This is a genomic window from Glycomyces sp. NPDC047010, from assembly GCF_040644205.1.
Lineage (GTDB): Bacteria > Actinomycetota > Actinomycetes > Mycobacteriales > Micromonosporaceae > Glycomyces.
Genome location: NZ_JBEYVY010000019.1, coordinates 1 through 55976, shown reverse-complemented (window position 1 = coordinate 55976; position 55976 = coordinate 1). Strand labels below are relative to the sequence as shown.

At 71.9% G+C, this 55976-nt stretch carries 52 protein-coding genes and 1 tRNA gene (1 of these 53 running past the window's edge); 33 read left to right on the top strand and 20 right to left on the bottom strand.

All coding sequences use genetic code 11. The features are described from left to right. The 4 genes in view from AB0A65_RS26155 to AB0A65_RS26140 are tightly spaced (each overlapping or abutting the next) and all read left to right on the top strand, a layout consistent with a single transcriptional unit that may run on beyond the window. On the top strand, positions 1-590 hold the 3' portion of the coding sequence (locus AB0A65_RS26155; RefSeq protein ID WP_359955640.1) for a carbohydrate ABC transporter permease. It extends 292 nt beyond the left edge of the window; 590 of the gene's 882 nt are visible here — the last part of the coding sequence; its start codon lies off the left edge, out of view; the stop codon is at positions 588-590. Continuing rightward, positions 590-1291, top strand: a complete 702-nt coding sequence (locus AB0A65_RS26150; RefSeq protein WP_359955637.1) for a rhamnogalacturonan acetylesterase — start codon at positions 590-592, stop codon at positions 1289-1291. The genes AB0A65_RS26155 and AB0A65_RS26150 overlap by 1 nt, the downstream gene beginning before the upstream one ends. After that, complete coding sequence (locus AB0A65_RS26145) at positions 1273-1941, top strand: DUF1961 family protein (protein ID WP_359955634.1); 669 nt, start codon at positions 1273-1275, stop codon at positions 1939-1941. Before AB0A65_RS26150 ends, AB0A65_RS26145 begins: the two co-directional genes overlap by 19 nt. Then, a complete protein-coding gene (locus AB0A65_RS26140) occupies positions 1938-4544 on the top strand; it encodes a Tat pathway signal sequence domain protein (protein ID WP_359955631.1) in 2607 nt (868 codons plus the stop codon). Before AB0A65_RS26145 ends, AB0A65_RS26140 begins: the two co-directional genes overlap by 4 nt. A gap of 53 nt (positions 4545-4597) precedes the next feature. Here AB0A65_RS26140 and AB0A65_RS26135 read toward each other — a convergent pair whose 3' ends face one another. Further along, positions 4598-5071 carry an Hsp20/alpha crystallin family protein gene (locus AB0A65_RS26135; protein WP_359955628.1) on the bottom strand — a complete coding sequence of 158 codons (474 nt, stop codon included), beginning with the start codon at positions 5069-5071 and terminating at the stop codon, positions 4598-4600. A 215-nt stretch (positions 5072-5286) separates the two neighbouring features. Between AB0A65_RS26135 and AB0A65_RS26130 the strand changes: the two genes are divergently transcribed. The 4 genes from AB0A65_RS26130 (at position 5287) to AB0A65_RS26115 (ending at position 10127) form a co-directional block, all read left to right on the top strand. Beyond that, positions 5287-7296: a TPM domain-containing protein gene (locus AB0A65_RS26130; RefSeq protein ID WP_359955621.1), complete on the top strand. Its 2010-nt coding sequence runs from the start codon at positions 5287-5289 to the stop codon at positions 7294-7296. A 52-nt stretch (positions 7297-7348) separates the two neighbouring features. Further along, on the top strand, positions 7349-8062 hold the full coding sequence (locus AB0A65_RS26125; RefSeq protein WP_359955618.1) for a PspA/IM30 family protein: 714 nt from the start codon (positions 7349-7351) through the stop codon (positions 8060-8062). 101 nt (positions 8063-8163) lie between these two features. Beyond that, positions 8164-9150, top strand: a complete 987-nt coding sequence (locus tag AB0A65_RS26120) for a phosphotransferase (protein WP_359955615.1) — start codon at positions 8164-8166, stop codon at positions 9148-9150. Continuing rightward, positions 9150-10127, top strand: a complete 978-nt coding sequence (locus AB0A65_RS26115; RefSeq protein WP_359955612.1) for an aminoglycoside phosphotransferase family protein — start codon at positions 9150-9152, stop codon at positions 10125-10127. The genes AB0A65_RS26120 and AB0A65_RS26115 overlap by 1 nt, the downstream gene beginning before the upstream one ends. Here the strand turns inward: AB0A65_RS26115 and AB0A65_RS26110 are convergent. The 3 genes from AB0A65_RS26110 to AB0A65_RS26100 form a co-directional block, all read right to left on the bottom strand. Then, positions 10124-10597: a DUF4188 domain-containing protein gene (locus AB0A65_RS26110; RefSeq protein ID WP_359955609.1), complete on the bottom strand. Its 474-nt coding sequence runs from the start codon at positions 10595-10597 to the stop codon at positions 10124-10126. The two genes, AB0A65_RS26115 and AB0A65_RS26110, sit on opposite strands and share 4 nt — an antisense overlap. A gap of 117 nt (positions 10598-10714) precedes the next feature. Further along, entirely contained in the window at positions 10715-13099 is a 2385-nt protein-coding gene (locus AB0A65_RS26105) for a phosphoketolase family protein (RefSeq protein ID WP_359955606.1), read from the bottom strand. After that, complete coding sequence (locus AB0A65_RS26100; protein WP_359955603.1) at positions 13053-13409, bottom strand: hypothetical protein; 357 nt, start codon at positions 13407-13409, stop codon at positions 13053-13055. The genes AB0A65_RS26105 and AB0A65_RS26100 overlap by 47 nt, the downstream gene beginning before the upstream one ends. 78 nt (positions 13410-13487) lie before the next feature. Between AB0A65_RS26100 and AB0A65_RS26095 the strand changes: the two genes are divergently transcribed. The 3 genes from AB0A65_RS26095 to AB0A65_RS26085 all read left to right on the top strand — a co-directional run bounded on the left by AB0A65_RS26095 (position 13488) and on the right by AB0A65_RS26085 (position 14997). Beyond that, complete coding sequence (locus AB0A65_RS26095) at positions 13488-14135, top strand: GNAT family protein (RefSeq protein ID WP_359955600.1); 648 nt, start codon at positions 13488-13490, stop codon at positions 14133-14135. A 40-nt stretch (positions 14136-14175) separates the two neighbouring features. Further along, complete coding sequence (locus AB0A65_RS26090; protein ID WP_359955598.1) at positions 14176-14835, top strand: GNAT family protein; 660 nt, start codon at positions 14176-14178, stop codon at positions 14833-14835. 89 nt (positions 14836-14924) lie between these two features. Then, a tRNA-Gly gene (locus tag AB0A65_RS26085) sits at positions 14925-14997 on the top strand. A gap of 40 nt (positions 14998-15037) precedes the next feature. Here the strand turns inward: AB0A65_RS26085 and AB0A65_RS26080 are convergent. The 4 genes from AB0A65_RS26080 to AB0A65_RS26065 all read right to left on the bottom strand — a co-directional run bounded on the left by AB0A65_RS26080 (position 15038) and on the right by AB0A65_RS26065 (position 19134). Next, the gene (locus tag AB0A65_RS26080) at positions 15038-15682 is read right to left on the bottom strand and encodes a TetR/AcrR family transcriptional regulator (protein WP_359955595.1); all 645 of its coding nucleotides are present in this window, start codon (positions 15680-15682) and stop codon (positions 15038-15040) included. A 111-nt stretch (positions 15683-15793) separates the two neighbouring features. Then, positions 15794-17254 (bottom strand): MFS transporter, encoded by a 1461-nt coding sequence (locus AB0A65_RS26075; RefSeq protein WP_359955592.1) that lies wholly within the window; start codon positions 17252-17254, stop codon positions 15794-15796. Between the two features lie 145 nt (positions 17255-17399). Next, positions 17400-17582: a hypothetical protein gene (locus tag AB0A65_RS26070; protein WP_146147958.1), complete on the bottom strand. Its 183-nt coding sequence runs from the start codon at positions 17580-17582 to the stop codon at positions 17400-17402. Between the two features lie 100 nt (positions 17583-17682). After that, positions 17683-19134, bottom strand: a complete 1452-nt coding sequence (locus AB0A65_RS26065) for a serine/threonine protein kinase (protein ID WP_359955589.1) — start codon at positions 19132-19134, stop codon at positions 17683-17685. A 111-nt stretch (positions 19135-19245) separates the two neighbouring features. Between AB0A65_RS26065 and AB0A65_RS26060 the strand changes: the two genes are divergently transcribed. The 3 genes from AB0A65_RS26060 (at position 19246) to AB0A65_RS26050 (ending at position 23770) form a co-directional block, all read left to right on the top strand. After that, entirely contained in the window at positions 19246-20391 is a 1146-nt protein-coding gene (locus tag AB0A65_RS26060) for a citrate synthase/methylcitrate synthase (RefSeq protein WP_359955586.1), read from the top strand. A 109-nt stretch (positions 20392-20500) separates the two neighbouring features. Then, entirely contained in the window at positions 20501-22558 is a 2058-nt protein-coding gene (gene pta, locus AB0A65_RS26055) for a phosphate acetyltransferase (protein ID WP_359955583.1), read from the top strand. A gap of 27 nt (positions 22559-22585) precedes the next feature. Continuing rightward, positions 22586-23770: an acetate kinase gene (locus tag AB0A65_RS26050; RefSeq protein ID WP_359955581.1), complete on the top strand. Its 1185-nt coding sequence runs from the start codon at positions 22586-22588 to the stop codon at positions 23768-23770. Between the two features lie 66 nt (positions 23771-23836). Here the strand turns inward: AB0A65_RS26050 and AB0A65_RS26045 are convergent, their stop codons facing one another. Next, on the bottom strand, positions 23837-24271 hold the full coding sequence (locus AB0A65_RS26045) for an SsgA family sporulation/cell division regulator (RefSeq protein WP_091043033.1): 435 nt from the start codon (positions 24269-24271) through the stop codon (positions 23837-23839). A gap of 401 nt (positions 24272-24672) precedes the next feature. Here AB0A65_RS26045 and AB0A65_RS26040 point away from each other — a divergent pair, with 401 nt between their 5' ends. Beyond that, positions 24673-25341, top strand: coding sequence for an O-methyltransferase (locus tag AB0A65_RS26040; RefSeq protein WP_359955579.1), 669 nt, complete (start codon positions 24673-24675; stop codon positions 25339-25341). Positions 25342-25514: 173 nt separating this feature from the next. Beyond that, on the top strand, positions 25515-27509 hold the full coding sequence (locus AB0A65_RS26035; RefSeq protein ID WP_359955577.1) for a glycosyl hydrolase: 1995 nt from the start codon (positions 25515-25517) through the stop codon (positions 27507-27509). A 30-nt stretch (positions 27510-27539) separates the two neighbouring features. Here AB0A65_RS26035 and AB0A65_RS26030 read toward each other — a convergent pair whose 3' ends face one another. Continuing rightward, complete coding sequence (locus tag AB0A65_RS26030) at positions 27540-28331, bottom strand: SDR family oxidoreductase (protein ID WP_359955575.1); 792 nt, start codon at positions 28329-28331, stop codon at positions 27540-27542. An 81-nt stretch (positions 28332-28412) separates the two neighbouring features. On the opposite strand from AB0A65_RS26030, the gene AB0A65_RS26025 reads away from it, so the two are divergent. The 6 genes from AB0A65_RS26025 to AB0A65_RS26000 all read left to right on the top strand — a co-directional run bounded on the left by AB0A65_RS26025 (position 28413) and on the right by AB0A65_RS26000 (position 35165). After that, a complete protein-coding gene (locus tag AB0A65_RS26025) occupies positions 28413-29717 on the top strand; it encodes a sensor domain-containing protein (RefSeq protein WP_359955573.1) in 1305 nt (434 codons plus the stop codon). A 29-nt stretch (positions 29718-29746) separates the two neighbouring features. Then, the gene (locus tag AB0A65_RS26020; protein ID WP_359955571.1) at positions 29747-30388 is read left to right on the top strand and encodes a response regulator transcription factor; all 642 of its coding nucleotides are present in this window, start codon (positions 29747-29749) and stop codon (positions 30386-30388) included. Positions 30389-30392: 4 nt separating this feature from the next. Beyond that, entirely contained in the window at positions 30393-30812 is a 420-nt protein-coding gene (locus tag AB0A65_RS26015) for a helix-turn-helix transcriptional regulator (RefSeq protein ID WP_359955568.1), read from the top strand. 9 nt (positions 30813-30821) lie between these two features. After that, complete coding sequence (locus AB0A65_RS26010) at positions 30822-31235, top strand: VOC family protein (protein ID WP_359955565.1); 414 nt, start codon at positions 30822-30824, stop codon at positions 31233-31235. A gap of 99 nt (positions 31236-31334) precedes the next feature. Beyond that, positions 31335-33704: an excinuclease ABC subunit UvrA gene (locus AB0A65_RS26005; protein ID WP_359955562.1), complete on the top strand. Its 2370-nt coding sequence runs from the start codon at positions 31335-31337 to the stop codon at positions 33702-33704. A 207-nt stretch (positions 33705-33911) separates the two neighbouring features. Continuing rightward, positions 33912-35165: an MFS transporter gene (locus AB0A65_RS26000; protein WP_359955558.1), complete on the top strand. Its 1254-nt coding sequence runs from the start codon at positions 33912-33914 to the stop codon at positions 35163-35165. Positions 35166-35241: 76 nt separating this feature from the next. Here the strand turns inward: AB0A65_RS26000 and AB0A65_RS25995 are convergent, their stop codons facing one another. After that, positions 35242-36207 carry a WYL domain-containing protein gene (locus AB0A65_RS25995; protein WP_359955555.1) on the bottom strand — a complete coding sequence of 322 codons (966 nt, stop codon included), beginning with the start codon at positions 36205-36207 and terminating at the stop codon, positions 35242-35244. Between the two features lie 172 nt (positions 36208-36379). Here AB0A65_RS25995 and AB0A65_RS25990 point away from each other — a divergent pair, with 172 nt between their 5' ends. The 3 genes from AB0A65_RS25990 (at position 36380) to AB0A65_RS25980 (ending at position 38666) form a co-directional block, all read left to right on the top strand. Then, positions 36380-37033 carry a hypothetical protein gene (locus AB0A65_RS25990; protein ID WP_359955552.1) on the top strand — a complete coding sequence of 218 codons (654 nt, stop codon included), beginning with the start codon at positions 36380-36382 and terminating at the stop codon, positions 37031-37033. A gap of 154 nt (positions 37034-37187) precedes the next feature. Next, positions 37188-37772, top strand: coding sequence for a TIGR03086 family metal-binding protein (locus AB0A65_RS25985; protein WP_359955549.1), 585 nt, complete (start codon positions 37188-37190; stop codon positions 37770-37772). Between the two features lie 120 nt (positions 37773-37892). Next, positions 37893-38666: a class I SAM-dependent methyltransferase gene (locus AB0A65_RS25980; RefSeq protein ID WP_359955546.1), complete on the top strand. Its 774-nt coding sequence runs from the start codon at positions 37893-37895 to the stop codon at positions 38664-38666. A 20-nt stretch (positions 38667-38686) separates the two neighbouring features. On the opposite strand, the gene AB0A65_RS25975 is transcribed toward AB0A65_RS25980, so the two are convergent. After that, positions 38687-39391, bottom strand: coding sequence for a helix-turn-helix domain-containing protein (locus AB0A65_RS25975; RefSeq protein WP_359955543.1), 705 nt, complete (start codon positions 39389-39391; stop codon positions 38687-38689). Positions 39392-39455: 64 nt separating this feature from the next. On the opposite strand from AB0A65_RS25975, the gene AB0A65_RS25970 reads away from it, so the two are divergent. Further along, complete coding sequence (locus AB0A65_RS25970; protein WP_359955541.1) at positions 39456-40280, top strand: hypothetical protein; 825 nt, start codon at positions 39456-39458, stop codon at positions 40278-40280. Beyond that, positions 40277-41062: an isocitrate lyase/phosphoenolpyruvate mutase family protein gene (locus AB0A65_RS25965; protein WP_359955538.1), complete on the top strand. Its 786-nt coding sequence runs from the start codon at positions 40277-40279 to the stop codon at positions 41060-41062. Before AB0A65_RS25970 ends, AB0A65_RS25965 begins: the two co-directional genes overlap by 4 nt. On the opposite strand, the gene AB0A65_RS25960 is transcribed toward AB0A65_RS25965, so the two are convergent. The 3 genes from AB0A65_RS25960 to AB0A65_RS25950 are packed head-to-tail and all read right to left on the bottom strand — an operon-like array spanning position 41034 to position 42515. Further along, positions 41034-41423: a VOC family protein gene (locus AB0A65_RS25960; protein ID WP_359955536.1), complete on the bottom strand. Its 390-nt coding sequence runs from the start codon at positions 41421-41423 to the stop codon at positions 41034-41036. The genes AB0A65_RS25965 and AB0A65_RS25960 overlap by 29 nt on opposite strands. Before the next feature lie 36 nt (positions 41424-41459). Further along, a complete protein-coding gene (locus AB0A65_RS25955) occupies positions 41460-42110 on the bottom strand; it encodes a DUF6518 family protein (RefSeq protein WP_359955533.1) in 651 nt (216 codons plus the stop codon). A gap of 54 nt (positions 42111-42164) precedes the next feature. Beyond that, entirely contained in the window at positions 42165-42515 is a 351-nt protein-coding gene (locus AB0A65_RS25950) for a MerR family transcriptional regulator (protein WP_359955531.1), read from the bottom strand. A gap of 78 nt (positions 42516-42593) precedes the next feature. Here AB0A65_RS25950 and AB0A65_RS25945 point away from each other — a divergent pair, with 78 nt between their 5' ends. Both AB0A65_RS25945 and AB0A65_RS25940 read left to right on the top strand, forming a co-directional pair. After that, on the top strand, positions 42594-43313 hold the full coding sequence (locus tag AB0A65_RS25945) for an SDR family oxidoreductase (RefSeq protein ID WP_359955528.1): 720 nt from the start codon (positions 42594-42596) through the stop codon (positions 43311-43313). Positions 43314-43347: 34 nt separating this feature from the next. Next, positions 43348-44085 (top strand): AAA family ATPase, encoded by a 738-nt coding sequence (locus AB0A65_RS25940; RefSeq protein WP_359955525.1) that lies wholly within the window; start codon positions 43348-43350, stop codon positions 44083-44085. On the opposite strand, the gene AB0A65_RS25935 is transcribed toward AB0A65_RS25940, so the two are convergent. From AB0A65_RS25935 to AB0A65_RS25920, 4 genes are all read right to left on the bottom strand, one after another. Continuing rightward, complete coding sequence (locus tag AB0A65_RS25935; protein WP_359955523.1) at positions 44082-44939, bottom strand: NAD(P)H-binding protein; 858 nt, start codon at positions 44937-44939, stop codon at positions 44082-44084. The two genes, AB0A65_RS25940 and AB0A65_RS25935, sit on opposite strands and share 4 nt — an antisense overlap. A 96-nt stretch (positions 44940-45035) precedes the next feature. After that, positions 45036-45875 carry an alpha/beta hydrolase gene (locus AB0A65_RS25930; RefSeq protein ID WP_359955520.1) on the bottom strand — a complete coding sequence of 280 codons (840 nt, stop codon included), beginning with the start codon at positions 45873-45875 and terminating at the stop codon, positions 45036-45038. Between the two features lie 111 nt (positions 45876-45986). Next, a complete protein-coding gene (locus tag AB0A65_RS25925; protein WP_359955517.1) occupies positions 45987-47204 on the bottom strand; it encodes a right-handed parallel beta-helix repeat-containing protein in 1218 nt (405 codons plus the stop codon). A gap of 91 nt (positions 47205-47295) precedes the next feature. Beyond that, entirely contained in the window at positions 47296-48816 is a 1521-nt protein-coding gene (locus AB0A65_RS25920; protein ID WP_359955514.1) for a helix-turn-helix domain-containing protein, read from the bottom strand. Positions 48817-48946: 130 nt separating this feature from the next. Between AB0A65_RS25920 and aceA the strand changes: the two genes are divergently transcribed. From aceA to AB0A65_RS25900, 4 genes are all read left to right on the top strand, one after another. After that, entirely contained in the window at positions 48947-50260 is a 1314-nt protein-coding gene (gene aceA / locus AB0A65_RS25915; RefSeq protein ID WP_359955511.1) for an isocitrate lyase, read from the top strand. Between the two features lie 65 nt (positions 50261-50325). Further along, entirely contained in the window at positions 50326-51942 is a 1617-nt protein-coding gene (gene aceB, locus AB0A65_RS25910) for a malate synthase A (protein WP_359955508.1), read from the top strand. 169 nt (positions 51943-52111) lie between these two features. Next, positions 52112-53623: an FAD-dependent monooxygenase gene (locus AB0A65_RS25905; protein WP_359955505.1), complete on the top strand. Its 1512-nt coding sequence runs from the start codon at positions 52112-52114 to the stop codon at positions 53621-53623. Between the two features lie 45 nt (positions 53624-53668). Beyond that, positions 53669-54259 (top strand): TetR/AcrR family transcriptional regulator, encoded by a 591-nt coding sequence (locus AB0A65_RS25900; protein WP_359955502.1) that lies wholly within the window; start codon positions 53669-53671, stop codon positions 54257-54259. A gap of 42 nt (positions 54260-54301) precedes the next feature. Here AB0A65_RS25900 and AB0A65_RS25895 read toward each other — a convergent pair whose 3' ends face one another. Beyond that, complete coding sequence (locus AB0A65_RS25895; RefSeq protein WP_359955499.1) at positions 54302-55810, bottom strand: LuxR C-terminal-related transcriptional regulator; 1509 nt, start codon at positions 55808-55810, stop codon at positions 54302-54304. Positions 55811-55976 lie beyond the last annotated feature (166 nt).

The window sequence follows — 55976 nt, the reverse complement described above, 5'->3', positions numbered from 1 at the left end:
CGCTCATGGCGTACCCGCTCGCCAAGCCCGACCTCCCCGGGCGCCGCACGATCCTCGCCCTGGTCGTGTTCACGATGGTCTTCAGCGCCGGGATGATCCCGACGTTCCTGGTCGTCAAGGACCTCGGCCTGCTCGACACCTACTGGGCGCTCATCCTGCCGATGGCGATCAACCCGTTCAGCCTCATCATCATCAAGAACTTCTTCCAGCAGCTCCCCAACGAGCTCGAAGAGTCCGCGAAGATCGACGGCGCCAACGAGCTCCAGGTGCTCTGGCACGTCATCCTCCCGCTGTCCAAACCGGTGCTGGCGACGTTCGCGCTGTTCTACGCCGTCGGCATCTGGAACGACTACCTCTCGCCCCTGCTGTACCTGAGCGACACCAGCAAGTGGACGCTCCAGATGATCCTGCGGCAGGTCACCGCCGCGGCCTCCCTCTCGGCCGACGAGATGGCGACCGACGTGCCGCCCCCCGCGCAGGGGATCAAGTTCGCGGTCGTGATCATCGCGACCATCCCGGTGCTCCTGGCGTACCCGTTCCTCCAGAAGCACTTCGCCAAAGGCATGCTGATAGGAAGTGTGAAGGGCTGATGACGATCCACCTCGCCGGCGACTCCACCGTCGCCCCCACCGACGGCGGCGCCACCGCCGGACGCCCCGACCTGCCGCTCCTCGGCTGGGGCGACGAGCTCCAGCAGTTCACCGCCGAGCCGGTGCGCAACCACGCCAAGGGCGGCGCGACCACGCTGTCCTTCCGCGAGGAGGGCCGCTGGGACGCGCTCGCCGCCGAACTCCGACCCGGCGACACCGTCGTGATCCAGTTCGGGCACAACGACCAGAAGGAGCCCGAACTCCTCGCCGCCGACGGCGGATACCGCGAGCGCCTCGCCGCGTTCACCGCCGAGACCCGCGCCGCCGGGGCCCGCCCCGTCCTCGCCACCAGCGTCGAGCGCCGCATGTTCCACGAAGGGGCCCTTCGCCACTCGCACGGCCCGTACCCGGCCGCGGTGCGCGCCCTCGGCAAGGAGCTCGACGTCCCGGTCATCGACCTGACCCCGTTCACGCGCTGGCTGTACACCTGGCTCGGCGAGGGCGAGTCGGCCGCGCTGTTCGTCCACGGCGCCGCCGCCGACCTGCGCATCGAGGTCGACGAGAAGCTCCAGAAGGACAACACCCACTACACGACCGCCGGAGCCGCCGCGGTCGCCCGCTTCGTCGCCGAGCACCTGCACGTCCTCAATGGCGTCGGCGACGACCAGGAGCCCCTGGGTCAGTGGCTGGTCCGGCCGTGACCTACCGCAACCCGCTCGCCGCCCCGGCCGACCTCGACGGCTGGACCGCCGAGGGCCCCGCCGGGACCGCGCACGCCGACGGCGGCCTGGTCCTCTCCAGCACCGCCGACGAGGCGGCCCTGACGGCGGCCGGTCGCGGCGACCACGCCCACTTCACCCTCTGGTGCCCCGAGGTGTTCCCCGCCGACGTCGCCGTCGAATGGGACTTCAGACCCCTTGCTGGCGAAGGACTCGCGATGCTGTTCTTCGCCGCGACGGGCACCGAGGGCCGGGACCTGTTCGACCCCGCGCTCGCGCCGCGCACCGGCTTCTACCCGCAGTACCACTCGGGCGACATCGCCGCCCTGCACGTGTCCTACCTGCGCCGCAAGTGGCCGACCGAGCGCCGCTTCCGCACCTGCAACCTCCGCAAGAGCCCCGGCTTCCACCTCGTCGCCCAAGGCGCCGACCCGCTGCCCGGCCCCGAGGACGCCGACGGCCACTACCGTGTCCGCGTCGCCAAGCGCGGCCCGGAGGTGTCGTTCGCGATCGACGGCCTGACGCTCTTCACGTTCCACGACGACGAGCCGCTCGGCGCGGGCCGCATCGGCTTCCGCCAGATGGCCCCGCTCGTCTCCCACTACCGCGACCTTGAGGTGACCGCCCTGTGACCACTGTCGACGTCCCCCTGCGCTGGCTCGACGACGCCGCGCCCGACCTCGCCCTCGCGGGCGTCACCTGCGGCGTCCCGCTCGCCCCCGGCACCGTCGCCGACCCCGCTGAACTGTCCGTAGTGGACGACTCGGGCGCCCCGGTGCCCGCCCAGACGTGGCGGCTCGCCGCCTGGCCCGACGGCAGCGTCAAATGGGCCGGGATCGCGCTCGGCGCGGGCGAACCCGCGGACGGCTACCGGGTCGTGCGCGGCCCCGGGCCCGCCCCGGCGGCCCCGATCGCCGTCACCCAGACCGCCGATACCGTCGAGGTCGACACCGGCGCCGCCCGCATCACCCTGTCCCGCAACGGCACCGACCTCGTCCGTTCCATCCGGATCGGCGACGCCGAAGTCGCCGCCTCCGGCCGCCTCGTCTCCAGCCGCCAGGACCGCCCCGAACCCGACGTCCCCGGCCGCACGCGCGCCACCGGGCACGTCACCGGCTGCGAGGTCGAGCAGGACGGGCCGCTGCGCGCGGTCGTCCGCGTCACCGGCGTCCACCGCGAGGACTCCGGCCGCGAATGGCTCCCGTTCACCGTGCGGCTCGTGTTCGCCGCCGGGGCCGCGACGTTCCGGATCGTCCACTCCTTCACCTGGGACGGCGACCCCGAGCGGGACTTCCTCTCCTCGCTCGGCCTGCGGTTCACCGTGCCGCTGCGCGCGGACCTCCACGACCGCCACGTGCGCCTCGCGGGCGCCGACGGCGGCTTCCTGCGCGAGGCCGTGCGCGGCCTCACCGGCCTGCGCCGCGACCCCGGGCCTGACGTCCGGGCCGCGCAGCTCGACGGCCGCCCCGTCCCCGACCCGTCCACGTGGGACCGCGACGTGGAGCGCCTGTCGCGCTGGATCCCCGCCTGGGCCGACTACACGCTCCGTCAGCCGGGTGCCAACGGCTACGCGATCCGCAAGCGCACCGCCGCCGACCGGCCCTGGATCGACGTCGCCCAGGGCACCCGCGCCGACGGGCTCGCCTACCTCGGCGACACCTCGGGAGGACTCGCCCTGGGGCTCAACGGGTTCTGGCAGTCCCACCCCACGGGCATCGACGTCGCCGGTGCCGACACGGACGCCGCGACGCTCACCCTCTGGCTGTGGTCGCCCGACGCCGAACCCATGGACCTGCGCTTCTACCACGACGGCCTCGGCCAGGACACCTACGCCGACCAGCTCGACGCCCTGGAGATCACCTACGAGGACTACGAACCCGGCTTCGGCACCGCCCACGGCATCGCCCGCACCCATGAGCTCACCGTGACCCCGTACGCCGCCACGCCCCCGGTCGCCGACCTCGCCCGTCTCGCCCGCGGCACCGCCCTGCGCCCCCAGCTCGCGGCCGCGCCCGAAGCGCTCCAAGGCGTCCTCGGCGACTGGGACCTGCCCGACCGCGCCGACCCGGCGCGCGCCGCCCTCGAAGACCGGCTCGACTTCCTCCTCGACTTCTACGTCGGGCAGGTTTCACAGCGTTCCTGGTACGGGTTCTGGAACTTCGGCGACGTCATGCACGCCTACGACGCCGACCGCCACACCTGGCGCTACGACGTCGGCGGCTACGCCTGGGACAACTCCGAGCTCTCCCCGGACCTGTGGCTGTGGACCTCGTTCCTGCGCACCGGCCGCGCCGACGTCTTCCGCCTCGCCGAGCGCATGACCCGCCACACCGGCGACGTGGACGTCTACCACGCCGGCCCCTGGCAGGGCCTCGGCACGCGCCACAACGTGCAGCACTGGGGGTGCAGCGCCAAGCAGGTCCGCATCTCCACGCCCGCGTACCGCCGCGTCCACTACCTCCTCACCGGCGACGAGCACACCCGCGACCGGATGCTGGAGCTGCGCGACTCCGACGCCACGTTCCTCGCCCTCGACCCGACCCGCAAGGTGCGGGCCGACGCCGCGACCTACCGGCCCGAGCGCGGGGCGCTCGCGGTCGGCCTCGGCACCGACTGGAGCGCGCTCGCGGCGACCTGGCTCGCGGACTGGGAGATCACCGGGAACGAGCGCTCCCGCGACCGCCTCGTCGGCACGATGCGCGACATCGGATCGCTCCCCAAGGGCTTCTTCACCGGCGAGGCCCTCTACGACCTCGACACCGGCCGCTTCGACACCGGCCGCGACCGCGTCGCCGTCTCGCACCTCTCCGCCGTGTTCGGCCTGGTCGAGGTGTGCAGCGAACTGGTGTCCCTCATCGACGCCGGGCTCGTCGACGCCCCCGGGTTCAAGGACGCCTGGCTTCAGTACTGCCGCCTCTACCTCGCCGAGCCCGAGGTCCAGCTCGCCGAACTCGGGGTCGCCCCCGCGGGAATCCACCTGGAGCAGGCCCACTCGCGCCTCACCGCGTACGCGGCGCACCGGCTGGGGGACGACGCGCTCGCCGACCGGGCCTGGCGCGCCTACTTCAAGGGCGGCGAGTTCATGGGGGAGGACGCGTTCCGCACCGTGAAGATCCTCCCGCCGGAGGTCCTCGCCCCCGTGGACGAGGCCCGCACGCTCTCCACCAACGACGCCGCCCAGTGCGGCCTGGCGACCATCCAGAACCTCGCCCTCATCGGGCACCGCCTGCGCTGAGCCGGGCACGCGGAAGGCCCCGGATCACTCCGGGGCCTTCCGCTGTACTCGTACTACTCGGTCTCGGCGTCCTTCGCCTCGGCCTCGATCTCGACGGGCGCGCCCGTGACGGGGATGCGCTGCGCCGTCGGGGCGGGCTTGACCGCTCCGGTGACGCGCACCGTCAGGATGCCGTCGGCGACCTCGGCGCCCAGCTGCTCGGCCGCGATGCCCTCCGGGAGGGTGAACTCGCGGCGGAACGAACCGGCCGACAGGCCGCGCACCAGGTACCGGTCGCCCTCGGCGGACTCGCGGGCCTTGCGCTCGGCGGTGATGGACAGGCGGCGGCCTTCGAGCTCGACCGTGACGTCCTCGGCGCTGACGCCGGGGACCGCGGCGCGGACGACCAGGTCCTCGCCCTCGGTGTAGACGTCGGCGCGCAGGGAGTACTGCACGGCGCCGCGGCCGAAGCCGAGGCGCACGAGGCGCTCGAACTCGCGGTCGAACTGGCGGAACGCCGCATAGGGGTGCTGGTAGCGAACGATCATGGTGGTCTCCTTAGCCCTCTGCGTTAGCACTCTCGGGTGTTGAGTGCTAACGACCTATACGACGCCCGAGCCCCGCCGAATATTTCAGCCGTGACCGGCGTCACCGGGCTCGCGGGGTCCATCCCGGACCCGAGGAGTTCTCCAAAAGCGCCCGACCTGCGACGACGCACTCCTAGACTGACTTCGTTTCCGACCGAACGGGGGTGCGGTCCGCGATGACCCGCATGGGAAGCCGCACGGCTGCGGCCCTGACCGCCGCGGCGCTGGCCGCCGCCGCCCTCCTCGGGCCCGGCACCGCCGCGCGGGCCACGGCGCCGATCACCCTCTCCGGCCCGATCACCGACCAGGTCGGCGCGCTCGGCGACCGCACCGGCGACGTCCAGGACGCCATCGACGACCTCGACTCCTCCACCGGCATCGGCCTCTACGTCGCCTACATCGACAGCTTCGACTCCTACTCCCCGCAGACCTGGGCCGACACCAGCGCCGTCGACTCCGGGCTCGGCTCCGACGACATCCTCCTCGCCGTCGCCACCGGCGACCGCCGCTACACCTGGTCCGTCGACTCCGCGTTCCCGCTCTCGGACTCCCAGCTCAACGAGGTCGCCTCCAGCCTCATCGCACCGCAGCTCCAGGACGAGGACTGGGCGCAGGCCGCGATCGACGCCGCCGCCGGGTACGAGGCTGCCGCCAGCGGCGACAGCGTCTCCGGCGCCGCCTCAGGCACCAACTGGCTCGGCGTCGTCCTGTGCCTCCTCGTCGTCGCCGCGCTCGTCATCGGCGCCGTCGTCTGGATGCGCCGCCGCCGCAGGGCCGCCCCCGCCGCCGCGGGCAAGGGCGGCAAGCCCGTCGACCAGCGCTCCACCGAGGACCTCAACAGCGAGGCCAACCGGCTCCTGGTCGAGACCGACGACGCCATCCGCACCAGCGAGCAGGAGCTCGGCTTCGCCGTCGCCGAGTTCGGCGACGAGGCCACCGGCGGCTTCACCACCACGCTCCAGGGCGCGAAGGAGCAGCTGTCCCAGTCGTTCCGCATCCGCCAGCTCCTCGACGACGACAAGCCCGAGACCGAGGACGAGCGCCGCCGGATGCTCGCCGACATCATCGACCGCCTCACCAAGGCCAACGACGACCTGGACGCCGTCGCCGGGGACTTCGACGACCTGCGCGACCTCGGCCGCCGCGCCCCCGAGGCCATCAGTGCGCTCAAGGACCGCGCCGGGCGCATCGACCTCGACGCGGCCCGGACCGCACTGGCCGCCATGGGCACCGCCTACCCTGCGACCGCCGCCGCGACGGTCCGCGAGTTCCCCGACAACGCCGCCGACCGGCTCCGCTTCGCGCAGGAGCAGCTCGCCGAGGCGGAGGCCGCGGTCGCCGCCGACGACGGCGGGAAGGCCGCCGTCCTCGTCCGCGCCGCCGAGGAGGCCGTGGGCCAGGCCGAGCAGATGAGCCAGGCCGTGGTTCGCCGCGGTACCGAGCTCGACACCGCCGCCGCCCAGCTCCCCGGCGTCCTCGCCGAAGCGGAGCAGGACGCCGCCGAAGCAGAGCGCCTCGCCGGAGCCCAAGGGGGCCAGGCGGTCGCCGCGAAGGCCGCGAACCTGCGGGCCGTGATCGCCGACGTCAAGGCGCAGACCGGACCGGTCGACCCGCTCGCCGCCACCGGCCGCGTCGAGCAGGCTTCGCTCGACCTGGAGAACGAGGTCAGGACCCTCCAGGGGGCCGTGCAGAACGCGCAGAAGGCCCGCGCGCAGCTCCAGCAGATGCTCCTGTCCGCGCAGAGCACCGCCGCGGCCGTCGAGGACTACGTGACGACCAACCGCGGCGCCGTCGGCCCCGAGGCCCGCACCCGCCTCAACGAGGCGAAGCAGCAGCTCGCCCAGGCTCGCGCGCTCGCCGACACCGACCCGGTGCAGGCCCTCGCGCTGGCCCAGCGGGCCGACCAGCTCGCGAACGCCGCCGCGCAGCTCGCGCAGCAGGACGTCCAGGGCTACCTGGCCCCGTCCAACCCCAACAAGGGCTCGAACCCCATGGGCGGCAACGCGGGCGCGATGCTCGGCGGCATCCTCCTGGGCCAGATCCTCGGGGGCGGCGGACGCGGTGGCGGTGGCTTCAGTGGGGGCGGCGGCTTCGGAGGCGGGGGAGGCGGCGGCCACCGCCGCGGGCCCGGGTCGTTCGGCGGATCGGGCACCCGCGGGAGGCGAGGGGGTGGGGGCCGGTTCTGACATCCGGGCCGGAGGCCCGTCTTCCGCAAGCACTGTGAACCAAGGAGTGGACATGTCGAAGAAGCAGTCGATCTTCGGGAGGATCTCGCAGCTCGTCAAGGCGAACATCAACGACGCCATCGACAACGCCGAGGACCCCGCCAAGATGCTCGCCCAGATCGAGCGCGACTACAAGAACAGCATCGTGGACGCCGAGAACGCCATCGCCGAGACCATCGGGAACCTGCGCCTGATGGAGGAGGACTACGCCGCCGACCAGAAGGCCGCCGACGAGTGGGGCGCCAAGGCCAAGAACGCCAGCCAGAAGGCCGACCAGCTGCGCGGGGACGGCAACACCGCGGAGGCCGACAAGTTCGACAACCTGGCGAAGGTCGCCCTCGGCAAGCAGATCGCCGTCGAGAAGGAGATGTCCGACGAGGCGCCGCTCATCAAGAGCCAGCAGGAGGTCGTGGACAAGCTCAAGACCGGCCTGGGCCAGATGAAGGACAAGCTCACCGAGCTCCAGGCCAAGCGCTCCAGCCTCTCGGCCCGCGCGAAGACCGCCGAGGCGCAGAAGAAGGTGAACGAGGCGATCGGCTCCATCGACGTCATGGACCCGCTCAGCGAGGTCAGCCGCTTCGAGGACAAGGTCCGCCGCGAGGAGGCCAAGGTCCGCGGCCACCAGGAGCTCGCCATGTCCTCGCTCGACAGCCAGTTCGAGGCCCTCGACAGCGTCAGCGACGACGCCGACGTCGAGGCCCGCCTCGCGGCCCTCAAAGCGGGCTGAGGCGACAGCGGCCCGACGGCCCCGGAGCGCGGTGCTCCGGGGCCGTTCGGCGCCCTGGGAACGGTGTTGCGCGCGTGGAGTGGGGCCGCGAGAATGGCGTGATGTCTGAAGTCGCCATCCGCCCCCGCCTCGACCGCGCCGACGTCGAGCGGATCGTCCGCGACGCCCTCGGTGCCGACCTGGAGTTCACCGGCCACGAGGAGTTCAAGGACGGGTTCTTCAACGCCGCCCACGCCCTCGACCTCGCCGACGGGCGCCGCCTCGTCGTCAAGGTCGCCCCCGACAAGGGCCTCAAGCTCCTGAGCTACGAGGTGGACCTCATGGCGACCGAGATCGAGTGCTTCGAGCGGGGCCTCGCCGCCGGCGCCCCCATGCCGCGCGTGTGGCACGCCGACCCCGACGCCGGGGTCCTCGTCATCGACCGCCTCGAAGGCGTCCCGCTCTTCAAGGTCCGCAGCGAGATCCCCGCGGACCGGCTCCTGGCCCTCCGCAGGGAGATCGGCGCCCAGGCCGCCAAGTTCGCCACTGCCACCGGCGGGCACTTCGGCTACCCGCGCAAGAGCGGGAACACCATGGCCGACACGTGGTCGGACGCGTTCCTCGCGATGATCGGCGACGTCCTGGACGACATCGAGGAGCAGGGCACCGGCCTCCCGCGCCCCGTCGCCGCGATCCGCGCCTTCCTCGAAGGCGAGCGCGCCCTCCTCGACGAGGTGACCCGCCCCGCGCTCGTCCACTTCGACCTGTGGGACGGCAACATCTTCGTGCGCCGCGAGGGCGACGACTGGGCTTTCGAGGCGTTCATCGACGGCGAGCGCGCCTTCTACGGCGACCCGCTCGCCGAGCTCGTCTCGCTCCAGATGGTCCCCGAGGAGGAGTTCCCGGCCGCCGTCGAGGGCTTCCTGGGCCGCCCCATGACCGCGGGGGAGGAGCGGCGCCTCGCCCTCTACCGGACGTACATCATGCTCATCCTGGTCGCCGAGTGCAAGATCCGCGGCTTCGACGCCGAGGTCGAGGCGAACCAGCTCAAGTGGGCCTCCGAGACGCTCGAACGCGACTTCACCGCGTTCGGCATCGGGGAGTCCTGATGGAGGTCGCCGTCCGGCCCCGCCTCGACCGCGCCCGCGTCGAAGGGCTCGTGCGCGACGCCCTCGGGCCCGTCGAGTTCACCGCCCACGAGGAGTTCACCGACGGCTACTTCAACGCCGCCCACGCCCTCGACACCGCCGACGGGCGCCGCCTCGTCGTCAAGATCGCCCCCGACAAGGACCTCAGGCTCCAGCGGTACGAAGTGGACCTCATGGGCGCCGAGATCGACTGCTTCGAGCGCGGCATCGCCGCGGGCGTCCCCATGCCGCGCCTGTGGCACGGCGACGCCGACCGGGGCCTCATGATCATGGACCGCCTCGAAGGGACCACCCTCCTCAGCGTCCGCGACGGCCTGACCAGGGACGAGCTGCACGGCCTGCGCCGCGAGATCGGCGCCCTCAGCGCCCGCTTCCGCGACGTCACCGGCGAGCACTTCGGCTACCTCCGCCCGAGCGGCCGCACCGCCGCGGGCACCTGGTCCGCGGCCTTCGCGGCGATGACCGCCGACGCGGTGGCCGACGTCGCCGACGGGCCCGAGACCCCCGGGCTCCCGCTGCCGCTCGGCGTGATCGCCGCGAAGCTCAACGGGGAGAAGGAACTCCTCGACGAGGTCGACCGGCCGTCCCTCGTCCACTTCGACCTGTGGGACGGGAACGTGTTCGTGGTCCGCGAGGACGGGCGCTGGCGGGTCGAGGCGTTCATCGACGGCGAGCGCGCGTTCTACGGTGACCCGCTCGCCGAACTCGTGATCCTCAAGTTCAGCCCCGACGACGAACTCGCGCCCACGGTGGACGGCTTCCTGGGCCGACCCCTGACCGCGGGGGAGGAGCGGCGCCTGTCGCTGTACCGCGTGTACCTGTCGCTGCTGATCCTCGGCGAGCTGGGCGTGCGCGGATACCGGCCCGAGGACGCGGCGTTCTTCGCCGAGCGCGAGTACCGGTGCCTGGAAAGGGAGTTCGCCGCCCTCGGCTTCTAGTGGTGGTGGTGCTCGTGGTCGTCGGGGTCGGTGCGCGCGGCGGCCTTCTCCTTGGTGGCGCGCGCGAGTCCGAAGGGCGGCATGTTGAAGTACGAGGTCTCGTACGCGCCCGCGGGCACCTGGTACAGCTCGTGCCACAGGCCCACGTCGCCGTTGTCCTTGACGTTGCGGTTGAACCACTTCCAGAAGCCGCGGTGCAGCCGCTCCTGCGAGTGCGCGTACTCCTCCAGGTGGTCGCCGCTGCGCCAGTACTGGACGACCATGACGACGCGGCCGCTGAGGGCGAACCGGGAGTCGAGGAGCCCCAGCTCCGGGTCGGACGCCAGCTCCCGCAGGATCTTGCGGAGCGCGATGAGGACCGGCAGCCACCGGCCGACCTTCCACAGGCGGTTGATCCGCATGCCGCCGGTGAAGACCACGAGGTCCTCTCCGTAGTCGACCACGACGCGTCCGGGCCTGACCTTCGCCACGTGAGGACCTCCAGGGGGTGAGCGGTAGTTAGCCTCCCCTAACAGGTTAACGAAGCGTGTTCGGGACGCGTCAAGCGGTCGCATCCGCGACATGCGCCACTTGTGTTGCACGGCAACCTAACCCGGCCAGCTCCAGTCGGCGACCTCCGGCACGTCCTCGCCGTGCTCCCGCGTGTACTCCCGGGCCGCATGCCGCGCGTCGACCATCTCCTGCCGCAGCCCCGCCGCGTTCGCGCCCAGGCCCGGCACCCGGTCGATCACGTCCATGACCAGCCGGAACCGGTCGAGGTCGTTGAGCATGACCATGTCGAACGGCGTGGTCGTGGTGCCCTCCTCCTTGTACCCGCGCACGTGGATGTTGTCGTGGTTGGTGCGCCGGTACGTGAGCCGGTGGATGAGCGTCGGGTAGCCGTGGAACGCGAACAGCACCGGCCGGTCGGCGGTGAAGATCGTGTCGAACTGCCGGTCGCCCAGGCCGTGCGGGTGCTCCGACTCGGGCTGGAGCCGCATCAGGTCCACCACGTTCACCACCCGGACCTTCAAGTCCGGCAGGCGCCTCCGCAGCAGGTCCGCGGCCGCCAGGACCTCCAAAGTGGGCACGTCCCCGGCGCACGCGAGCACCACGTCCGGTTCGCGCCCGGCGTCCGTCGAGGCCCACTCCCAGATCCCCAGGCCCCGTTCGCAGTGGCGCACCGCCTCCTCCATGCTCGTGTACTGGAGCGCGGGCTGCTTCCCCGCGACCACCACGTTCACGTACTGCCGCGAGCGCAGGCAGTGGTCCATCGTGGACAGGAGCGTGTTCGCGTCCGGCGGGAGGTACACCCGCACGATGTCGGCCTTCTTGTTCATCACGTGGTCGATGAAGCCCGGGTCCTGGTGCGAGAACCCGTTGTGGTCCTGGCGCCACACGTGGCTCGACAGGAGGTAGTTCAGCGACGCGATCGGCCGCCGCCACGGGATGTCCCCCGAGGAGTCCAGCCACTTCGCGTGCTGGTTGAACATCGCGTCCACGATGTGGATGAACGCCTCGTAGCTGGTGAACAGGCCGTGCCGGCCGGTCAGCAGGTACCCCTCCAGCCAGCCCTCGCACAGGTGCTCGGAGAGGACCTCCATGACCCGCCCGTGCGGCGCCTGGTGCTCGTCGGTCGGCAGGATCTCCGCCTGCCACTGCCGGTCCGTCACCTCGAACACCGAGCCCAGCCGGTTCGACTCCACCTCGTCGGGCCCGAACAGCCGGAACCGGTCCGGGTTCGCGGACATCACGTCCCGCAGCCACGACCCCAGCACCCGCGTCGCCTCGCCCACCGTGCGCCCGTGCCCCTCGATCGCCACCCCGTGGTCCCGGTAGTCCGGCAGCACCAGGTCCCGCAGCACCAGGCCCCCGTTCGCGTGCGGGTTCGCGCTCATCCGCGCCTCGCCCTCCGGCGGCAGCCCCAGCAGCTCCGGCGCCGGCGCGCCCGTCGCGTCGAACAGCTCCTCCGGCCGGTACGAGCGCATCCACTCCTCAAGCATCGCAAGGTGATCCGGATTCGTGCGCACCGCCGACAACGGCACCTGGTGCGCCCGCCACGTCCCCTCCACCGGCACCCCGTCCACCTCGGACGGACCCGTCCAGCCCTTCGGCGTGCGCAGCACGATCATCGGCCACCGCGGCCGCACCGGCGAACCATTGGCCTTCGCGCGCGCGTCCGCCCGGACCTCCGCGATCCGGTCGAAGCACGCGTCCAGCGTCGCCGCCAGCTCCTGGTGCACCGCCGCCGGGTCGTCCCCGTCCACCAGGAACGGCTCGTACCCCGCGCCCCGGAAGAAGCTCGCCCGGTCCTCGTCCGAGATCCGCGCGAACACCGTCTGGTTCGCGATCTTGTACCCGTTCAGATGCAGGATCGGCAGCACCGTCCCGTCCGACACCGGGTTCAGGAACACGTTCGAGAACCACGACCCCGCCAAGGGCCCCGTCTCCGCCTCCCCGTCGCCCACCACGCACGCCACCGTCAGGTCCGGGTTGTCGAACGCCGCCCCGTACGCGTGCGACAGCGCGTACCCCAGCTCCCCGCCCTCGTGGATCGAGCCCGGCACCTCCGCCGCCACGTGCGACGGGATCCCGCCCGGGAACGAGAACTGCCGGAACAGCCGCCGCATCCCCTCCTCGGAGTGGTTCACCGACGGGTACAGCTCCGGATACGTCCCCTCCAGCCACGTGTTCGCGACCATCGCCGGACCCCCGTGCCCCGGCCCGCACACGTAGATCATGTCCAGCCCGCGCGCCTTGATGCACCGGTTCAGGTGCGCGTAGACCAGGCTCAGCCCGGGGCTCGTGCCCCAGTGGCCCAGCAGCCGCGGCTTCACGTGCTCCGGCCGCAGCGGCTCCCGCAGGAGGGGGTTGTCGAGCAGGTAGATCTGCCCCACCGTCAGGTAGTTCGCGGCCCGCCAGTAGGCGTCCACGAGCGCCAGCTCCTCAGCGGAGAGCGGCGCGCTGGAACGATCGGTCTTCGCGGTGTCCATGCGTCAGAGCGTGCCCCATAACGCGCGCACTGACCGCGATTCGCAAGAATAATTCGCGCTCGGCCCGGTCCCGGTCCTTCAGCAGCCGCTCCACCGCCGCCAACCGCCCCTTGACCTCGATCAGCGCCGCCCGGACCTCCGTCGCGTCGACACTCGCCTTCTCCGCCAGCTCCCGGTACCCCTCGGCCCGCTCCTCCGCCGCCCGCGACTTCGCCGCCGCCGCCGCGAACGCGATCCCCGTGATGATGATCGCCGTGACGAGCAGGGACATCCCGAAGACGAACAGCATCCCCGACTGGCCCATGTTCATACCGCGCTCCCCTCGTCCGACGTCCCGGAAAGTCTATGGCCCCGCGCGGCGTCGGACCACCGAGGCACAATCGCAGGCATGCTCGCCGACTACCTGCCCGTGTACCGCATCCGCCTGCGCACCGAACGCCTCGAACTGCGCCTCCCCGACCACGACGACCTCGCCGCCCTCGCCGGCCAGGCCGCCGCAGGCGTCCACGACCCCGACTTCCAGCCCTTCAAGAACGCCTGGACCGAAGCGGAGCCCCTCACCCGCGGCCGCACCGCCGTCCTCTGGAACCTCCGCCTCCTCTCCGGCATCACCCCCGAACGCTGGTGCCTCCCCTTCGTCGCCGTCCGCGACGGGCAGGTCGTCGGCAAGCAGGACCTCGCCGCAAAGCAGTACGCCCTCACCCGCGAGGCCACCACCTCCTCGTGGCTCGGCCGCGAACACCACGGCCAGGGACTCGGCACCGAGATGCGCGCCGCCGTCCTCGCCCTCCTCTTCGACGGCCTCGACGCCGAATGGGCCCTCAGCGACTCCCTCGACGGCAACGGCCCCTCCCAAGGCGTCTCCGCGAAACTCGGCTACCGGGCCGACGGCATCGACCACCAGGTCTACAAGGACCGGCGGGTCACCAGCCGCCGCTGGCGCCTCACCCGCGCCGACTGGGAGGCCCACCGCCGCCACGAAGTCCGCATCGAAGGACTCGACGACGACGCCAAGGCCATGCTCGGCCTCGCGTAACTCGATTGCGGCCCCAGCGCCCGCCCCGGAGAATCGAACCATGCTCGCCGACTACCTGCCGGTCTACCGCATCCGGCTCCGCACCGAACGCCTCGAACTGCGCCTGCCCGACTTCGACGACCTCGCCGCGCTCGCCGACCGCGCCGCCGAAGGCGTCCACGACCCGGACTTCATGCCGTTCCTCATGCCCTGGACCGACGCCGAGCCGGTCCAGCGCGGCCGCGGGACGATTCTGTGGCAGTTGCGGGCGCTCGGGGCGATGACCCCCGAGCAGTGGCTGCTGCCGTTCATCGTGGTCCACGACGGGCAGGTCGTCGGCATGCAGGAGGTCAAGGGCCACCAGATCGCCCTGACCCGCGAGGCGTCCACCGGCTCCTGGCTCGGCCTCCCCCACCACGGCAAGGGCCTCGGCACCGAGATGCGCGCCGCCGTCCTGGAGTTCATCTTCACCGGCCTCGGCGCCGACTACGCCACCAGCGCCTCACTCGACGGCAACGGCCCGTCCTCCGGCGTCTCGCGCAAACTCGGCTACCAGGCCGACGGCATCGAGCACCACGTGGTGCGCGGCGTGCGCCGCCAGGACAACCGCTGGCGCCTCTCGCGGGCCGACTGGGAAGCCCACCGCAAGCACGAGGTCCGCATCGAAGGGCTCGGCGACGAGGCGCTGGCGATGCTCGGCCTGGGCGACGCGCAAGCGTGATCTGAGCCCCAATCGGCGCCAAGGCCCCATGAAGTCCGATTGAACGGTGCGCTACAGTATGGTCGTTCGCAAGTCAAGGCTTGCGGCACGCGGACGTAGCGCAGTTGGTAGCGCGACACCTTGCCAAGGTGTAGGTCGCCGGTTCGATCCCGGTCGTCCGCTCAGATGAAGAAGGGGCCTCCCACTCGGGAGGCCCCTTTTCTCATGCCTTGGCGTCCTTCGGAATCCAGCGGACGCCCATCTCCTCGTCGCTCACGGGCTCGCCGGGCAGCGGTCCCGCCCCGGGGGCGCGGAGGGCCTGGAGGTGCAGTTCCAGGGTCCGCAGGCGGACCTCGCGGGTCCGTTCGGGGTCGCCGACGCTGATCGAGGCGACGGACTCGGTGACCATCTGGATGTCGCCGTTGTCCACGTCGTCGCGGAGCACCCCGTCGCCTTTGAACCGTGCGAGCATCGCCTTGTTCACCGCGTCGCCTTCGACCGCGGCCTGGAACATCTCGGGGCTGGGGGTGAAGGTCCCCGCGAGCCGCACCGTGATCGAGGGCGTGTCGGCGATGACGACCGCCCTCATGAAGGCGCGGAACGCCTCCCAGGGCTCGGCGTCGGACGCGACGGCCTCGCGGGCGAGTTCGATGTACCTGGCGAGGCCGTCGCCCGCGAGTTTGCGGAGCAGGTCCTCCTTGCTCGGGTAGCGCCGGTAGAGCGCGCTGATGCCGACCCCGGCGCGCTTGGCGACCTCCGCGATCGGCGCCTCCGGGTCGGCGACGAACACCTCGTGGGCGGCTTCGAGGATGAGCTTGTCGTTGCGGGCGGCCTGCGCCTTGCGCCCGCTGAGCGGCTTGTCGGTCATGGCACGCATCCTATCTGGAACAGAGCGGTTCATTCTGCTGTGCTTCTCTAAAGACGTACCTCAACCGGCCGTGCCCGAGGGCACGACCGGCGGAGGGGGCTTGCTGGGGGATCAGTGCCCGGCCTTGGCCTGCTTCGGCAGGCCGAACGCGACCAGGAACGCCACCAGCGTGAGCAGGACCGTCAGGCCCGTCACCGTCTGCGCGGCGCCCATCGACTCGGCCGCGCCGGACCCGATGGCGAACTGGCTGAAGAACACCGTCCCGAGCCCGGCGACGCCCAGCGCCGACGCGCCCTGCTGGAAGGACTCCAGGAGGCCCGACGCGGAGCCGACCTCGTGGTCCTCCAGCTCGCCGGTGATGATCCCGAAGAGCGGCACGAAGATCATGCCCATGCCGATCCCGAAGACGCCGAGCGCCGGGGACAGCGCCCAGGTGCCGGGCGCGGCCGAGGTGCCGAACTGGAACCACAGGACGACCAGGCCGATCGTCATGGTCGCGAGGCCCAGGTGGAGGACGCCGCGGCCGAGCTTCGGCGCGAGGGCCGCGGAGGAGCCGGAGCCGACGAACGCGCCGACCGCCCACGCCGCCATCGCGAGGCTCGCCTGGAGCGGGCCGAACCCGAGGCCGAGCTGAAGGAACAGGCCGACCGCGAGGGAGAACCCGGTGACGGCGCCGAAGAAGACCACGACGAAGGCGATGCCGGAGGTGTAGGACCGCTTCTTGAAGACGCTCAGCTCGACCAGCGCGGTGCGGCCGGAGCGGGCGCGGCGGGCCTGGGTCCAGGCGAACAGGCCCAGGACCGGCACGGAGGCGACGAGCGTCGCGATCGACCAGGCCGGCCAGCCGAGCTCGCGTCCCTCGACCAGCGGCACGAGCAGCAGGCACATCCCGGCGCCGGCGATGAGCGCGCCGCCGAGGTCGAGCTTCAGGCCCTTGACCGCCGGGGCGCCCGCGGGGAGGACCTTCGCGCCGAGGGCGATCGAGGCGAGGCCGAGCGGCAGGTTGATGAGGAAGATCGAGCGCCAGCCGGTGCCGAGGAGGTCCGCGTCAACGAGGACCCCGGCGAGGACCGGTCCGGCGATCGTGGCGAGCCCGATGGCGGGGCCGAACAGCGCGTACGCCTTGCCCATGTCGCGGCCGAACATGTCGCGGATGAGCCCGAAGCACTGCGGCACCATGATCGCGGCGAACACGCCCTGGACGACGCGGGCGGCGAGCAGCAGCTCGATCGTCCCGGCGGCGCCGCAGGCGAGGGAGGCGGCGAGGAAGCCGACCAGGCCGACCATGAGGACCCGCTTGCGGCCGAACATGTCTCCGAGGCGCCCGCCGGTGAGCAGGCCGACCGCGAGGGCGAGGGTGTAGCCCGCGGAGAGCCACTGGAGCGTCGCGGCGGTGCCGCCGAGGTCGCCGCGGATCGCGGGGGCCGCGACGTTGACGATCGATGCGTCGAGCAGGTTGAGGAGGGTCGCGGCGAGGATCGCGGTGAGGCCGAGCCAGCGGTGCGGGAAGGTCCGCGCGGGCGCGGCGTCCGCCGCTGCGGCGGGGGTGGGGGTCTCGACGATGACGGTCACGGGATGCCTCCGGCTGATCCGAGTTCAGTGGAACGGAACGTTTGATTCCACTATAGCAGAGCGGAACGATCTGTTCCAATAGCAGGGCCGAAAAAACCCGCAGCGATCTCGCACTGCGGGTTCGAGCTGCTGGAACGTCCCTGAACTAGGTCTCCTGCCCGGCGTTCAGGTAGCCGAAGATGATGATCATCGCGACCGCGACGATCACCAGCCACAGCGTCGCCTTCCGGAACTTGTGGCGCGCGCCGGGGGAGAACCACATGACCGCCGCGATGATGAGCAGGACCCCGACGACCACGCCGGGAGCGGCGCCCAGATTATCTTCCATCTTCAGACCAATCGCATCAGAGGGTGACTGTGCAGGAACTGTTGTACCGGTCGCCCGTTCCATCATCCCGACCGGGGCCCGGGCGGTCAACCCGAACGGCTCACCACTCGCACGAGGTGCCCTCGGCGTTGCGGCTGTGGTAGGACAGCGTGACCTGGTCGGCGTAGTCAACCGTGGACCCCGCCGTCGGGAACTGCTGCACCACCGTGCAGTGCGCGGGCTCGGGGGTGATCGCGTAGTAGCCGACGTCGGCGATGACGTTGCTGAACCCAAGGCCCTCAAGGTAGTCGCGGGCATCGAACGTGGTCCGGCCGGTCACGTCGGGCAGCTCGGTCGTCCCGGTCTTGGGCTCGTCCGGCTCCTCCTCGGTCGCCCCGCCGCCGCTCGTCTCGCCCGAGTTCCCCTCGGAGCCGCCGTCCTCTGTGCCTCCCGCGGCCTCGGACTCCTGCGACTCAGGGGACTCCGATGCGGACCCTGAGGGCGTCGGATCCGACGATGTCGTCGTCTCGACCGCCTCCGTCGTGTTCGCCGCGGCCTCCACCGTGGAGCCGTCCTCGGCTCCCAGCGGCCCCTCGCCGGTCCACGGGCTCCACGCCACGATCCCGAACACGGCCGCCGCCAGCACGACCGCGACTGCCACCAGCGCCATGCGCCGCCGCGGGCGCCGCTCGACGGGTTCGGCCGGTTCCACCGGCGTCATCGGGGCGCCGGGCTCCTCGGGGGGCGGGATCAGGATCTCCCCGGTCACCGCGGCCCGGCACGCCTCCGCGAGCTGCTCGCCCGACTCCCAGCGCTCCTCCGGGGCCTTGCGCAGCGACCGCGCGACCACCGAGGCGACCGGCGCGGGCACCGAGTCCGGGAGCGCCGGGGGCTCCTCGTAGAGGTGGCTGTGGATGACCGCCATGGGGTCGCGCGCCGGGAACGGCGGCGTCCCCGCCAGGCACTCGTACGCGACCGCGCCGAGCGAGTACAGGTCGGAGCTGCCGGTGACGTCCTGGTTCCGCAGCCGCTCGGGCGAGACGTACGGGACGGTCCCGAGCACTTCCTTGGAGTCGGTCAGCCGCGACTGGTCCACGAGGAGCGAGATCCCGAAGTCCACCACCCGGACCCGGTCGTCGGCGTCGATGAGCAGGTTCGCGGGCTTGACGTCCCGGTGGACCACCTTGCGGCGGTGCGCCGCGCCGAGCGCGTCGGCGGCCTCGGCGATGATCCGCATGGTCCGGCCCGGGTCCAGGCGCTCCTCGCGCGCGAGCAGCCGCGCCAGCGAGTCGCCCTCGACCAGCTCCATCGCCAGGAACTTCACGGTGCGGTCCCCGTCGAGCTCCTCGCCGTAGTCGTACACCTCGACGTAGTTGGGGCCCTTGAGGCTCGCGAGGGTCTTCGCCTCCCGCTCGAACCGCTCCCCGGCCCCGTCGAGGCCGGGCAGGAGGATCTTCACGGCGACGTCGCGGTCGAGCCGCTCGTCCCTGGCCCGCCAGACCGCGCCCATGGCGCCGGAGTCGATGGGCCGGTCGAGCCGGTAGCGGCCGGCGAGGAGGGTTCCGGGTTCCACGGTGACCAGTCTGACCGCCGCTTGCCAGCCGGCCGGTCCGGGGTCGCCGTTCGGGCCTTTCCGGCCCGAAATCCACTAGGCTTGCAACGAAACCGAGCGGAGGAGGACCCAATGCCCGAATTCATCGAAGTCCCCAAGGGCCTCGACCGCGTCATAGTCGCGGACACCGAGATAGGCGACGTCCGCGGCGAGGAGGGGTTCTACCACTACCGCCAGTACAACGCCGTCGAGCTCGCGAAGCACTGCTCGTTCGAGCAGGTCTGGTACCTCATGACCCACGCCGAGCTGCCCACCCGTGCGCAGCTCGACGCCTTCAAGGCCCAGGTCGCCCCCTACCGCACCCTCACCCCGCAGCTGCGCGACCTGCTCCCGCACCTCGCCGCCGCGTCCCCGCTCGACGGCCTGCGCACCGCCCTGTCGGCCGCGTGCGCCGCCCGCCCCATGAAGCCCGTCCTCGACATCGACGAGGCCGCCCGCGCCGACGACGCCCTGTTCGCGTGCGCCGTCACCCCCGCGATCCTCACCGCCATGTGGCGCCTCGGCCAGGGCCGGGAGCCGCTCGACCCGCGCGAGGACCTCGGCTACGCCGCGAACTACCTGTACATGATGACCGGCGAGGTCCCCTCGCCCGAGGCCGCGCGGGCGATCGAGCACTACCTGATCCTCACGATCGACCACGGCTTCAACGCCTCCACGTTCACCGCCCGCGTCATCGCCTCCACCGGCGCCGACACCGGCGCGGCCCTCGTCGGCGCGATCGGCGCGCTCTCCGGGCCGCTCCACGGCGGCGCCCCCGCGCGGGCCCTCGACGCGCTCGACGCGATCGGCGGCCCCGACAACATCGACGCGTGGATCCGCGGCGAGCTGGAGTCCGGGCGCCGCATCATGGGCTTCGGGCACGCGGTCTACAAGACCGACGACCCGCGCTCGCTACACCTGCGGGACGTCGCCGACGAGTTCGGCGGGGAGATCGTGGACTTCGCGAAGACCGTGGAGCGCCGCGTGGTCGAGATCCTCGCCGAGGTCAAGCCCGGCCGCAAGCTCTACACGAACGTCGAGTTCTACGCGGGGGTGGTCATGGAGCTCGCGGGCGTCCCGCGCCCCATGTTCACCCCGACGTTCACGACCAGCCGCGTCGTCGGCTGGTCCGCGAACATCCTCGAACAGGCCCGCGACTCGAAGATCATCCGCCCCCGGGCCAAGTACGTCGGCACCCCGCCGCCCGTGCCGGTCCCCGAAGGCGGCTTCGCCGACTAGGGCCCGACCTGGACGCCCGTGCCCCCGCGGGCGGTCACGCCGAAGCTCACAGGTGAGCCGGGGCGCAGATCGCCTGCGGGGCGCGCACGGGGTGGATAGCGTTGGAGCCGTGGCTCAAAGTCTCTACCTCGCCAGCCTGGACCCCGGCAGCGGCAAGTCGACGGTGGCCGTCGGCGTCATGGACCTGCTCACCAGGCGCGCCGGCTCAGTCGCCGTCTACCGCCCCATCGTCCGCGACGACCACACGGTCTCCGGCGACCCCGTCATCACCCTCCTCCGCGACCAGTACCGCCTCCCCGCGTCCTACGCAGCGTCGGTGGGCGTGACCTATTCGGACGTCCGCGCCGACGCCGAGGCCGCGCTCACCCAGATCGTCGAGCGCTACCACGAACTCGCCGACAAGCACGAGGTCGTCCTCGTCGTCGGCTCCGACTTCTCCGACGTGTCCTCACCGGTCGAGTTCGCGTACAACACGCGCGTGGCCGTCAACCTCGCCTCGCCGATGCTCCTCATCGTCACCGGGCACCGCAAGACCCCCGCCGACATCGCCGCCGCGCTCCGCTTCGGCACCGCGCAGGCCGAAGCCGACCACGCCACGGTGCTGGGCACCGTCGTCAACCGCGTCGAACCCGCCGACGTCGACCTCGTCAAGGCGGCCCACCCGGGCACCGGCGTCGTCGCCGAGGACGCCGAGCTCGTCGCGCCCACCGTCGGCGAGCTCATCGAGGCCGCCGACGGCACGCTCATCTCCGGCGACCCCGACGTCTTCACCCGCACCGTCGGCGACGTCGTTGTCGCGGCCATGACCCTCCCCAACCTCCTCACGCGCCTCGCCGACGACAAGGCCGTGATCCTCCCCGGCGACCGCTCCGAGGTCCTCCTCGGCCTCATCGCCGCCCACCTCGCCGAAGGCACCCCGAGCCTCTCCGCGGTGTTCCTCACCGGCGGCATCCGGCCCGAACCGCAGATCCTCGACATCGTCGCGGGCCTCGACTCGCGCCTGCCGATCGCGCTCGTCCCGCACGACACGTTCGACATGGCGAACCTCGTCGGCGACGTCACCGGCTCGCTCGCCGCGGGCGGCCAGCGCAAGATCACCCGCGCCCTGGAGGACTTCGCCGCGGGCGTGGACGGGGACGACCTGCTCGATCGGCTCGCGCTCGCCAAGCCCACGGTGGTCACGCCGATCATGTTCGAGCACTCGATGCTGGGGCGCGCCAAGGCCCTCGACAAGCACATCGTGCTCCCCGAGGGCGCGGAGCCGCGCATCCTCAAGGCCGCCGAGATCCTCATGCGACGCGACGTGGCCCGCCTGACGCTCCTCGGCTCCGAGGCCGAGATCCGGTCGCAGGCCGCGCAGCTGGGCGTGGACATCACCGGGGCCGCGATCCTCAACCCCGGCGACCACGAGATCCGCGAGCGGTTCGCGAAGGAGTACGCGCGGCTGCGGGCCCACAAGGGCGTCACCGCGGAGGCCGCGTACGACCAGGTCGCCGACGTGTCGTACTTCGGGACGATGATGGTCCACACGGGGATGGCCGACGGGATGGTCTCCGGCGCGGTCCACACCACGGCCCACACGATCCGGCCCTCGTTCGAGATCATCAAGACCCGGCCCGAGGTCGCGGTGGTCTCCTCGGTGTTCTTCATGTGCCTCGAAGACCGCGTCCTCGTGTACGGGGACTGCGCGGTCAACCCGAACCCCGATGCCGAGCAGCTCGCCGACATCGCGCTATCCTCGGCAGGCACCGCCGCCGAGTTCGGCGTGGAACCGCGGGTGGCGATGCTCTCCTACTCGACCGGCACCTCCGGCCACGGCGAAGCCGTGGACAAGGTCCGGGCGGCGACCGAGATCGTCCGCGCCCGCAGACCCGACCTTCCGGTGGAGGGACCGATCCAGTACGACGCCGCCGCCGACGCCGGCGTCGCAGGCACGAAGCTCCCGGACTCGCAGGTCGCCGGGAAGGCCACCGTCTTCATCGTCCCGGACCTGAACACCGGCAACAACCTGTACAAGGCGGTGCAGCGCTCGGCGAACGCGGTCGCGGTCGGCCCGGTGCTCCAGGGCCTGCGCAAGCCGGTCAACGACCTGTCGCGCGGCGCCACCGTGCCGGACATCGTCAACACGGTCGCGCTCACCGCGATCCAAGCGAGCCAGACCGCCTGAGCGCGGGCGCTCTAGAGGGGAAGTGCCATGGGCGCACCGGTCCTGGTGATCAACTCCGGTTCCTCGTCGATCAAGTACCAGCTGGTCGACGGCGAGACGATGGAGGCGTCGACCTCGGGCCTGATCGAGCGCATCGGACAGTCCGATTCGGTCCTCACCCACAAGCACGCAGGGGAGAGGGCCGTTCGGGAGGGGCGCCTCGCCGACTACGGCGAGGGCCTGGAGGCGATGGTCGCGGCCTTCGAGGAGGCCGGGACGCCGCTCGCGGACGCCGGGCTGATCGCGGTCGCGCACCGCGTCGTCCACGGCGGCGAGCGGTTCGTGCAGCCCGTCGTCGTCGACGACGAGGTGGAGCGCGCCATCGACGAGCTGTCGGCGCTCGCGCCCCTGCACAACCCCGCGAACCTGGAGGGCATCCGCACCGCGCGGAAGCTCTTCCCGAAGCTCCCGCAGGTCGCCGTGTTCGACACGGCGTTCCACGCGACGGTGCCCGAGCGGGCGCACCTGTACGCGGTGCCGAGCGAGTGGCGCGAGGAGCACGGTGTGCGCCGGTACGGCTTCCACGGGACGTCCCACGCGTACGTCTCGCGCAAGGCCGCGGAGATGCTCGGCAAGAGCCCCAAGGCGGTCAACGTGATCGTCGCGCACCTCGGCAACGGCGCGTCGGTGACCGCGGTCGAGCGGGGCCGCTCGATCGACACGTCGATGGGGCTGACGCCGCTCGAAGGGCTCGTCATGGGGACGCGCTCGGGCGACATCGACCCGGCGATCGTCTTCCACATGCACCGGCGGACCGGGGCGAGCTTCGCCGATCTCGACGCGGACCTGAACCAGCGGTCGGGGATGCTCGCGCTGAGCGGGCACCAGGACAACCGGGTGATCGAGCGGGCCGCGGCGGCGGGGGACCGGGCGGCGCAGGTGGCGCTGGAGATCTACTGCTACCGAATCCGCAAGTACATCGGCTCGTACATCGCGGCGCTCGGCGGGGCCGACGCGATCGCGTTCACCGCGGGGATCGGCGAGAACAGCGCGGAGGTGCGGGCGCAGGCGTTGTCCTCGCTCGTGGCGCTCGGCGTGGACCTCGACGAGGCCGCGAACGCCGCGGGCGGGCCGGTCATCTCGACGCCGCAGTCGCCGATCACGGTGATGGTCATCCCCACCAACGAAGAAGGCGAGATCGCCTCCCAGACGGCCGCGCTCCTGCGTAGTTGACAGGACGCACGGAAAGGGCGGGCCGGGTCTCCCCGGTCCGCCCTTTCCTTTTGTCGCCTGCGGCGGCTACACACCGCCGGCGAGCAGCTTCGTGAGGGTGGTGTCCATGTCCACATAGCCCGATTCGCGGCCGCGCGGGACCAGGCTGTACGCCCGGCGGAGGAAGCGCTGCACCACGCCGCGGTTGATCTCGAAGAGGGCGTTCCCGTCGGGCGAGGAGAGCGCCAGGGCCACCGACTCGCCCCGCGGGGTGGTCCAGGGCCAGACGCGCACGTCGCCGATGCCGGTGGGCTCCTCAAGGCCCTTGGCGAGCAGTTCCCGGGAGAAGGACCAGGCCACCTGGTCGGCGTCCGTCCCGTCCGGATGGAACATGACGCAGACCGCGTAAGGGTCGTCCGGGTCGTATCGCAGACTCGCGCGCACACTCACCGTCGCGAAATCGGGCGCGACGAGCCGCATGGTGGTGCCGATATCGACTGTCGCCGATCGTGCCATGCTCATAGCGTTACCCCCCAGTGTGCGGCCGGCTCCCCCGAAGCCGGCCGTCATTCCAGTCCGCCGCCGCACCGGAGGACCGGTTTCGCGACCGCGAACAAGTAGTGACTCAGGTCTATCATTCAAGCCGTTGCGCCGTACGACGATCGGCAAGACCGAGCCCGGCGCGTTCCGCTGATTCGGGGGCAAAATCCGACAAAAGACCACCGTTAATCTTCCGTCAATGCCGTAATTACAACAACAGGCTTCACCCATTCGCGGTACCATTCCGGGCGCTCCCCAGGCTGGGAGATGATAACGCGTTCGTCCCACTCGCCGGGAAAGTCCGAATTTAACGGAGCGAGTCCCGCGGGGTCGCGGTGATAGCGTTTCATCGACGTTCTCGGACCCGTCGGAAGGGGCGAACAATGGGCCAGGGGCAATGGACCGAAGTCGACGCGTTCCTCGGATCGCTGCTCGTCGGGGAGGACGACGCCCTCGCCGGGGCCACGGCCGCCGCGCAGCGGGCCGGGCTGCCGCCGATCTCCGTCTCCCCCGCGCAGGGCAAGCTCCTCTATCTCCTCGCGAAGACCCTGGGCGCCAAGCGCATCCTTGAGGTCGGGACGCTCGGGGGGTACAGCGCGATCTGGATGGCGCGGGCGCTGTCCGCGGACGGGCACCTCGTGAGCCTGGAGTACAGCCCGCGGCACGCCGAGGTCGCCAGCGGCAACGTCGCGCGCGCCGGGCTCGTGGGGACCGTGGAGATCCGGGTCGGCGCGGCCGCCGAGACCCTCCCGAAGCTCGCGGAGGAGGGCGGCGAGCCGTTCGACATGGTGTTCATCGACGCCGACAAGGGCGGGTACCCGGTCTACCTCGACTGGGCGCTCAAGCTGACCCGGCCGGGCGGCCTCATCATCGCCGACAACGTGGTGCGCGGCGGGGCCGTCGCCGACGGGCTCAGCCGCGACCCGAACGTGCAGGGCGTGCGGTCGTACCTGGAGAAGGTCGCCGCCGACCCGCGGCTGGAGGGCACGGTCGTGCAGACCGTGGGCGTCAAGGGCTACGACGGGTTGTCGATCGCGCGCGTCCTCGCATAGGGACGCTCGGGCAACGGGCGGCGGGTCTCCCGCCGCCCTTTTTGCTGCGCCCGAACCGATTCAGTTCATTGACATCGACATATTCCAATGTCTATGATGGGGTCGCTTAACCGATTCAGTGCCTGTTTCGCCTGCTCGTAACCCTGCCATCCCCTCCGCAGAAGGAGACGCAAGTGTCTGACACCTCTCCCCGCGCGCCCCGGCGCGCGGTCATCGCCATGGGGGCCGCCGCGGCCGCTGTGGCCGGCCTGCCGGCCCCGGCATCCGCCGCAGGCCGGCCGACCCCCGTGGACCTCGTCGACGACCAGGCCACCCGCGAGACCCGCGCCCTGTTCCAGTACCTGCGCCAGACGCAGGGCCAGGGCATCATGTTCGGCCACGAGCACTCCCTCTCCGACGGGTTCACGTTCAGCCAGATGGACGGGTACGCGTCCGACGTGGAGGCCGTCACCGGCGACTACCCGGCCGTGTTCGGCTGGGACACCCTCATCCTCAACGGCTTCCAGAAGCCCGGCGTGTACGGCGGCACCACCGCGGAGAACATCGCCGCGCTCTCCTACGCGCTCAAGGAGAGCGACGACCGGGGCGGCATCAACATCCTGTCCGCGCACCTCTACAACTTCGTGACCGGCGGGAACTTCTGGGACACCGCCGGGCGCGTCGTCAGCCAGATCCTCCCCGGCGGCCCCAAGAACGCCGACTTCAACGAGTTTCTCGACCGGATCGCCGCGGGCGTCAAGGGCGCCAAGCGCGCCGACGGCACGCTCATCCCGGTGGTCTTCCGGCCCTTCCACGAGAACAACGGCGGCTGGTTCTGGTGGGGCGCCGGGCACACCACCTCCGCGGAGTTCATCGAGATCTTCCGGTACACCGTGGAGTACCTGCGCGACCGCAAGTGCGTGCGCAACCTCCTGTACTCGTACTCCCCGAACTCCGCGTTCGGCGGCGACCCGACGAACTACCTGAAGACCTACCCGGGCGACGAGTTCGTCGACATCCTCGGGTACGACGCCTACGACGGGACCGCCGGCTCCGCCGAGTGGCTCGGCGCCACCGTCCAGGACCTCGCGATGGTCGTCGGCCTCGCCGAGGAGCGCGGGAAGATCCCCGCGTTCACCGAGTTCGGCGAGTCCGGAGAGGAGGGACGCGACCTCACCTGGTTCACCGACCTCCTCGCCGCGCTCAAGGCCGACGCCGGGGCGAGCCGCGTCTCCCACATGCTCACGTGGGCGAACTTCGGCGGCACCAACCGCGCGTACGTGCCGTTCCCCGGGCACGCCATGGAACCGGACTTCGTGGCCTACCACGAGGACCCGTACTCGCTGTTCGCGTCCGACCTGGACGGCGTGTACGACGCCCGCACCTCCGCGGTCCCGAACGCGCCGTTCCTCCACCTCGCCACCCCCACCGACCGCCAGCGGATCACCGAGGCGTCCACCAGGATCCGCGTCCGGCTCACCTCCGGGACGTCGCGGAAAGTGACGTACGCGATCAACGGCGGCACGCCCGTGGCGCTGCGCCTCGACGCCGACGGCTACCACTCCGGGACCTGGACCATCGACCCGTCCTGGCTGGACAACCGCAAGGTCGCGATCACCGTATCGGCCAAAGTGGACGGCACCACCTACACCGACGCCGCGGACGTGCTCCTCGGCGAGGTCGTGCCCCTCCCGGCCGGGTGGGTCGACGACTTCGAGTCCTACGCGGGCGACGACCCCTCGCTCTCGGAGGCGTACAGCCACGTCAACGCCAACACCCTCACCCACTCCACCGACCACAAGGCGGGCGGGAACTACGGGCTCGCGTACGCCTACGACTTCACCAGCGCCGGGTACACCGGCATCGGGAAGACCGTGGGCGCCGACTGGTCCGCGTTCACCGCGTTCAAAGCCTGGCTGCAGGGCGACGGGTCCACCAACGGGGCGACGTTCCAGATCGTCGCCAAGGGCGCCTACTTCGAGTACAACACCGGGCTCGGGAACACCGCCGCCCAGGACCTCGTCATGCCGTTCGCGGACTTCCGGCCCGCACCGTGGGACACCGGCCACGCCGGGGAGCTCCTCGACGCCGCGCACCTCGCGGAGGTCTCCGCGTTCTACCTGTACCTCGGGTACGGCGGCGCGCAGGCCACCGGCACCGTCCACTTCGACGACCTCCGCGCGGAGTGAGCCTCCGGGGCCCCGCTCCGGCGGGGCCCCTCACCGGTCCTGGTAGTCCGCGAACCGCTTGAGCACCAGGCCGATCAGGCGCGTCATGAGCTTGCGCGGGCGCCGCGGCAGCAGGTGCGCCTCCGGCCAGTTCTTCCCGTCGGGGACCACGTACCCCTTGTCCCGGTCGAGGGCCTTGAGGGACTGGTGCACGATCTTCTCCGGCTCCGCGAGGAGCCAGCCGAGGCGCCGCCGGTCGTACTTGATGCCGTTCGCGATCGGGAAGCCCGTGTCCACCGGCCCCGGGCACACCGCGAGCACCTTCACGCCGGTGCCGCGGGTCTCGGCCCACAGGCCCAGGCTGTAGTTCACGACGAACGCCTTCGTGGCCGCGTACAGCGCCATGTACGGCTGCGGCTGGAAGCCCGCCATCGACGCGACGTTCACGACCGCGCCCGAGCCGCGCTCGACCATGCCCGGCAGGAACCGCTTGACCAGGCCCGTCACGGCCACGACGTTCACCATCGCAGTGTCGCGGCTGTACTCGGCGCCGATCGACACGTCCCGCCCGAACGTCCCGATCCCCGCGTTGTTGACGAGGAGATCCACCTCGATCCCGGCGACCGCATCTGCGACCCGGTCGGCCGCGTCGGGGACCGCGAGGTCCTCCACGACCACGAGCGTCCCGACGCCGTGGGCCTCCCGCAGCTCCGCGGCGAGCGCCTCCAGCCGGTCCCGCGAGCGGGCCACCACGGCGACGTCCATGCCCCGCGCCGCCAGCTGCCGCGCGAACGCCGCGCCGATCCCCGACGACGCACCCGTGACGAGCGCCCACGACCCCATACGGCCCCCATTCCCTCGCCCACAGCGTAGCCGGGACAGCGCCGCAGGTCGCGGCCCCTGTAAGGGTAGGCTTGCCGCACCATGACGATGCCGGCACATCCGATCACGCGCCGACTGGCCCTCCCCGGCTGGTCGGTCCTGCGGTTCAGCTTCACGCTCATCGCCGCCGTCCTCCTCGCGGCCGCGATCGCCACCGGGGTCCTCGTCGTGTTCTGGATCGGCATCCCCGTGGCCGTCGGCGTGTTCCTCGCCATCCGCGTCTGGGCCAACTCCCAGCGGCGCATGATCGGCGAGCAGCTCGGCGTCCACATCCCCGTGCCCTACCGCGAGCGCCCCAAGGGCGCCCGCCTCGACCAGCGCGCCCTGTTCCTCGTGCGCGAGGCCGCGACCTGGCGCGACTTCGCGTGGCTCGCCATCGACGCGACCCTCGGGTTCCTCGTCAACCTCCTCTACCTCGGCGTGTTCGGCGTCGCCGTCTACTACCTCGTGCAGCCGCTCCTGCTCGTCACGCTGTTCCACACCGCGCCCAACCCGAGCGTCAACGACTTCGGGTTCTACGACTTCGACACCCCCGCGAAGACCCTCATGCTCGTGCCGCTCGCGCTCGGCTGCGGCGTCGCCTGGTGGCGCTGGGGCGAGCTGTTCCTGCGCTGGTACTCCCACCTCGGCGTGCTCCTCCTCGGCCCTACCGCGAAGGCCCTGCTCACCGCCCGCGTCTCCGAGCTGCGGCAGTCCCGCGACCTCACCGTCGACTACGCCGCCGCCGAGCTGCGCCGCATAGAGCGCGACCTCCACGACGGCGCCCAGGGCCGCATCGCCGCCCTCAGCCTCACCCTCGGCATGGCCGAGGAGCTCCTCAACCAGGACCGGCCCGAGCAGGCCGTCGCGCTCGTCGCCGAGGCCCGCCAGACCTGCTCCGACGCGCTGGAGGAGATCCGCGACCTCGTGCGCGGCATCCACCCGCCCGTCCTCGCCGACCGCGGCCTCACCGGCGCCCTCCAGGCCATGGCCCTCGACCACCCGCTCCCCGTGTCCGTGGTCGACCGGCTCGGCGAGAAGCTCCCCGCGCCCCTCGAAGCGGCCGCGTACTTCGCCACCAACGAGATCCTCACGAACATCACCAAGCACGCCGAGGCGAGCCAGGTGCAGGTCGTCGTCACCCACGAGCAGGGGCTCGTCCGCATCGAAGTGCGCGACGACGGGCGCGGCGGCGCCGCCGTCGCCCTCGGCGGCGGCCTCGACGGCGTCTCCCGGAGGCTCGCCGCGTTCGACGGGACTCTGGAGGTCGACAGCCCCGAAGGCGGCCCCACCACGGTCACGCTGACCATCCCCGCGTTCAACGCCGCCTCCGGCGCGGTCGAGAATAAGCGCGCGACCGGCAGCTGAGCCCGGACAACGGAATGCAAGGAGCCACGATGGACGTCGTCCTCGCCGAAGACCACTCGCTCCTGCGCGACGGCCTCACCCGGATGCTCGAAGCGCACGACTTCACCGTCGTCGAGGCCGTCGACAACGGCCCCGCGCTCACCGCCGCGCTCCTCAAGCACCGCCCCGACGTCGCCGTCGTCGACATCCGCCTCCCCCCGACCTTCAAGGACGAGGGCCTGCGCGCCGCCATCGAGGCCCGCCGCCACATCCCCGCGCTCCCGATCCTCGTCCTCTCCCAGTACGTCGAGCAGCTGTACGCCCGCGAACTCCTCGGCGACCGCCGCGGCGGCGTCGGCTACCTGCTCAAGGACCGCATCTCCAACGTCGGCGAGTTCATCGAGGCGCTGCGCCGCGTCGCCGCGGGCGGCACCGCCATGGACCCCGAGGTCGTCGCGCGCCTCCTCGGCAGGCAGCAGAACCGCCTCGACCCGCTCACCGCCCGCGAGCTGGAGGTCCTCGGGCTCATGGCCGAGGGCCGCACCAACGCCGCCATCGCCGCGTCCCTGTTCATCACCGAGAAGGCCGTCGGCAAGCACTCCGCGAACGTCTTCCGCAAGCTCGGCCTGGGCCAGTCGGAGGACGACAACCGCCGCGTCCTCGCCGTCCTCGCCTACCTTGAGGGAAACTGACGGCATGGACCTGGAGGACCTCGCCCGGCTGCGCAAGGCCCGCGACGCCATGGACCGCGACTACGCGAAGCCGCTCGACGTGGCCGCGCTGGCGCGGATCGCGCTCATGTCGCAGGGCCACTTCTCGCGCAGCTTCCGCGCCGCGTACGGCGAGACCCCCTACTCGTACCTCATGACCCGCCGCATCGAGCGCGCGAAGGCCCTGCTCAGGCGCGGGGACATGACCGTCACGGAGGTGTGCTTCGCGGTCGGGGTGAACTCGCTGGGGACGTTCTCGACGCGCTTCACGGAGCTGGTGGGGGAGTCCCCGAGCGCGTACCGGGCCCGCGACCACGACAACGGCGCGAACATCCCCGCGTGCATCGCGAAGGCGTACACGAGACCGGTCAGGAATCGAGAAGCGAAGCCGCCCGCGCCCTCGTAGGTTGGTCACATGAGCATCAACCTTTCCCAGTGCTTCATCGCCGTCGACGACCACGACAAGGCCATCGCCTTCTACCGCGACGTCCTCGGCATGGAGGTCCGCAACGACGTCGGCTTCGAGGGGATGCGGTGGGTCACCGTCGGCTCCCCGGACCAGCCCGACGTGAACATCGTCCTCGAACCGCCGCTCGCCGACCCGAACGCCTCCCAGACCGACCGCGCCACCATGAACGAGCTGCTCGCCAAGGGCCTGCTCCGCGGTGTGATCTTCGAGACCGACGACGTCGACGCGACCTTCGAGCGGATCAGCGCCGCCGGGGCCGACGTCCTCCAAGAGCCCATGGACCAGCCGTACGGGGTGCGCGACTGCGCGTTCCGCGACCCGGCCGGGAACATGCTCCGCTTCAACCAGCCCCGCAAGTAGGCGTTTGCCGCTCGCGACGACCGCGGGACTGTCGCCCGCCGCCGGTACGCTCGGCGGCGGGCCGCCCCGGCCCCGGAGACAGATGGAGACCACGACACCATGGCCACCGGAAACACACCCAACCCGGCCGACGCGCACGACCTGATCCGCGTGCAGGGCGCACGCGAGAACAACCTCAAGGACGTCAGCGTCGACCTGCCCAAGCGCCGCCTCACCGCCTTCACCGGCGTGTCCGGCTCGGGCAAGAGCTCGCTCGTGTTCAGCACGATCGCGGCCGAGTCGCAGCGGCTCATCAACGAGACCTACTCGGCGTTCGTCCAGGGCTTCATGCCCACGCTCGCCCGCCCCGAAGTCGACGTCCTCGACGGCCTCACAACGGCCATCATCGTCGACCAGGAGCGCATGGGCGCGAACATCCGCTCCACCGTCGGCACCGTCACCGACGCGAACGCGCTCCTGCGCATCCTCTTCAGCCGCCTCGGCGACCCCCACATCGGCGGGCCCGGCGCGTTCTCCTTCAACGTGCCCTCGGTGTCCGCCTCCGGCGCGATCACCGTCGAGCGCGGCGGCAAGACCATCGCCGAGAAGGCCAGCTTCAACCGCCTCGGCGGCATGTGCGCCCGCTGCGAGGGCGTCGGCTCGGTCAACGACTTCGACCTCACCGCGCTCTACGACGGCGAGAAGTCCCTCAACGAGTCCGCGATCCTCATCCCCGGCTACTCCATGGACGGCTGGTACGGGCGGATCTACCGCGCCTCGGGCTTCTTCGACCCCGACAAGCCGATCAAGAAGTACAACAAGCGCGAACTGCACGACCTGCTCTACAAGGAGCCCACCAAGATCAAGGCCGAGGGCATCAACGTCACGTTCGAGGGCCTCATCCCCAAGATCCAGAAGTCCATGCTCTCCAAGGACGTCGAGGCGATGCAGCCGCACATCCGCGCGTTCGTGGAGCGGGCCGTCACCTTCCAGACCTGCCCCGAGTGCGAGGGCACCCGCCTCGGCCCCGAGGCCCGGTCCTCCAGGATCGACGGCGTCTCCATCGCCGACGCCTGCAAGATGCAGATCTCCGACCTCGCCGCCTGGGTCTCCGGCCTCAAGGACCCCTCCGTCGAGCCGCTGCTCAAGTCCCTGCGCGACCTCCTCGGGTCGTTCGTGGAGATCGGCCTCGGCTACCTCTCCCTCGACCGGCCCTCCGGCACCCTCTCCGGCGGGGAGGCCCAGCGCACCAAGATGATCCGCCACCTCGGGTCCTCGCTCACCGACGTCACGTACGTCTTCGACGAGCCCACCGTGGGCCTCCACCCGCACGACATCGAGCGCATGAACGACCTGCTGCTCCAGCTGCGCGACAAGGGGAACACCGTCCTCGTCGTGGAGCACAAGCCCGAGGCCATCGCCATCGCCGACCACGTCGTGGACCTCGGCCCCGGCGCGGGCACCGAGGGCGGCACCGTCCAGTTCGAGGGCACCGTCGCCGAGCTCCGCAAGTCCGGCACGCTCACCGGCCGCCACCTGGACGACCGCGCCAAGCTCAAGGAGAAGCTCCGCGAACCGTCCGGGAAGCTCGCGGTGCGCGGCGCCAACGAGAACAACCTCCAGGACGTCGACGTCGACATCCCCCTCGGGGTGCTGTGCGTCGTCACCGGCGTCGCCGGGTCCGGGAAGTCCTCCCTCATCCACGGCTCCGTCGCCGGCCAGGAGGGCGTGGTCGCGATCGACCAGGGCGCCATCAAGGGCTCGCGCCGCTCCAACCCCGCCACGTACACGGGCCTGCTCGACCCGATCCGCAAGGCGTTCGCCAAGGCCAACGGCGTCAAGCCCGCCCTGTTCAGCGCCAACTCCGAGGGCGCCTGCCCCACGTGCAACGGCGCGGGCGTCGTCTACATGGACCTCGGCATCATGGCGTCCGTGTCCACCACCTGCGAGGACTGCGAAGGGAAGCGGTTCCAGTCCGCGGTCCTGGAGTACAAGCTCGGCGGGCAGGACATCAGCGAAGTGCTCGGCATGTCCGTCTCGCAGGCCGCGGCGTTCTTCGCCGACGGCGAGGCGAAGGTCCCCGCGGCGCACAAGATCGTGCAGCGCCTCAACGACGTCGGCCTCGGCTACATCAAGATCGGCCAGCCGCTCACCACGCTCTCCGGCGGCGAGCGCCAGCGCCTCAAGCTCGCGACCCACCTGGGGGAGAAGGGCGGTGTGTACATCCTGGACGAGCCGACCACCGGCCTCCACCTCGCCGACGTCGAGAACCTCCTCGGGCTCCTCGACCGGCTCGTCGAGTCGGGGAAGTCCGTGATCGTCATCGAGCACCACCAGGCGGTCATGGCCCACGCCGACTGGATCATCGACCTCGGCCCCGGCGCGGGCCACGACGGCGGCAAGATCGTCTTCGAGGGCACCCCCGCCGACCTGGTGAAGCAGAAGCAGACGCTCACCGGCAAGCACCTCGCCGAGTACACGGGCGCCTAGGGCCGTCCCGCGGATCGGGCCCGATCCGCGGGACGACACCCGCCGAGCGGAGCCCGCTCGGCGATGCGCCCGCCCGGGATGCCCTGTGTTCGCCTCGCCCGGCGGACCGGAACGCGATGCGTTCCGGCCCGCCGGGCTTCGTTGTGAGCCAGCTAACCGCACTTCACTGACGCGTTTTGTCAGTGAACCGGCCGCATCATCTCCACCATGACGACCACCGCCCAGGCCGCCCGCCCCGCCGTGCTGCCGCCCCGGAACCGGGCCGAGCGCCTGCTCCTGCCCGCCACGTTCATCACCAGCCTCGGCAACGGCGTGCAGCTCGTCGCCGCCGCCGTCCTCGTCTTCACCACGGGGCAGAGCGCGCTGGCCGTCGGCTGGCTGTACATCCTCGTCTCGGTCCCGCCCGCGCTCCTGTCGCTGTGGTTCGGCTCGATCGCGGACCGCTTCGACCGGCGCACGCTCTGCCTGATCGCGGACCTGGCCAGTGCGGTCGCGGCGGCGTTCCTGCCGGTGTGGATCCTCTCCGGGGGCGACCCGGGGCCGGTGGCGTACGGAACGGCGTTCGCGCTGTCGCTCCTGTCCGCGATGTTCACGCCCGCGGGCGGCGCGCTCATCAAGGAGCGCGTGCACCCGGCCCGGACGGGGGTCTTCAGCGCCCACTACGAGATCGCGATGCAGCTGGGGCTGCTGCTGTCGGCGGCCCTCGGCGGCATCCTCATCCACTACGTGGGGACCACGCCGCTGTTCATGTTCAACGGCGTCACGTTCCTCGCCTCGGCGGTCGCCTTGTGGGCCATGCGCAAAGCCCCGGCGCGGACCGGCGCCGCGGAGCGCGCGGCGGCGGACGGCGGGGTGCCGGGCGCGCCGCTACTGCGGCTGGGCCTGCTGTACGCGTGCGGGCAGATGCTCATCATGGTCAGCAACACGACGCTGATCGTGCTCGTCTACGTCGCGTTCGACCGCGGCGCGGGCGTGTACGGGATCGTCGATGCGCTTGCGGGCCTGGGGTTCTGCGTGGCGGCGGCGCTGTTCCCGCGGGTGGCCGCGCGGTTCGGGGAGTTCCGCGCGGCGGTGGTCGGGGGCGTGGGGTGCGCGCTCATGTCGTTCGTGCTGCCGCTGCACCTGGTGGTGCTGCTGCTGGCGGTGCCGCCGGCGGCGTTCATGGTCGGCATGTCGCGGGTCGGCCTGCGCTCGATCCTGCTCCGGTCGGTGCCCGAACGCCGCGCGGGGCGCCTCTTCGGCGCGGTGAACGCTGCGGGCCTGGGCCTGAGCGCGGCGATGACGGTCCTGGTCGCGGCGGTCGCCGACGCGACCCACATTCGCTACGGCTTCTACCTCCTCGGCGCGGTCTGCGCGGTGGCGATGACGGCCACGGCGCTCTCCTTGCGCGGCAAGGTGAAGGACGCTCTGCGCCCCGCGGTCGGGAGTGTCGCGGCCGAGGTCCCCCCGTTGCAACAGTGACACCGGGGTCCGACAGCGCATCAGGGTATGACAGTGCATCTGGGTCCGACAACGCATCAGGATCCGACAGTGCCGGTCACTTGTGGAGGTCGAGGACCGCTCGGGCTCGTTCGCGCATCATCGCGCGGAGGGTCGGGGGTTCGAGGACTTCCACTCCGGCGAGCTTCATGAGTTCGCCGGAGGCGACCCATTCGGTCTCGATGGGGATGGTGGCGACGGCCCAGTCGTGGGCGTCGCGGTCGGCCTTCGCGATGGCGGCGACGGTGTCGGCGTCGAGGTGGTCGGGGGCGCGTTCGATCGCCTCGGGGGAGAAGCGGACGACGGCCTCGCCGCGGTAGCGGCGGGCGTCGAACGCGGCGAGGTTCTCGGCCCACCAGGCGGCCAGGTCGAAGCCGTCGGGCCGCTCGAACAGGATGTCGGTCTTGGTGCCCGCCAGCAGGTTCGCGACCTTGTACGGCAGGACCGGCCCCGTCCCCTGCGAGGCCGCGAGGTACCAGCGGCCGCCCTTGAGGACCAGGCCAAGCGGCCGCAGGACGCGCTCGACCTCGCGCGGCTCCTTCCACCGCCGGTACCGGACCTTCAGTTCGCGCTGCTCCCACGCGGCGTTCGCGACCATCGCGAGCATCGGCACGGTCTCCGACCGCTGGAACCAGGCGACCACGTCGAGGTGGAACAGCCGCCGCGCCCGCTCGGCCCGGTCGCGCTGCTGCGGTGAGAGCGCCGCGGAGAGCTTGAGCTCCAGGGCCGCGAGCTCGGTCTGGAGGCCGAGGTCCGTGGCGGCCTGCGGGACGCCCGTGAGCACGAGGGCCTCCGCCTCGGTCTCGGTCACGCCGGTCAGCCGCGTCCGGTAGCCCTCCACGAGCCGGTACCCGCCCTCGTGGCCGCTCTCCCCGTAGATCGGGATGCCCGCGGCCGCGAGCGCCTCCGCATCGCGGTAGACGGTGCGCACGGACACGCCGAGCTCCGCCGCGAGCGCGTCGGCGGTCATCCGCCCGCGCTGTTGGAGCAGCAGCATCATCGACACCAGGCGGCCAGCACGCATACGGCAAGTATGCGCACGGGTCCGACGTCCCCGCGGCCCGATACCGCCTCCGGTGGGCGCGCGTCGCCGTTTCGATGAAACTCCTTGGACGGCTGGGGGAGTGCATAGAGTCCGGTGCGGCGACGGCCCCGGTCCGCTGTGGACCGGGGCGCCGACGACAGCAGGGAGCACCATGGCGAACGCACGACCCGTCCGATCCGTACGACTGCGCCACCCCGAACGCCTGCGCCGCCTCGCGGCCGCGGCCGCCGCGGTGCCCATGGCGGCGATCATGGGCGCCGCGGGGGCGTCCGCGGCCCCGCCCGAGCAGGTCAACGTCATCCCGGACGTCGACTGGACCCAGGTCGACCTGACCGGCCGCGCCGAGATCAGCCTGCTCGCCACGGGCGACGAGCGGTACGAGACCGGGAAGCTGAAGGGCACCGCCGACCTCGGGCGGCTGGCCCCGGAGGGGTACATGGGGGTCGACAACCTGTTCCTGCACCGCAAGAAGGGCTCGGGCGGCGACTTCGGGAACGTCGACGTCATGGTCGGCCCGGACCGGAGCGAGGACCTGGTCCCCGGCGACGAGGTGGCGATCATGGACTTCGCGACGGGCCTGACGTTCGAGGTCGCGCATCCGCCGTTCCGCACTGAGAGCGGCGGCGATCCGATCGCACTGGTCACGGACCCGTTCGTGCTCGAACCGATCTACCGGGCGGAGGAGTTCCCGCCGGTGAACCAGCAGTTCCGGCTGGAGGACTCGGTCGCGGTTTACCTGGAGACGGGTGAGGGCGTATACGAGCAGGTCGGTCTGCTCGAAGCGTTCGACGTGACCGTGAAGTAGGGCGGCGGGGGAGCGGCCGGGCGGGTTCCGCCCGGCCGCTCCGCGTTCCAGAAATCTCCGCCAGCCTATTGGAATGGAACATTCCCTTCTGCTATACTTGAACCATGAGGCGGTCCGATCCCCCGGGCCGGACCAGAACGCGAAGGGACGCGACATGACCACCACCGAATGGGCCCTGCTGGCCGAGGCCCACACCGCGCTGCTCGACGTCGTCAAGGGCGTCAAGGCCGACGACTGGAACCGCCCCACCCCCTGCTCGGAGTGGACGGTCGCGCAGGTCCTTCAGCACGCGGTCGGCGACCAGCTCGGCTTCGCCGCGGCCATCACCGGCGGCGAGGGCCCCTCGTGGAACCCGTTCGCGCCCACCGGCGAGCCGATCGAGGACCCGGTGGCGTCCACCGCCGCCGCGCTCGACGCCGCCGCGGCCGCCTGGGCCGGCGTCGCGAAGGACGCCGCCGAGGTCCCGGTCCCGGTGCCCCCGAACGTGCTCGACGCCGTGACCGGGGTCGGCGCCTGCGCCCTCGACGCCGCCGTCCACGCGTGGGACATCGCCGTCGCCACCGGCCAGCCGCAGCCGCTGTCCCAGTGGGCCGCAGGGGAGATCATCACCGCCGCGAAGCAGATCGTGGAGCCGCTCCGCGCCTGGGGCGCCTACGCCCCCGTCGTCGAGGGCGCCAGCGGCGACCAGGTCGCCGAGCTGCTGCGCTACCTGGGCCGCGACCCCGAGTGGGCCGCCTGATCCGGAACCGCTGCAGGGCCGCGGCACCGCCGCGGCCCTGTCCCGTGCCCGTTTCTCCCTTGCCTCAAGGCCGCCCGCGCCCTAGGCTCACACCCACGCACCACGACGGGAGACCCCTCGATGACGCAGACCCGCAGCGCCGACTGGGACTACGGCGAACTCTCCGCCCGCGTCTACGAACTCGACAAGCCCGTCGGCAGGTCCCTCAACGGGGACGTCGAGTTCTACTCGCGCCGCCTCGCCGGGACCGAGGGCGACGTCCTCGAACCGGCCGTCGGCACCGGGCGCATGCTCGTTCCGCTGCTCCGCCTGGGGCTCAACGCCACCGGCTACGACACGTCGGCGCACATGCTGAGCATCTGCCGCCGCAACCTCGACGAGGCCGGGCTCGACGCCGACGTGTTCGTCGGCGACATGACCTCCTACGTCAAACCCGGTGCGTACGAAGCGGTCCTGGTCCCCACCGGCTCGATCGTGCTCCTGCCCGACCGGTCGTCCGCCGTCGAGGCCCTGCGCCTCATGCACGCGAGCCTGCGCCCCGGCGGGCGCCTCTTCGTGGACCTGCCGCCCTACAGCCACTTCACCGAGCCGGGGCCGCTGCGCCACTGGGAGGACGGCGACGACCTCCTCACCTTGCAGACCATGCACGTCGACGTGGACGCCCTGCGCCAGCGCGTCGTCCGCTGGCTCCGCTACGAGCTGTGGCGCAAGGGCCGCCTGGTCGAGACGCAGCTCCAGAACAGCGGCCTGCTGTGCTTCGAGGTCGAGGAGTTCCTCCAGGTCCTCCACGAGGCCGGGTTCGCCGACGTGAAGGTCTACGGGAACTACGACGAGGACGCCGCGCCCGGCGCCGACGCGTCGATCTGGACCTTCGAGGCCCTCAGCACCGACTGACCGGAGCGCCGACCGACCCGCTACCGCAGTGCCGCGGCGTCGAGGCCGAGCAGCCCGTCCAGCGCCGCGGCGCCCGCGTCGGTGAGGCGCACGGCCCGCGTGGAGCCGATCCGGCGGACCCACCCCGATCCGAGGAACCGGGCGCACACGGCCGCGCCCGCGAGCCCCGCGAGGTGGCTGCGGCGCTCCGTCCAGTCCAGGCACTCCTTCGCCGCCGGGCGGCGGCTGCGCGACCACGTCGCGGTGTCGACGCCCAGGTCGGTCATCCACTCGCGTCCCTTGTCGCTCAACGCAAACCCCGCATCCCGGTCGATGAGCCCGCGGCCGGTCATCGCGTCGGTGACCGCGACGCCGAGCCGCCCCGCGAGGTGGTCGTAGCAGGTGCGGCCCCGCGCGAGCGCCGCCGAGGCGGTGGACGCCCGCAGGCCCGCGGGCGCGGCGGCCGGGAAGTGCCCGGCGAGCGACTCGATGAGGGCCGCGGTCTCGGGGTCGGCGAGCTGCACGTACCGGTGGCGGCCCTGCCTGCGCTCGGTGCACAGGCCGGAGTCCACGAGCCGGTGCAGGTGCCCCGTGGCCGTCGGCGCCGAGACGCCCGCGAGCCGCGCGAGCTCGCCCGCGGTCCAGGCGCGCCCGTCGAGGAGCGCGACGCAGAACGTGGCCCGCGTCGGGTCCGCGAGCACCGCCGCGACCTCCGCCAGCCTGGTCCCCTGCGCGCGATCGGTCATGCCCCGATTGTGCCCCCGCGACACTTCGGCGCGCACCGAACCGTCCGGAGCCTACGGTCGCCGCATGATCTCGTTCGGCGCCGACCGCGCCCCCGGACTCCTCGCCCACCCGGGCCTCGTCCCGCCGCCCGCCGCGCCCGGTCCGCCCGGCGGCCTCGCCTGGCTGCGCGCGGGCGTCGCCCGCTTCGCGTCCGGCGAGGCGCATGCGCGGCGGCGCGCGCTGGCCGCGGACCTGCTGGGGCCCATGGACCTCGATGTGCTGCGCCTGCGCGCGGAGGTTCTCGCCTGCATCGCCTTGGAGGACGCGCCGCTCGACGTCATGGACCGGATCGCCCGGGACGTGCCGGTCCGCGTCCTCGCCGAATCCCTCGACATCCCGGACATCGACGTGGCCGCCGTCCGCAGGGTCGCCGCGGCCTACCCCACCGGCGAGCCCGTGCCCGGGGCTGACGACGCCGTCGCGTCCCTGGTCGCGGCCTTCGGCGGCGTCGCCGACGAGCCCACCGCGGCCCGGATCGGTCTCCTCGTGCAGGCATGCGAGGCGACCGCCGCGCTCATCGGTGGCACCCTCGCCGCGGGCGCCGGGCTCGGCCCCGACGCCGTCGCCGCCCGGCTCCGCGACGACCCGCCCGTCAGGGCCACGATCCGCCAGGCCGCGACCGCGGTCGCGGGTCTCCAGCCCGGCGAACCGGCCCGCATCGAACTCGACGGGACCGTCCCGTTCGGCGCGGGCCCGCACGCCTGCCCCGGCCACCGGCAGGCCCTCGCCGTCGCGACCGGCGTCTGCGAAGCGCTCCAGCGCGTCCCGGCACCGACCGGACCCGTTGCGTACGAACCGCTCCCGAACCTGCACCTCCCCGCAGCGATCCACGTGAAGAGGCACCCGTGACGTTCCAAGATTTCGCCGCCGCCCACCGCGGCCCGCGCCCGCTCGTGCTCCCCAACGCCTGGGACCACGCCTCCGCGGCCGCGCTCGCCGCCGCCGGATTCGCCGCGATCGGCACCACCAGCCTCGGCGTCGCCGCGGCCCACGGCCTCCCCGACGGCGCCGGTGCCACCCGCGACCAGACCATCGCCCTCGCCCGCAGCCTCGGGCCGCTCCCGGCGCTCATCACCGTCGACATCGAAGGCGGCTTCAGCGACGACCCCGAGGGGGTCGCCGCGCTCGCCGCGGTCCTCACCGGGCTCGGGATTGTCGGCGTCAACCTTGAAGACGGCCGCCCCGACGGCACCCTCACCGACCCTGAGCACCACGCCGCTCGCATTGCGGCCGTGAAGGAACGCTGCCCCGGCCTGTTCGTGAACGCGCGCACCGACCCGTACTGGCTCGGCACCGCGAGTCCACTGGAGACCGCCCTCGCCCGCGCCGACCGCTACACGGCCGCGGGCGCCGACGGCGTGTTCGTCCCGGGCGCCACCGCAGAGGACGACATCCGCGCCCTCGCCGAAGGGATCGCCGTCCCGCTCAACATCCTCTACGCCCCAGGCGGTCTCAGCGTCGACCGGCTCGGCGCCCTCGGCGTCGCCAGAGTGAGCACCGGCTCCCTCCTCTACCGGGCCGCGCTGACGGCGGCGGTCCGCACTGCGGGCCTGATCGGAGCGGGGGAGCCGGTGGAAACGGACCAGATCTCTTACGCCGAGGTCACAGCGTTGCGAGTTCCTCGGGGGTGAACGCGCGCAGGATGCAGAACTCGTTGCCCGCGGGGTCGTTCATGACGATCCACGACGACGAGTCGTCCTGCCCGACGTCGGCCCGCTTGGCGCCCAAGGACTCCGCGCGCGCGACCTCCGCGGCCTGGTCGTCGGGGCGCAGGTCCAGGTGCAGGCGGTTCTTCACCGACTTGCCCTCGGGGACCTTGATGAAGAGGATGTCGGGGGAGACGCCGTCCTGCGGGCTGCCCAGCGGCGGCTCCAGCACGACCTCCTTCTCCGTGTCGTGGGTGACGCGCCAGCCCAGCAGCTCGGCCCACCAGGGGCCCAGCTCCTGCGGGTCGGCGCAGTCGACGATGATGCACTGCCATTGCAAACTCATCGCGCCACACTAGAGGGCATTCGCCGCAATGTCGAGCTAGCTTCCGAAACCCGCCAGCGAGAACCCCGCGAACCCCAGCGCCGCAAGCGGAACCGCGACCGCCAGGGCCGTCAGCCGCCTGCGCCACGTGCGGCCCAGCAGTCCGATCAGCAGCAGCCCGACCACCGCCATGATGACCGCCGTCGCCAGCCCGTCCGCCCGGTATTGCTCCTCGACGTTCGAGAGGCGCCGCAGCAGCACTCCCGCCTCCGCGAAGAACACCGCGCCCAGCGCCGCGAGCCCCGCGGTCGCCCGCCACGGGACCGAAGAGCGCGACCATGCGCCGAACGTCCCGAACACCGTCCCCGCGAGCACCCCGAACGCCATCCACACCAGCGAGGTCACCGCCCACAGGTTCGCCAGGTCGTCGTCCTGGATCAGCGTCGCCGCGACGTAGTACGCCCCGACCGCCACCACCAGCAGCACCGTCCCGGCCACCGCCGGACGCCACCGACCCGACCGCACCCACGCCCCGATCCCGAACGCCCCGACCGCCCACACCGCGCTCGAATTCGCCAGGTTCGCCCACGGGTACGCGAGCTCCCGCTGCGCGACCAGGTCCACCGCGCCGAGCGCGATCCCGCCGAGCACGGCGACGGCGAGGAGCAGCGGCCACCGCGGGCCGGCGAGAGTAGGCGAGTCCGACATGCGCGGAAGTATTCCACGCCCCGAACCCGCGCCCACATGAGGGATACCCGGTATTCAGTCGGTGCGGGTCCCGTCGATGAAATCGAGCATCTCCTCGAACCGCGCCTTCGTCGCCGCCGCGGCCAGGAACTCCGCCTCCACCCGCGCGTACTCCTCCCGGAGCACCGACTGCTGCTCCGGCGTCACCTCGTCGACGCTCTCGCACCGCCGCAGCTTCACGATCGCCCGGCTCGGCAGCCCGTTCGCGAGCATCAGCCTGATCCACTTGACCTGCTCGACCGCGTCGGCCGGATAGACGCGCTGGCCGCTCGAAGTGCGCTCGGGGTGCAGGAGGCCCTGCTCCTCGTAGTACCTGAGGGCGCGCGCCGTCGCGCCCGTCGTCTCGGCCAGCTCACCGATGCGCATCCGCGTCCTCTTCCTCGCTGTGGCTTGCGCCACCGTCGCTTGCCCCTGACGCCGGCGTGAGGTCATAGCTTCGACCGCATGGACATCAAAGGATCAATCGCATTCGTCACCGGCGCCAACCGCGGCATGGGCCGCCATTTCGCCCGGCAACTTCTGGAACGCGGCGCGGCCAAGGTCTATGCCGGTTCCCGCAACATCGAATCCATGGACCTTCCGGGCGTCGTGCCCGTGCGGCTCGACATCACCGACCCGGCCTCGGTCGCGGCCGCCGCGGCCCTGGCCGCCGACACCACGATCCTCGTCAACAACGCCGGGATCGCCACGTTCGAGAACCTCGTCCACGCCCCCGAGGAGGCCATCCGCCGCGAGATGGAGACGAACTTCTTCGGGACGCTGAACATGGTGCGCGCCTTCGCACCCGTGCTCGGCGCGAACGGCGGCGGCGCGATCCTCAACATGCTGTCGATCCTGTCCTGGCGCGCCGCCGGGATCGGCCACGCGTACTCCGCTGCCAAGGCCGCCTCCTGGAGCCTCACCAACGGCGCCCGCCTCGAACTCGCCGCCCAGGGGACGCAGGTCGTCGGCCTCCACGTCTCCGGCGTCGACACCGACATGCTCAAGGACATCCCCGCGGAGAAGAGCGACCCCGCCGACATCGCCCGCGCCGGGCTCGACGGCATCCAGTCCGGCGCCCTCGAAGTCCTCGCCGACCAGGACACCGTGGACCTCAAGGCGGTCCTGAACGCCGACCCGGCCACCGTCTACCCCGAGCTCGCCGCCATGCGCCCCGCGGCCTAGCATGTACGCCGTCGTGCGGATGGAGTGAGCGAAGATGCTGGTGGAACGGGTCAGGATCGACGGCGGGATCGACGAGTCCCAGTGGCCGTTCACGCTGGAACCGGTCCGGTCCCTCGCGAACGGGGGACTGGACCTCACCCGGCCGGTCACGTTCCTCGTCGGCGAGAACGGGTCCGGCAAGTCCACCATCGTCGAGGCGATCGCCGAGGGCTTCGGCCTCGACTCGCACGGCGGCCGCGCGGGCCGCAAGTACGGCAACGACCGCGAGGGGACCGTCCTCGGGGAGGCGGTCACCCTCGACTACACGCGGGCCGGGTCGCGGATGCAGACCGGCCCGCGGGCGAAGAAGCGCGGCTTCTTCCTGCGGGCCGAGACCGCGTTCGGGCTCCTCAACTTCGTGAGCGGGATGCCCGGGTACTGGGACGAGAACGTCGCCGAGATGAGCCACGGCGAGGGCTTCCTGACCGTCCTGGAGGCGATGTTCGCCGAACCGGGCCTCTACCTCATGGACGAACCCGAAGCGGCCCTGTCGTTCACGTCCTGCCTGCGCCTGGTCGCGATCATGCACCGGCTCGGCGAGATCGGCGCGCAGGTCGTGTGCGCGACCCACTCGCCGATCCTCGCGTCCACGCCCGGCGCCGACGTCGTCGAGGTCGGCGAGCACGGCCTCGAACGCGTCGCGTGGGAGGACCTGGAGCTCACCGCCCACTGGCGCAGGTACATGACCGACCCCGGTTCGTACCTGCGCCATCTCATCGGCGACGAGTCCTAAGCGGACCAGACCCCGGTCTTCGCGGTGTCGGCGGCCCAGTCGGCGAAGCGGATCGGGCCGCGGCCGAGGACGCGCTCGACGCCGTCGGCGGTCGCGGACATCGCGCCGCCGCGCATGAACTCGTACATGAGGTTGAGGAAGACGACCAGGTCCTCGGGGAGGCCAGCGGCGCGCAGGCCCGCGTCGTGCTCCTCCGGGGTCTCGGCCCTGAACGCCACCGGCTTGCCCGAGGCCGCGGCGATCGCGGCCACGGCGTCGGCCGTCGAGAGCGACTCGGGGCCGCTGAGCTCGTAGACGCGCCCGTCGTGGCCATCCTCGGTCAGGACCGCGGCGGCCACCGCGGCGATGTCGGCGGCCGCGATCAGCGGCTCGGTGGTGTCCGCCAGCGGCAGCGCGACCTCGCCGGCGAGCACGAACGGGTAGTAGTCGCCCTCGCTGAAGTTCTCGTTGAAGTTGTTGGGCTGCAAGACCGTCCACTCGACACCCGACGCCTCCACGGCCGCCTGCGCCGCGTACATGCCGATCGCCTCCGGGCCGACCCCGGCGAGCGCCGCCAGGTCCTGGATCCTCCGGCCCGACTGGGCGACGACGCGGCGCACGCCCGCCTTCACGGCGGCCGCGACGAACGCGTCGGCGGGGAACGGGTGGTCCGGCGCGATGATGTAGACCGCGGCGACGCCCTCCAGGGCGGCGTCCCAAGTGGACTCGTCGGTCCAGTCGAAGGGGATCGGGGTGCTGCGGGAGACCGCGCGCACGTCGTGCCCGCCGTCGCGCAGGATCTCGATGAGGCGGCGGCCGACCTTGCCGGTGGCGCCGGTGACGAGGATGGTTCCGTTCGTGGTGTGTTCGCTCATGGGACCAGTCAACCGCGGATTCCGTAGCGGATGAATGGTCGTGGAGCCACGTTCGATGCGTGATCGTCCACGGTTCGGCAGTGCTGCGCCCCTCGGTCAGGCCAGGCCCGCGAGGACCGCGGCGAAGCGCTCCGGGTGGACGAGGACGCCCGTGTGGCTCGATTCGATGGTGTGGACGTCGAACACGTTGTCCGGGGTGAGCGCGTCGGCCTCCTTGACGAAGAGGTCCTGGAGCTCGATCGGGATCGACATGTCCTGCGTCAGCCGCACGTAGCTGCGCGGGATGCGGCCCCAGGTCGCGGCGTCCGCGCGGTCCTCCGGACCGCCCGCGTCCCGGCTCTCGTCAGGGGTCAGCGTGGACAGGAGCACCCGGAACTCGTCGTCGGTGCCGTCGGCGAGCATCGCGTCCTTGAGCGCCCCGAGCTGCGCCGGGTCCGCGGTGCGCCAGTTCATGCGCACCGCGCCCACCCGGGCCGGGTTCGCCGCGGCCACGCCCGCGGCCCGGTCGAGGACGCTCCCCGCGTTCTCGGGGCGGGCCACGTACTCGCGCGGCGTGTGCTCGACGCAGCACCACGCCGAGGCGTAGACGATCCGGTCGAGCAGCTCCGGGCGGCGGTTCGCCACGGCCGTGAGGGTCACGCCGCCGCGGCTGTGCGCCACCGCGATGACCGGCCCGTGCTCCCTGGCGCGCTCCAGGACCGCGACCACGTGGTCGACGTTCTCCTGGAGCCCGACGCCTTCGAGGTTCGACGCCGCCACGGCCAGCTCCGCCGCGTCCTGGGTCTGGTACGCGGACGGGAGGCCCGCCGCGAAGCCGTGGCCCGGCAGGTCCACCGCGAGCGAGCGGTGGCCGAGGAGGGCCAGCTCCCGCATGAGCGGGGCCCAGGAGAACGAGTTGGCGTTGGAGCCGTGGATGAGGACGAACGTCGGTGTCATGGCGCTCATGATTGCAAAGACGTCGATGCCGCGGGGTCCCCGGTGGGCCGGGGTGTGGGGTCGCGGGGGAGGTCGTGCGGGCCGGGCCGCGGGTGCGGCCCGGCCCGGGCGCTAGACGAACGTGGCGCCGAGGTTCGGGTAGTTCTTCGGGACCAGGAAGTTCGTGGACGCGATCGAGCCGTCCGCGGCGCGGGCGCCGGTGGCGACCGACGCGCTGGTGTTCGCGAGGTCCGCGTCCACCCAGCTCGACTTGATGTTCCACGAGTTGCCCGAGCCCGTCGAGGACCCGAGGGCCACCGGCGTCGCGTTGTTCACCGCGAGGTTCGCCGTCAGCGTCGAGGTCGAGGAGTCGAAGTCGAACCCGGTCTTGCCGTTCTTCCACGCCGTGGAGCGGCTGACCTGGAGCGAGCCGGGGTTGCCGTTGTCGGTGAAGCCGTGCGCTGAGTTCTTCCACGCCATGGAGTTCACGACGACGTGGTTCGCAGGCGGGTCGACGTCCCCGCCGCCCATCTTGAAGCCGTTCCCGTCACCGGAGTAGTTCGGGAGGTTCCAGTAGTTGTACCCGTTGCCCCACGCGGCGGTGTCCTCGATGCGGATGGGGGACAAGAACTCCCACGCGTCGAAGCCGTCGTCGGCGTTGTTCCACAGCCGCGCGCCGATCACCTTGTTGCCGGTGCCCGAGCCCTCCTTGATCGCGAGGCCGTCGGCGCTCTCGCCGTTCTTGCGCGGGTCGCGGTTGCCGTAGGAGTCGAGGTTGAGGATCGTGTTGTTCGCCGAGGCGCCCTGGATGTGCAGGCCCGACTCGTAGTTGTCGCGGGTGGTGAGCCGGTCGTAGACGTTGCCGTTGGAGTCGAGCGCGAAGATCGCGTACGGGCCGTGGACGATCTCCAGGCGCTCGAAGCGCCAGTAGTCGCCCTCGACGTGGAGCGCGCCGCGGTCGGCGCGGGGGATCGAGGAGTCGACGGCCCCGGGCGTGTACGGCATGTTCTCGCCGTCGATGACCACTTTCTCGGTGCCGTAGGCGCGCATGGTGATCGGCGCGCTCGCGGTGCCGTTCGAGTTGACCTGGATGTTCGTGCTCGGCGCGTAGGTGCCGCCGCGGATCTGGATGACGGTGCCGGGGACGGCTTTGTTGACGGCGGCCTGAATGGTCTTGAGCGGGGCGGCGAGCGTGCCCGCGTTGGCGTCGTTCCCGTTGGTGGCCACAGTGATCGTGCTGGTCTGGGCCGAGGCCGCGGTCGCGCCGAAGGCGCCCGCGGCACCCGCCGCGACCGCCAGGACGACCGCGAGCGCGGCCTTCCTGAGCCGGCCCGGATGCTGATGGGTCATGTGAGGGTCGCTTTCTCGATGGTGCCGGTACGAGAAGTGGGAAGGCGCTTGCCATCCCGGGTTTCACGGTAACCATCTTCATCGAAGAAAGTCAATATAAGGGGCGCGAATGGCGCTCCAGGAACTGGTACACCTCGGTCTCGTCCACCCCCGGGAAGGAGCCCAGGGGCATGGCGGCGAGTTGGGAGCTGGCGGCGCGGGCGGTGGGCCAGACCTGGCCGGCCCAGGTGCGGGCGAGGTTGCGGGGCGGGTTGCGGCAGCAGTCGGGGTCGGGGCAGCGGGAGACCGAGCGGGCCTTGGTCTCCTTGCCGCGGAACCACTTCGCCGACTCGTACGGGACGCCGATCGAGAGCGAGAACAGCCCGTCCGCGCTGCGCTCGGTCCGGGCCGTGCACCAGTACGTGCCCGTCGCCGTGTCCGTGTACTGGTTGAACGCGTTGAACTTGTCCGGCACGTCGAACACCTGGCGGCTCGTCCAGTACCGGCAGATCGACTGCCCCTCGATCGCGCCCGTCGGGTCCGCCGGGAACGCCACGTCGTCGTTCTCGTACGCCTTGAAGATGATCCCCGACTTGTGGACCTTCTGGAAGTGCGTCCGGATGCCCAGGTGGTGCGTCGCCAGGTTCGTGAACCGGTGCGCCGCCGCCTCATAGGACACCGCGAAGTTGTCGCGCAGGTCCTCGACCGCCACCTCCTTGTCCGACATGGCGCCCCGCAGGAACGCCACCGCGCTCGACTCCGGGATCAGCAGCGCCGCCGCGAGGTAGTTCGTGGACACCCGCTGGCCCAGGAACTCCAGGTACGTGCGCGGCACCTCGTGCTCCAGGACGTAGCTCGCGAGGGCCTGGAGCAGGACCGTGCGGGGGTCGTGCGATCCGGTGCCGACCTGCGTCAGGTAGATGCGTCGGTGCTTGAGGTCGGTGACCGAGCGGGTGGAGTGCGGCAGGTCGTCCACGTGGTGCAGCGTGAACCGCAGGTGCGCGGCGAGGTCGGCGATCTGGTGCTGCGACAGCGGCCCGCCCGCGTAGTCGACCTTGCTCAGGAGCGTGCGGGCCTCGGCCTCGATGTCCGCGAAGTAGTTGTCCTTGTCGCGCATCCGCCGCCGCAGCTCGGTGTTCGCGCGCCGGGCCTCCTCGGGGGTCGCCGTGTGCAGGTTGACCTGGCGGTCCACCTCGCGGTGGAGCCCGACGAGGGCCTCCAGGGCCTCCGTGGGGATGCGGCTCGACGGCTTGACGGACGGCAGGCCGAGGGACCGGTACTGGCCGCTGCGCTGGGCCCGTTCGAGCTCGATCTCCAGGGCCACGCGCCGGTTCGGGGGCTCCGCGCCGAGGAGCTCGTCCGAAGAAACGCCGAACGCCTTCGCGAGGGCCCGGAGCATCGACAGCTTCGGCTCCTTCTTGCCGTTCTCGATGAGCGAGAGCTGCGAGGGCGCGGCGCCCACGGCCGCGCCGAGGTCCTCCAGGCTCATCTCGCGCTGTTTGCGCAGGTGCCGGATCTGCTTGCCGAGGCTGATGAGGTCGACCGAGACGTCGTCGGCGGCCAGCTCGGCGGCCTCGGCGGCGCCCCACGGGCGGTGCGGGGCGTCGGCGGCGCGCGGCGGCAGGTTCGTCATTTCCCCAGTATCGCGAAGAAACGCGATTCTTTCCACTCGGAACCGCTCCGTAGGCGTGCGGGAACGTGAAAGATTTCAGCTACCTGCAAGTAACGACCGCCGCGGCGGTCCCGACTTCTCGGAGCCGACGATGTCCGACAGCAAGCGCGACCCGATCGACACGCAACTCGCCGCCGAGCGCCTCGCCATCGAGTGGGAGTCCGACCCCCGCTGGGCCGACACCGCCCGCGACTACAGCGCCGCCGACGTCGTCCGCCTCCGCGGCCGCGTCACCGAGCAGCACACCCTCGCCCGCCGCGGCGCCGAGCGCCTCTGGTCCCGGCTCACCGAGGACGCCGCCACCGGCGGGTACACCCACGCGCTCGGCGCGATGACCGGCGGCCAGGCCGTCGAGCAGGTCAAGGCCGGCCTGCACGCGATCTACCTGTCCGGCTGGCAGGTCGCCGCCGACGCGAACCTCGCGGGCCAGACCTACCCCGACCAGTCGCTGTACCCCGCGAACTCCGTCCCGCAGGTGGTGCGCCGCATCAACAACGCGCTCATGCGCGCCGACCAGATCGAGGCCGCCGAGGGCGTCCAGTCCGTCGACGACTGGCTCGTGCCGATCGTCGCCGACGCCGAAGCGGGCTTCGGCGGGCCCCTCAACGCCTTCGAGCTCATGAAGGGCATGATCGCCGCCGGCGCCGCGGGCGTCCACTGGGAGGACCAGCTCGCCTCCGAGAAGAAGTGCGGCCACCTCGGCGGGAAGGTCCTCATCCCCACCGTGCAGCACGTCAGGACCCTGAACGCCGCGCGGCTCGCCGCCGACGTCGAGGGCGTCCCCAGCGTCATCGTCGCCCGCACCGACGCCGAGGCCGCCACGCTCCTCACCTCCGACGTGGACGAGCGCGACCGCCGCTTCCTCACCGGCGAGCGCACCGCCGAGGGCTACTACCGCGTCGACAACGGCATCGAGTCGTGCATCGCCCGCGGCCTCGCCTACGCGCCCTACGCGGACCTGCTGTGGATGGAGACCGGCACGCCCGACCTCGACGCCGCCCGCAGGTTCGCCGAGGCGATCAAGGCCGAGCGCCCCGACCAGATGCTCGCCTACAACTGCTCGCCGTCGTTCAACTGGAAGCGCCACCTCGACGACGACACGATCGCCAAGTTCCAGCGCGAGCTCGGCTCGATGGGCTTCACGTTCCAGTTCATCACCCTCGCCGGGTTCCACGCGCTCAACCACTCCATGTTCGACCTCGCCCACGGCTACGCCCGCGAGGGCATGACCGCGTACGTGGACCTCCAGGAGCGCGAGTTCGCCGCCGAGGAACTGGGGTACACCGCCACCAAGCACCAGCGCGAGGTCGGCACCGGCTACTTCGACCTCGTCACGTCGGCCCTCAACCCCAATGCGGCCACTCTGGCGCTCGCCGGCTCCACCGAGCAGGGACAATTCCACTAGCTGCCCAGCGACCAAGTCCGTTCGGGCGGGGCCCCGGCCCCGCCCAGCCACATAAGGAGTACTCAGTGGTCATCGATTCCCAGACCCGCACCGACGCGGGGATCACGGTCAACGGGCCCCGCGTCGCGCGCGAGGACGAGGTCCTCACGCCCGAGGCCCTGTCGTTCGTCGCCGCGCTGCACCGCAAGTTCGCGCCCCGCCGCCAGGAGATCCTCCAGGCCCGCCAGGAGCGCCGCACCCGCATCGCCAACGGCGCCGACCCCGGCTTCCTGCCCGAGACCGCGGACGTGCGCGACGACTTCTCGTGGAGCGTCGCGACCCTCGCCCCCGGCCTGGAGGACCGCCGCGTCGAGATCACCGGCCCCTGCGACCGGAAGATGACGATCAACGCCCTCAACTCGGGCGCGAAGTGCTGGATGGCCGACCTGGAGGACTCGTCCACCCCCAACTGGCACAACGTGGTCGACGCGCAGGTGAACCTGCGCGACGCCATCGAGCGGCGCATCGACTTCACCTCCGAGCAGGGCAAGGAGTACCGCCTCAAGGGGGAGTCCCTGACGGACCTGCCGACGATCATCGTGCGCCCCCGCGGCTGGCACCTCGCCGAGCTGCACCTGCGCGTCGACGGCCTGCCCGTCGCCGGGTCCCTCGTGGACTTCGGCCTGTACTTCTTCCACAACGCGCACCGGCTCCTGGAACTGGGCCGCGGGCCCTACTTCTACCTGCCGAAGCTCGAATCGCATCTCGAAGCGCGCCTGTGGAACGACGTGTTCGACACCGCCCAGGACCTCCTCGGGATCCCGCGCGGCACGATCAGGGCCACCGTCCTCATCGAGACGATCACCGCCGCGTTCGAGATGGAGGAGATCCTCTACGAGCTGCGCCGCCACTCCTCCGGCCTGAACGCCGGGCGCTGGGACTACATCTTCTCGGTCATCAAGAACTTCCGCGAGCGCGGCGCCCGCTTCGTGCTGCCCGACCGCGACCAGGTCACCATGACCGCGCCGTTCATGCGCGCCTACACCGAGCTGCTCGTGCGGACCTGCCACCGGCGCAGCGCCTCCGCGATCGGCGGCATGGCCGCGTTCATCCCCTCCCGCAGGGACCCCGAGGCCAACGCGATCGCGCTGGAGAAGGTCCGCGCCGACAAGACCCGCGAGGCCGACGACGGCTTCGACGGCTCCTGGGTCGCCCACCCCGACCTGGTGCCCGTCGCCATGGAGGTCTTCGACGAGACCCTGGGCGGCCTGCCGAACCAGATCGACAAGCAGCGCGAGGACGTCGTCCCGAACGCGGCCGCGCTCCTCGACGTGGCCGCCACGCCCGGGGAGATCACCGAGGCCGGCATCCGCAAGAACCTCGAAGTCGGTGTGCGGTACATCGAGTCGTGGCTTCGCGGCGTCGGCGCCGCGGCGATCAACAACCTGATGGAGGACGCCGCGACCGCCGAGATCTCGCGCTCGCAGGTCTGGCAGTGGATCAACGCCGGATCGAAGACGGACGAGGGCCGCACCGTGACCCGCGAGTGGGTCGGGCAGCTCCTCAAGGACGAGTTCGCGGCGCTCCAGCGCTTCGACGGCGACCGGTTCGACGACGCCCTGTCGGTCTTCACGGAGTGCGCGCTGGGCGAGGACTACCCGACGTTCCTCACCCTGCCCGCGTACACCCGGTTCCTCATCTGAGGACCGACTCCCCGGCCGACCCCGCCTGCTGGCGCGCGGGGTCGGCCGCCCCCGGGAGTCATAGATATATGTCGACATCGATGTAATGGCCTCCTCGAATTGACAAGTGGGCAACCGCCCACTAATAATGGGCACGCGGTCACTATCGATCGCGATGAGGGGAGTGCCCATGGAGGCTGCAACGGCGACCGAGGTCGTCATCGTCGGCGCCGGACCGGTCGGGCTCGTGCTCGCCTGCGACCTCGCCCGCCGCGGCGTGGGCGTGCGGATCATCGAGCGCGCCAGGGAGTTCCAGGTCGGGACCCGGGCCCGCGGCGTGCGCGGCCGCACGCAGGAGGTCTTCGAGGACCTGGGTGTACTCGACGCCCTGCGGGAGCACGCGGAGGCGCCGCTGCCCTCGCGCTTCTACGACAAGGACGGCAACTTGGTGCGGGAGGTCGTCATGTACGACGCCCCGCCGGTGCCGGGCGCGCCCTACCCCGGAAGCCTCATGGCCGGGCAGCAGCACACCGAGGCGGTCCTGCGCGAACGCCTTGCCTCCTATGGGGTCTCAGTTGAGCTGGGCGGCGAGTTCACCGGGTTCACCGAGGACGGCGACGGCGTCACCGCGGTCTTCCGGTTCACCGGCAGGCGCGAGGAGGTCAGGGCCCGGTACCTCGTCGGCTGCGACGGCGCCGGGAGCACCGTGCGCAAGCGGGCCGGGATCAGCTTCCTCGGCGAGACGTGGGAGCGGCAGCGGATGCTGTTCGGGAACCTCGCGGTGGACGGACTGGACGACTCGGTCGCGCACCTGTGGGCCGAAGGCCCCGGCGGGATGCTCAGCCTCTCCCCGATGCCGAAGAGCGGCACGTGGTTCTTCACCGCGCCGCTCCCGGAGGGCGGCGGCGGGGAGCCGGTCTCGGTGGCGGCCTTCGCGGACGTCTTCGCCGAGCGGGTCGGCCTGCCCGGGGTGACATTCCGCGACCCGGTCTACCTCTCGGTGTACCAGGTGAACATCCGCATGGTCGACCGCTACCGGGCCGGGCGGGTCCTGCTCGCGGGCGACGCCGCGCACGTCCACGCGCCCGCCGGAGGGCAGGGCATGAACACCGGCGTGCAGGACGCCTACAACCTCGGCTGGAAGCTCGCCCGCGTCCTGCGCGGCGCACTCGAGTCCCTCCTGGACACCTACGAGGAGGAGCGGATGCCGGTGGCCCGCCACGTGCTCGACACGACCACCGCCCGCGGCCGCCACTGGGCCGCCTCCGGGCCCGCACAGGTCGCGGACCGTATGATCGGCACCTTCCAGGGCAAGGACCCCTTCAGCGACGTCAGCGGCCTCGGCGTCCACTACCGCGGCTCCAGCCTTGCCCGGCAACTGGACGACGCGATCGGCGTCCGCGCGGGCGACCGCGCCCCCGACGCCCGTGCCGAGGACGCCGGCACGGGAGCTCCGGTGCGCCTCTTCGACCTGTTCCGCGGCACGCACTTCACCCTCCTCGTCTTCGGCGACCGGCCCGCGCCCGAGGCGGGCGACGAGATCCGCGTCCACCGGGTGTCGGGGGCAGAGGCGTTCGGGCGCTACGGGGTCCGAGAGCACGGGATCGTGCTCGTCCGCCCCGACGGCTACATCGCGCTCGCGGGAGGCGACTGGGACGCGTGGTGCGTTGCCGAGTACTTCGCGCGCCTGGCGGTAAAGTGACCGTGCGCCCACCACGAGTGGGCGCACGAGCCGCGAGGAGGACCCATGCCGACGGGTGTAGCCCTGCACGACGCGAGGGCGCGGCTGTTCGCCGCCGCCGAGCAGGTCCTTGAGCGCGACGGGGCGGGTTCGCTCACGAGCCGCGCCGTCACCGAGGAGGCCGGGGTCGCGAAAGGCGTGCTCCACCGGCACTTCGCGGACTTCGACGACTTCCTGGCCGAGCTGGTGCGCGAGCGGATCGCCCGGGTCAAGGCCGACATCGAAGGGCTCCGGGGCGCCGACCCCTTGGTGGCCAACGTGTCCAACGCACTGAGCTGGACGCTCGCCCCGGTGAATCTGCGGCTCGTGAACACCGTGATCGCCCGCGACGAACTGCGCGCCCGGCTGCGCGAGACGAGCCCGCAGGGACTCCCGATCCTCACCGAGGCCACCGCTGCGCTCGCGTACTACCTCGACGCGGAGCGGCGCGCCGGGAGGCTGAAGGCCGACACCGAGGTGCGGACCCTGGCGATGACCCTCGTGGGCACCGGCCACCTCCTGTTCGCCGGAGAACCGGACGGACGGCCCAGCACCGCAGCGGTCCAGGAGGTCGTCGCCTCGATGCTCGTGGGCGCGGAGACGGGCGCCCGCCGCTAGGACGCCATTGACACTGCCGTGCGCTGATTCGCGGGGCGGGTGCTAGTCGCCGTCGGCGACGATGCGGGTGAGTTCCACGCGGGACCTGATGCCGAGCGCCGCGAAGATGTTCCGCAGGTGGTGGTCCACGGTGCGGACGCTGAGTGAGAGCGACTGGGCCACTTCGCGGTTGGTCGCCCCGGTGGCGACGAGTCTTGCGATCCGCAGCTGGTGCGGGGTGAGTCCGGTGAGGGCCCGGGGCGCCGGGCTGCGCTTGTCACCGGCGGCGCGCAGTTCTTGGCGGGCCTGGTCGGCCCACGGGGCCGCGCCGCAGCGCTCGAAGCCGTGGAGCGCGTCGCGCAGGACCGCGCGGGCCGGGAGCGGGCGGCGCCTGCGCCGCAGCCACTTGCCGTAGTGGAGCTGGGTCCGGGCCCGCTCGAAGTCGCCGGTCTCGGGCGGGTGCAGGCGGATCGCGCGCCGGAACGCGTCCTCGATGCGGTCGGGGGGCGTGTCCGCGGGTGCGGTGAGCGCTTCGATGCGGGCCAGCTGCGCGGGGGCGGACAGGTCGAGACCTGAAGCGGCCCAGGCGCGGAGCTCGGCCGTCAGGGTCCGGGTCTCCCGGCCCGCGAGGGCCGCGGCCTCGGCGTAGCAGGGGAGGAGCAGGTGCCGGACCGCGAAGTGGCCCTGGCGGACCGGGTCGGCGAGGCGGGCGGCGGCCGCGGCGGGGTCGCCGCGGCCGAGGTCGGAACGGGCGAGTGCCCACTCGGCGAGGGCGGCGGTCTGGTTGAGGCCGCAGCGCCGGGCCGTCTCCAGGGACGCGGCGGCGTAGGACTCCACTTCGGCGGCGTCGCCTTCGACGGAGGCGCTGAGGGCGAGGACCGCGCGGTGGCGGGCGGCGGCGTTCGTGCGGCCGGTGCGCAGGGCGCCGTCGAGGCCCTCGCGCGAGTGGGCGCGCGCCCGCGCGTGGCGGCCCGCGCGCATCTCGGCGTACGCGAGGTATTCGAGGGCGCGGGCGACGAGGCCGGGTCGGTCGAGGCCGCGGGCGATCGCCAAGGCGCGCAGGCCGATCCGGCATGCGGCGTCGGTGTCGCCGAGGAGCAGGGCCGCGGAGGCGGCGCGGTGGAGGGCGTCGGGGGCGTCGCCGGTGTCGGCGGCGACGCGACGCAGCGGGCCGATCGCGTCCTGGGGATGTTCGCGGAGGAGGCCGGTGAGGCCGCGGAGGTAGTCGGCGAGCTGACCGGTCGGGGCGCCGACGGCGAGTGCGGCTTCGAGCGCGACGGCGCAGGCGGTGCGGTCGCCTGCGGCCCAGGCGGTGTCGGCGGCGAGGGTGTGTGCGGCGAGCGCGAGGTCCCGGGATGGCCCCGCGAGCGCTCCAGCGAGGGCTCCGGCGAGGGTGAACGAAGCGTACGCGTCGCCGAGCGGACCGTCCACGAGGGTGCGCCGGCCCCGGGCGAGTGCGGCCCGGGCCGCTTGTTCTGCGCTGCCGCCCGCGACGCGGAGGGTGACGGTGGCGCCGGAGCGGTTGGCCTCGTGGAGCAGGTGCGCGTCGGCCGGGGTGACGACGAGGGCCACGCTGCCGTCGTCGAGGCGGCGGAGGGTCGCTGCGAGTGTTGACCTGCGGTCATCAAGGGGCGCTTCATAATCGGGCGGAGCGGGCGGAGCGGGCGGAGCGGGCGGAGCGGGCGGAGCGGGCGGAGCGGGCGGAGCGGGCGGAGCGGGCGGAGCGGGCGGAGCGGGC

Excerpts from the sequence above, each read along its gene's own strand:
- AB0A65_RS26150 (WP_359955637.1), top strand. The coding sequence starts at position 590 with ATGACGATCCACCTCGCCGGCGACTCCACCGTCGCCCCCACCGACGGC.
- AB0A65_RS26135 (WP_359955628.1), bottom strand. The coding sequence starts at position 5,071 with ATGATCGTTCGCTACCAGCACCCCTATGCGGCGTTCCGCCAGTTCGAC.
- AB0A65_RS26130 (WP_359955621.1), top strand. The coding sequence starts at position 5,287 with ATGACCCGCATGGGAAGCCGCACGGCTGCGGCCCTGACCGCCGCGGCG.
- AB0A65_RS26125 (WP_359955618.1), top strand. The coding sequence starts at position 7,349 with ATGTCGAAGAAGCAGTCGATCTTCGGGAGGATCTCGCAGCTCGTCAAG.
- AB0A65_RS26120 (WP_359955615.1), top strand. The coding sequence starts at position 8,164 with ATGTCTGAAGTCGCCATCCGCCCCCGCCTCGACCGCGCCGACGTCGAG.
- AB0A65_RS26115 (WP_359955612.1), top strand. The coding sequence starts at position 9,150 with ATGGAGGTCGCCGTCCGGCCCCGCCTCGACCGCGCCCGCGTCGAAGGG.
- AB0A65_RS26105 (WP_359955606.1), bottom strand. The coding sequence starts at position 13,099 with ATGGACACCGCGAAGACCGATCGTTCCAGCGCGCCGCTCTCCGCTGAG.
- AB0A65_RS26100 (WP_359955603.1), bottom strand. The coding sequence starts at position 13,409 with ATGAACATGGGCCAGTCGGGGATGCTGTTCGTCTTCGGGATGTCCCTG.
- AB0A65_RS26095 (WP_359955600.1), top strand. The coding sequence starts at position 13,488 with ATGCTCGCCGACTACCTGCCCGTGTACCGCATCCGCCTGCGCACCGAA.
- AB0A65_RS26090 (WP_359955598.1), top strand. The coding sequence starts at position 14,176 with ATGCTCGCCGACTACCTGCCGGTCTACCGCATCCGGCTCCGCACCGAA.
- AB0A65_RS26080 (WP_359955595.1), bottom strand. The coding sequence starts at position 15,682 with ATGACCGACAAGCCGCTCAGCGGGCGCAAGGCGCAGGCCGCCCGCAAC.
- AB0A65_RS26070 (WP_146147958.1), bottom strand. The coding sequence starts at position 17,582 with ATGGAAGATAATCTGGGCGCCGCTCCCGGCGTGGTCGTCGGGGTCCTG.
- AB0A65_RS26060 (WP_359955586.1), top strand. The coding sequence starts at position 19,246 with ATGCCCGAATTCATCGAAGTCCCCAAGGGCCTCGACCGCGTCATAGTC.
- AB0A65_RS26050 (WP_359955581.1), top strand. The coding sequence starts at position 22,586 with ATGGGCGCACCGGTCCTGGTGATCAACTCCGGTTCCTCGTCGATCAAG.
- AB0A65_RS26045 (WP_091043033.1), bottom strand. The coding sequence starts at position 24,271 with ATGAGCATGGCACGATCGGCGACAGTCGATATCGGCACCACCATGCGG.
- AB0A65_RS26040 (WP_359955579.1), top strand. The coding sequence starts at position 24,673 with ATGGGCCAGGGGCAATGGACCGAAGTCGACGCGTTCCTCGGATCGCTG.
- AB0A65_RS26030 (WP_359955575.1), bottom strand. The coding sequence starts at position 28,331 with ATGGGGTCGTGGGCGCTCGTCACGGGTGCGTCGTCGGGGATCGGCGCG.
- AB0A65_RS26025 (WP_359955573.1), top strand. The coding sequence starts at position 28,413 with ATGACGATGCCGGCACATCCGATCACGCGCCGACTGGCCCTCCCCGGC.
- AB0A65_RS26020 (WP_359955571.1), top strand. The coding sequence starts at position 29,747 with ATGGACGTCGTCCTCGCCGAAGACCACTCGCTCCTGCGCGACGGCCTC.
- AB0A65_RS26015 (WP_359955568.1), top strand. The coding sequence starts at position 30,393 with ATGGACCTGGAGGACCTCGCCCGGCTGCGCAAGGCCCGCGACGCCATG.
- AB0A65_RS26010 (WP_359955565.1), top strand. The coding sequence starts at position 30,822 with ATGAGCATCAACCTTTCCCAGTGCTTCATCGCCGTCGACGACCACGAC.
- AB0A65_RS26005 (WP_359955562.1), top strand. The coding sequence starts at position 31,335 with ATGGCCACCGGAAACACACCCAACCCGGCCGACGCGCACGACCTGATC.
- AB0A65_RS26000 (WP_359955558.1), top strand. The coding sequence starts at position 33,912 with ATGACGACCACCGCCCAGGCCGCCCGCCCCGCCGTGCTGCCGCCCCGG.
- AB0A65_RS25995 (WP_359955555.1), bottom strand. The coding sequence starts at position 36,207 with ATGCGTGCTGGCCGCCTGGTGTCGATGATGCTGCTGCTCCAACAGCGC.
- AB0A65_RS25990 (WP_359955552.1), top strand. The coding sequence starts at position 36,380 with ATGGCGAACGCACGACCCGTCCGATCCGTACGACTGCGCCACCCCGAA.
- AB0A65_RS25985 (WP_359955549.1), top strand. The coding sequence starts at position 37,188 with ATGACCACCACCGAATGGGCCCTGCTGGCCGAGGCCCACACCGCGCTG.
- AB0A65_RS25980 (WP_359955546.1), top strand. The coding sequence starts at position 37,893 with ATGACGCAGACCCGCAGCGCCGACTGGGACTACGGCGAACTCTCCGCC.
- AB0A65_RS25975 (WP_359955543.1), bottom strand. The coding sequence starts at position 39,391 with ATGACCGATCGCGCGCAGGGGACCAGGCTGGCGGAGGTCGCGGCGGTG.
- AB0A65_RS25970 (WP_359955541.1), top strand. The coding sequence starts at position 39,456 with ATGATCTCGTTCGGCGCCGACCGCGCCCCCGGACTCCTCGCCCACCCG.
- AB0A65_RS25960 (WP_359955536.1), bottom strand. The coding sequence starts at position 41,423 with ATGAGTTTGCAATGGCAGTGCATCATCGTCGACTGCGCCGACCCGCAG.
- AB0A65_RS25955 (WP_359955533.1), bottom strand. The coding sequence starts at position 42,110 with ATGTCGGACTCGCCTACTCTCGCCGGCCCGCGGTGGCCGCTGCTCCTC.
- AB0A65_RS25950 (WP_359955531.1), bottom strand. The coding sequence starts at position 42,515 with ATGCGCATCGGTGAGCTGGCCGAGACGACGGGCGCGACGGCGCGCGCC.
- AB0A65_RS25945 (WP_359955528.1), top strand. The coding sequence starts at position 42,594 with ATGGACATCAAAGGATCAATCGCATTCGTCACCGGCGCCAACCGCGGC.
- AB0A65_RS25940 (WP_359955525.1), top strand. The coding sequence starts at position 43,348 with ATGCTGGTGGAACGGGTCAGGATCGACGGCGGGATCGACGAGTCCCAG.
- AB0A65_RS25935 (WP_359955523.1), bottom strand. The coding sequence starts at position 44,939 with ATGAGCGAACACACCACGAACGGAACCATCCTCGTCACCGGCGCCACC.
- AB0A65_RS25930 (WP_359955520.1), bottom strand. The coding sequence starts at position 45,875 with ATGACACCGACGTTCGTCCTCATCCACGGCTCCAACGCCAACTCGTTC.
- AB0A65_RS25925 (WP_359955517.1), bottom strand. The coding sequence starts at position 47,204 with ATGACCCATCAGCATCCGGGCCGGCTCAGGAAGGCCGCGCTCGCGGTC.
- AB0A65_RS25920 (WP_359955514.1), bottom strand. The coding sequence starts at position 48,816 with ATGACGAACCTGCCGCCGCGCGCCGCCGACGCCCCGCACCGCCCGTGG.
- aceA (WP_359955511.1), top strand. The coding sequence starts at position 48,947 with ATGTCCGACAGCAAGCGCGACCCGATCGACACGCAACTCGCCGCCGAG.
- AB0A65_RS25905 (WP_359955505.1), top strand. The coding sequence starts at position 52,112 with ATGGAGGCTGCAACGGCGACCGAGGTCGTCATCGTCGGCGCCGGACCG.
- AB0A65_RS25900 (WP_359955502.1), top strand. The coding sequence starts at position 53,669 with ATGCCGACGGGTGTAGCCCTGCACGACGCGAGGGCGCGGCTGTTCGCC.